The organism is Arenibacter algicola (assembly GCF_000733925.1).
GTDB classification, from domain to species: Bacteria; Bacteroidota; Bacteroidia; order Flavobacteriales; family Flavobacteriaceae; genus Arenibacter; species Arenibacter algicola.
Genome location: NZ_JPOO01000003.1, coordinates 1,211,099 through 1,268,769 on the forward strand (window position 1 = coordinate 1,211,099; position 57,671 = coordinate 1,268,769).

Sequence of the window (57,671 nt, forward strand, 5' to 3'; positions counted from 1 at the left end):
TTACCATAGCAATTTGCCAGGGCATCTTGCATTTTTGAGATCACTTCGGGTCTAACCTGCGTGGTTGCGGCACTATCCAAATAAACCTTTTTCATTAAAAAATAGTTCAAATTAAAAACTTTCCCAACTCCAGGAAAGTTCGCCAAAATTACTTGAAATAAAGTTAATTTCCTGTAAAATGCTCATAAACCTCTAGGATTATAACCTATATTTCGATTAAATTTGAGGCATGAAAAATCTCTTGACTTTCCTTTTGTGCTTATCCCTGTATTCATGCAATGATGGGGATTTAACCATAGAGACTATAGACTTTGACGATATTGATATAGATTACTGTGAGACTACGGTAACGACCAGCACCACTTTATTCTTTAAAATTAACGGCAACGAGGCCCTAATACTCACCATAGCGAGTGGAACCCTTAAGAATGAAGCATCGGACGGTGAGGTAGAATATCCTATCTCAACTAGCACAACCCTTACCTATCGTGATTTTTCCGATGATGTTTCCAGTGATTATTTTTGCGATCTGATCCCTGTTACGGAACCTACGGTAATGGAAGAAATTGAGGCAGAGAGTGGTTCTGTACTTATAACCACCACAGAAATAGTTGATGGCGAGAACACTTTATATGAACATACCATAAGGCTCAGCGAGATTACCTTTATAAACGAATCCAACAATCAGCGGATAACCGATTTAAGTATCAATGATTTTGGGACTGTGACCACCAATTAATTATGGGGTGTTCTGAAAAAAATATACTTCCGTAGCCCCCATTCCGTATTTTTGGTAGTCCGCGTCATAATACTTTGCGTTTTCGTACCGCTTAAAGAGATAATGTAGTTCTTCTTTTAAAATTCCTTCCCCTACTCCGTGAATAAATACAACCTTTTGTATCTTTTTACGAATAGCGAAATCCAGTTGACGTTTGGCCGTATCAAGTTGCAGGTTCAACATTTCAAAATTGGTCATTCCCTTTGTTGAGGGTGTTAACTTATCTATATGCAGATCAACTTCCATCTGTGGGGCGTACCGTTCCTTGGGCCTTATTTTCCTGCTGTGCCTATTCTTTGGCACTTCCTTCTCAGCCTTTATTTTGGCAACCTCAAAATTGGACACTTTAATAACATTGGAGCCGGAAACCTTCAATAATTCATCTGATGTATATTTCAATAAGAACCCGTCCTTGCTTTCAACTGTAATTTGCCCACCACTTATTTTTACAACAACACCCTGAACAATATCATCAATGGCTTCAACTTGATCTCCTACCTTAAAATCCATTAGTTCTTCTCTTTGTCTTTTTCCCCATCACCATTTTGATCTATACTCCACAACTGTGTGGTCTTGTACAGGCCAAACATTAACAGGACAATTCCAATGCTCAACGCATATTCCCTTTGCATTATATGGTCTCCCATCCCAGCAATTAGAGCTCCTGCCACAATCAGCACCAAATAAAAAGTCCGTTTTGTTTTCATTGCCCAAAAATAATAGTATTTTTCGGTAAAGAATTATATTAGTACTTTAAATAATCCTGATGGCAATTCTCTTGGAACTGGAAAATTACATGCTGCCTTGTATGAACAAGCAGATTTTCGGCATTGAGTGTCCAGGTTGCGGAATTCAACGGTCAATTTCTTATCTGTTGGATGGCAATTTTATAGAGGCCCTTAAGATATACCCGGCCATTTATACCATTATATTTCTAGTTGGTTTTATTGGCGCCTCACTAATATTCAATATTAGAAATTCCTTCAAGATCAAAATCTATCTTTTATACCTAAACGCGGGAATCATAATAGTAAGTTACATTTACAAAATGGTTCATCTAATACATTAAAAAAGAAATATGGAACAACAAAAATTACCCAACGCAACACTAATATTGGTTTTCGGAATTATTTCAATAGTTACCTGCTGCTGCTATGGAATTATTGGATTGATATTTGGGATAATAGGCCTTATTTTAGCAAAAAAAGCCACCATGCTCTACGCAGTAAATCCCAGTATGTATGAAGGGTACAACAATGTTAAATTAGGAAAAACCTTATCGATTATAGGTATTGTTTTGAATATTCTGGTAATCTTCTTCTTCATTTGGATCATCTCCATTATAGGTTGGGATGCATTACAGAACGAAGAACTTATGAGGGAGAGAATGGAAGATTATTTTGAAAACCTTCAATAGATTTTATTACAACCCATCAATTTAATTAAGCATTTTTATGGAAAATAACCAAACCCGTACCAAACCGAACAACTATTTGGTATTAGCTATTATAAGTACTGTATTCTGCTGCTTGATTCCCGGGATAGTGAGTATTGTGAATGCCGCTAAAGTAAATGAGGCCTATGCCCTTGGAAATTACGAACAGGCCGAAAGAGCCTCTAAAAATGCAAAAACATGGGCTATTGTTGGTATTGCCATAGCTGGCTTATTTTGGCTCATATATATCGCTTTTTTTGGCCTTGCCCTTTTTGGAGGATTAATGAGCGGAGGTGATTTCTAAGAATAGGAAAATATTTGGAGTGATAATTTTGGGAGTGGTATTCGTTGGAATACTGCTCCTTTATTTTTTCAACAACCCAAGTAATTCCAAGTACTTTCCCCAATGTCCATTTTTGACTGCCACCGGCTATTACTGTACGGGATGTGGAAGTCAGCGGGCACTGCACGATTTGCTCCACTTGGATATAATTGGCGTAGCCAAACACAACCTACTTTTTTTTCCTGCGTTTTTATTGATTGCCTACCATTGGGTTCGAAGTTGTGCACCAGCAAAAGGCAAAGAAAGCTTACCAGATTTAATATATCACCCCAAAACTCCCATGGTGTTATTTATAATAATTACCCTGTTCACTATTTTTAGGAATATAAACCTATATCCATTTACCCTTTTGGCTCCAGAATAAAAAAGCCCGCTATAAAATAAATAACGGGCAATCTCTTTTAAAGAGTGGAATATTATTTTTCGAATGTCTTTAGCGTCCGTACTATAATCCCAACACATTCCAAAAGTTGTTCTTTATTCATCACCAAAGGTGGAGCGAACCTGATAATATTTCCATGGGTTGGTTTTGCCAAAAGCCCATTATCCCGCAATGCCAAGCAAATATCCCAAGCGGTTGAGCTATCTTCAGTGTCATTTATCAAGATGGCATTTAACAAGCCCTTGCCCCTAACTGCATTAACAATATTACAAGTGGGTATAAACTTATTGAGTTCTTCCCTAAATAGCACTCCCAATTGATATGCATTTTCTGCAAGTCCTTCTTCTTTGACCACCTCAAGGGCAGCTATGCCCACCGCCGCTGCCACGGGGTTACCACCAAAAGTACTACCATGACTACCAGGTTTTATAACCTCCATGATTTCGTCATTGGCAAGAACTCCGGAGATAGGATAAGCCCCTCCTGAAAGTGCCTTTCCCAAAATTAGTATGTCCGGTTTCACCTCTGGAGTCCCACTGCAGTGCCTGTCAGGACAGCTACAATTGCCACAGGTAGCCAATAATTTACCTGTACGGGCTATTCCGGTCTGTACCTCATCTGCAATAAAAAGTACATTATGCTTTTTACACAGCTCTCGTGCCTTGACTAGATAGTCATCAGAGGGCACATACACTCCGGCCTCTCCTTGTATGGGTTCTACCAGGAATCCAGCAATATTCCTATCGTTCTCCAAAACCTCTTCCAAAGCGTTTAGATTATCGTACTCAATCTTAATAAAGCCTTCCGTATAGGGGCCATAGTTTTTACGCGCAATTGGGTCGTTGGAAAATGAGATGATGGTAGTTGTTCGTCCGTGAAAATTATTTTCACAAACAACAATCTGCGCTTGGTTTTCAGGAACTCCTTTTTTCTCGTAGGCCCATTTTCTACATATTTTAAGAGCAGTTTCCACCGCTTCGGCCCCTGTATTCATGGGCAATAATTTGTTGTAGCCAAATGTTTGCGCAGCCAACTTCTCAAATTTTCCAAGCATATCATTGTAAAACGCCCTAGAAGTCAAAGTCAACGTTTGTGCTTGTTGAATCATGGCTCCAACAATTTTAGGGTGACAATGCCCTTGGTTTACTGCGGAATAGGCAGACAAAAAGTCATAATATCTTTTTCCTTCAACATCCCAAACAAAAACTCCTTCCCCCCTACTTAGAACAACAGGTAGCGGATGATAGTTGTGCGCTCCGAATTTTTCCTCCAATGCAATTGCATCTTTAGAAGTTAATTTTTCCAAAACTGACATGATTAAATAACTTTTAAATAAAACTTTAGCAATTCCTTCTTGGGGAGAGAAATCATCCTTCTATTGTAGAGACCGCAAATTACGAATTGTAACTTGCATCCTAAAATTTTTGGACACCGATTTTCACTCAGAAAAACCTACCAATCAATCTTTTAGATCAAAGGTGGCACTAACAGGATAATGATCGGACAAAAACCAATTCTCTGGTCCGTTATGGACTTGGGCATCCTTACATTTTTCAGAAAGCCAAGGTGAAACCATAATATAATCTATGCGTTCCATACGTGAGAGAAGTTGATCGGTGGCTTCTTGATTGACCTCACCCAATACCCGCCCTGGAAAACTACCTCTTTCTGCTAATCCTGCAGTATATTTTTGAACTACATCAAATAAAGGCAATGAAAGAAATTTGGACATTACGGCATAATCCAAATCGCCATCTTCTAGATTACCGTTTAAACCCTTTCCCAAGTTGGATTCCCTTAATCTTGTTAACAAATAACCATTAGGATCATATAAATCAGCCTCAAAGGGCGAATGGGCATTAAAATCGCCCAATACCACGTATTTAGAAGTAGATTTGGTGATGGCATCCACTTTCGCAGATAGTATACCGGCCTCTTCCCGTCTTCTTGCAATACTTCCTGGGTGGAGATGAACTACCAAAAAATCAATTCCGTTAGTTTTACAGTGCAAAGCCCCGTGATGCATACCATCTACTATTTTCTCCTTGAGTTCAATAGGATACTTGGAGGTAAAACCAACTGAATAACCTGTTGTTTTCAACAAGACGGAATATCCATGGCCCCAAGCATTGGCATCTTCCTGCAACTTTTCCGGGTTATAGGCACACAATTCCTGAAGAGCCACCACATCTGGAGCCTGACTGCTTATCCAATTTTGAACTTTTCCCCTTCTTTCCTGATCCTTGCCCCAATCATATCCATTCCAAATGTTGTAGGTAATAATTTTGAATTCGCCCAGCTCACTTTGGGACATAAGTGAAAATGGGAGAATTGCAACTACGGTTAATAAAATATTTCGTAAAATCATTGATCTAATTTTATTTATATATTCATCTTATAGAATATGGCAGCCTTCATAAACACTTCAATTGGTAGCCCTACCTTTAAACCAGTTTATCGCGCTTATTTAGGACAAACACCTATCTAATTATTCATCCCGTATTCAATTCCTAAATCATTTTTCCTTATGGATTTCAGTTTTTCTGTTAACTTCAGCTGCATTTCCTGAACCACATCATCATAAGCTGGATTATGCGCCAAATTATTATATTGTTTGGCATCGTACTCCATGTCAAAAAGTTCCATTCCTGCTCCGGCATCTTCATCATACTGTATATAGGCCCATTTGTGGTTCCGTACTAAAAACGACTTACCTCCCTGGCTCACAGAAAAAGCAAAATCCCTTACTTCCACCTGGGGGTTGTTCAAAGTTTTTACAAGACTTTTCCCCTGTAATCCCTTGGAAGCCTCAATCCCCGCCAAATCGGCCAAGGTGGGATACAGGTCCAAAAGTTCTGAAAAGGAATTACAGACCGCCGGTGCTTTTCCAGGCACCTTGATAATCAAAGGAACCCTAACCGATTCCTCATGCAGGCTTACCTTCATCCAAAAACGGTGTTCCCCCAAATGAAAGCCGTGGTCCGAAGTAAAAACAACAATGGTATTGTCCTCCAAGCCTTCTTGCTCTAAAGCCTTTAATATTTTTCCCACCTGTGCATCCATATAGGCTACAGATGCATAATACCCAGCTACTGCCTTTTTTTCCTGTTCCTCCGACATTTCCCCATTTACACTGGTTACATAGTTAATTCCACGAGCAGGAATATCGTCCCAATCATTTTCAACTTTAGGCGGCAATACCATTTGCTCATGTGGATAAGGTTCAAAATACTTACTTGGAGCCACAAATGGCACATGGGGTCTTACCAGCCCAACCGCCAAAAAGAAAGGATTGTTTTTGTGCTGTTTAATAAGTTCAACAGCTTTTTCAGCAGTTTTCCCATCAGAATGTGCCAAATCATCCCCATCCGCTTTTACAATGGTCATAACATTTCCGCCTTTCCTTGGCTTAAGTCCGTATGGATTATTTTGCACCAATTCGGCCTCCCCTTCCGCTGTCCATTCTGGACCTTGACTATTAAAGCGTTCGGTCCATGAGGCCTCGTCGTCCTGCCCATTGGAACCCGTCTCAATATCTATAGGCACTCCCATATGGTATATCTTGCTTACCCTTGCCGTATAATATCCGTTATCCTTGAACAATTGTGTAAGTGATTTTCGTGAGGGTCCCACGTTTTCCCTGCCACTGACATAGCCATAAGTGGTAGTAGCGTTGGGATAATAGCCAAACATTAAAGAAGCTCTAGAAGGGCCACAGACGGGATATTGGGTATAGGCTCTGGTATATTTGGTGCCCTCAGCTGCCAAATTATCAATATTCGGGGTATGAGACATCTTATTTTCATAGGACGAGACTGCAGTAGCAGTTAAATCGTCCGCAATTATAAACAGTACATTGGGTTTATTGTTCTTGTTCTTTTTACTAGGTATGCCCTGTTGTGATTGTCCTATAAAGAAACACAACATAAAGAGACAAAAAAGCCATTTTCTCATTTTAAACATACTTTTAAGTTTGATCAATAGAAACATATTAAACACATTGGAATATTAATTAATGCCAATTTATTTTTCACAATACCGCCAATCTCAAAGAAGCTATGGTATTAAAGGGCCATTGCATGTTAGTTTTCAGCGTTGGAAAAACGAATCTAATAAATACAAATAAGACTCTGTTAAAAAGCTACATAAATCCTAAAAAATTCTCCTATTTTTGCGCCATGGGCAGAAAGAATACAAGACAAGTTTTTGAAAACGTAGAAGTAGTAGATGCAGGAGCCAAAGGCAAAACAATAGGAAAAGCTCCCGACGGACGGGTGATTTTCCTGACCAACACTGTCCCAGGGGATGTGGTGGACGTTATGACCACCAAAAAAAGAAAGGCCTATTTCGAAGGGGTTGCTACCAAATTCCATACTTTATCCAACAAAAGAACCACTCCAGTTTGTGAACATTTTGGGGTATGCGGCGGATGTAAATGGCAAGATATGGGCTATGAGCACCAGCTGTTTTATAAGCAAAAGGAGGTAGAGAACAACCTACGTAGAATTGGCCATTTGGAATTGCCAAAAACCAGTACCATCCTAGGCTCTAAAAATCAGTATTTCTATAGGAACAAAATGGAATTTTCTTTTTCGGATAGCCGATGGTTAACCTTGGAGGAAATAAACTCCGGTAAGGAAATAGACGATAAAAATGCCCTAGGATTTCACATCCCAGGTATGTGGGACAAAATATTGGATATTAAAAAATGTCATTTGCAGGAAGATCCTTCCAATGCGATCAGGTTGGAAATAAAGGATTTTGCCATTAAAAACAATCTATCTTTTTTCAACCCCAGGAATCAATGGGGTATGCTGCGCACGGTTATGATACGTACCTCCTCTACTGGTGAAATCATGGTCATGGTCCAGTTCTATGAGGACGATTTGAAAAAAAGGGAATTATTGATGAACCATTTGGCGGCAAGCTTTCCAGAAATAACTGCTTTGTTATATGTCATCAATCAAAAACAAAATGACACTATATATGACCAAGAAATAATATGTTATTCCGGACGGGATCATATTTTTGAAGAAATGGAGGGGCTACAGTTTAAAATAAATGCCAAATCCTTTTATCAAACAAACTCGGACCAAGCATATGAACTATATAAAGTAACCCGGGATTTCGCCGGACTTACCGGAAATGAATTGGTTTATGACCTTTACACCGGTACGGGGACCATTGCCCAATTCGTAGCCAAAAAAGCTAAAAAGGTAATAGGCATAGAAGCTGTTCCCGAGGCTATTGCCGATGCCAAGGCCAATGCAAAAAGAAACAAAATAGACAATGTAGATTTCTTTGTAGGGGATATGAAGAATGTCTTTAATCCAGCTTTCATTAAGGAACACGGAAGGCCAGATCTAATTATTACCGATCCTCCCAGAGATGGTATGCATGCGGCTGTTGTACAGCAAATTCTATCCATTGCTCCAGAAAAGGTCGTATATGTAAGCTGTAACAGCGCTACACAAGCCAGAGATTTGGAAATGATGAAGGAGGATTATGAAATATTGAAAGTGCAGCCCGTAGATATGTTTCCGCAAACCCATCATGTTGAAAATGTTGTACTTTTGAAAAAACGGACCAAATAGTCCACTCGAGCATGAAGAAATTCTATATTCCAATACTAGTTTTAATTACATTCATCAGCTTTGGAGCCTGCGAAAAAGATGATATCTGTATAGACGGGGACACCCCACTACTAGTGATAAGATTTTATGATGTGGACGATCCCACCGAATTAAAAAAGGTAACCAAATTTAGAATTGTGGGAGTCGGTCAGAATACTACAGTTACAACCGTATCCGACAGAACCGATTCTGATTCCATTGCCATTCCCTTAAAGGTTACAGAAAACACCACAGGTTTTTATTTTATTAGCAACTCTTCAGATGTTGAAACTACAGATTCTGGCGGCGAAACAGTTACCGTTGAAGGGGGGGATTTAGATACCTTGTACTTAAATTACAATAGAATAGATAAGTTTATTTCCAGGGCGTGTGGATATATTGCCAATTATGAAGATTTGAGCGGCGATCTAAAAACGGAAACCGATAACTGGATAAAGGATATAGAAATTGTAACCCCATTGGTAGAAAATTCAACAGCGGCCCATGTTAAGATATATCATTAGTAGTTTTTTATTTCTCACCTTTCTTTTGGGATATTCCCAAAGCAAGCCTATCGACTTGCAGCCAAAAGATACTGTGGCCCACACTGACCCCTATGGCATTAGGGTAGGAATAGATCTTAGCCGCCTATTGATTTCATTTTTAAATGATGACTACCAAGGACTTGAATTGGTTGGGGATTATAGGATAACGAACAAACTGTATGTGGCCGCAGAACTGGGTAATGAAAAAAATACCAAGCAAGAGGACCTATACAATTTTACCACTTCCGGAAGCTATATAAAACTTGGGGTGGATTATAATACCTATGGGAATTGGTATGGTATGAACAACTCAATACATGTAGGTGGGCGGTATGCCTATAGTACCTTTAGCCAAGCTTTGAATAATTATCAGATTTTTGACACCAACCGGTATTGGAACGATCCTGATTATCAAATTAATCCTGACCCGGACGCAGTTAATGATTTTCCGTGGGGATCAGATGTCGCCCAAGAATTTAGCGGATTAAATGCCAGTTGGCTGGAGGCCGTGTTAGGTATAAAAGCCGAACTCTTCGCCAACATTTATTTGGGAGCAAGTGTTCGTATTGGATTTTTGGTCAGCAACAAGGAACCGGATAGTTTTAGCAACCTATGGATACCTGGATTCAATAAAGTTACCGACGGGAGCAAATTTGGCGTTGGCTACAATTATTCCATCACCTATTTTTTACCGCTCTACAAAAAAGCTAAAAAAATTAAGGAAAAGGAAGAAAAGCAACCACCAATCCCAGAAAAACCTAGAGCTCCCGAAAACCCTTAATAAATATCCATTTCAACATCAGTTTCTCTCCTGATTTTGTTTTTACAGCACTAAATTTAGGCGCCAAAAAACTTGCTGCTACCGCAGCTATAAAGGCCAAGACCAGTGTGTTGAGTGATAAGAACATACCCAATAATAATCTGCCTGCCACAAATAAAATGGCGAAGCCCAGAAAATTAAAGATAAGGGCTTTATGTTTTGGTTTCAAGATTACGATACTTTTAAATTATTAAATACGGGCTATTCCGCTTTATTAAATTTGGCCTTCTTGCTCCCCTCGTACATTACGTATTTTACCAGGCGTGACTCCAAATGACTATTAAAGACCTTGATCTTCCTGGAAGGACGAAGCCCTACAAATTTTAAGGCCTCCAAGTTGGATGTAATGAACCAGGCATCGGTACCCGGATAATTACGTTTTAAAGTGTTTCCTATATCGGTATAAAAATCCTCCATTTCTATATCCAATCGCTCGCCATAAGGTGGATTGAACACCATATGCAAATGTTTATCCGTAAATTTTTCCGAATCAAAAAAGTTTTTCCTTTCCACGGTTATATAATCGGATAAATTAGCATTGAATATGTTATCCTGAGCCTTTCGCACCGCAGATGGCGCCTTGTCATAGCCAATAATCTTATGATTAAACTCTCTTGTCCTTTTTAGACTACTATCCACGATTTTTTCAAAAAGTTCGGCATCAAAATCGTGCCATTTCTCAAAGGCAAATTCCTTCCTATTAATATTGGCCGGAATATTACAGGCAATCATGGCTGCTTCTGTCAATAAAGTGCCACTACCACACATGGGATCCAAAAAGTCGCATTGGCCATCCCATCCACTTAACAACAATAGCCCCGCAGCCAAAACCTCATTTATCGGAGCAATATTCGTTGCTGTCCTGTACCCACGTTGATGTAACGACCTCCCTGATGAGTCCAGGGCCACATTGCACTGATCATTTTGAATATGGATATTGATCCTAACATCCGGGAATTTTATATCAACATCCGGCCTACTGCCATCAGTATCCCTAAACTTATCCACTATGGCATCTTTAGTTTTTTGGGATACATATAAGGAGTGGGTGAAGTTTTCACTATTTACTGTGGCGTCTATGGCAAAAGTTGTGGAGGTCGACAAATAATCGAACCAATCCATGGCATAGATTTTTTTATAAAGATCGTTCTCATCCCTAACGCGAAATGAATGGATGGGTTTCACGATTTTAATTGCAGTCCGCAAACAAAGGTTTGCCTTGTACATAAAACCCGTATCGCCTTCAAAAAAAACGCTCCTGACCCCTTCTTCCACATTTCCTGCACCAAGGTTGCGCAGTTCCTTTGCCAAAATTTCTTCAAAACCAAACATGGTCTTGGCCACCATTTTAAAATTATTGTTCATATCTACCTTTAAGATTAACGCAAAAATACGTTAATTTTAGCCCTTATTAGCCAATATGGTAATTTTGTAGAATACCAGAACCAATCCTAAATGAAATATTTATTACCCATTCTTGGCGTATTGCTGAGTTTTATCTTTGTATACTTCACAAAACCAAAAAACAAGGAAGTATTTAAACTACTCCTAGCTTTCAGTGGAGCGTTTTTACTGGCACTTACAGTATTTGAATTGTTCCCAGAAGTTTATGGTAGTGCGGAGCCAAAAACGGTCGGGGTTTTTATTATGCTGGGAATCCTACTCCAGATTTTTCTTGAATTCTTTTCCAAGGGTGCCGAACACGGACATGTTCATTTAGATCCCGAAAAATCGGATTTTCCGTGGATGCTTTTCATAAGCCTATGCATCCATTCCCTACTTGAAGGATTGCCTATAGAAAATCACGGTACTATTCTATACGGAATTTTAATACACAAAATTCCCATTGCCATCATCCTTAGCATATTTTTATTGAGCTCTAAGATTAAGTTGCAGTCCGCAATATTTTTTATAGTACTTTTTTCCTTGATGACTCCAATAGGCACCTACATAGCCGCCAATTATGAGTTTGTGCACACCTATGCAGTCTTACTTAATGCTCTGGTAATTGGAGTATTCCTTCATATATCAACAGTAATTTTGTTTGAAAGTTCGGAAGCGCACAAATTCAACCTGCGTAAATTGGTGGTCATTATACTGGGTATCATAATTGCTTATTCCCTCTAGATGTTCAGCAAAGAAGAATCAAAAAAGTTAAGGCAGGGTTTCTGGATTTCCTTTGGGAAGTCATTTCCAAGAAAATGGATTCTTTACAACACCGGAATAAAGGATTTCTCATTTAAATTCCACTTTGATTTGTCCACTGCCATGGTTTCTATGGATATTGAAAATCAAGATCTGGAGAAACGTCTGGAATTATGGGAAAAACTGATTTCACTCAAGTCGCTTTTTAATAAGGAATATCTACCTAATGCACTATTCGAGGATACGGTTTTACTTGATAACGGCAAGGAAATATCGAGAATCTCCGTCAGTTTAAGCAATGTTTCCATTCACAACAAAAACACTTGGCAGGAAACCATGGTTTTTTTGAAGGAAAACATGGCAAAATTCGAAGATTTCTTCCAAGAATACGAAGATATTATAAAGCCTTAAAGAACATCGATCAAAATAAAACACCAATGGCTGATGGCACCTCCCAAGACAAACAAATGCCAAATAAAATGATTATAAGGGATTCTCTCTATAGCGTAAAAAAGTATCCCGATAGTATAAAATGCTCCCCCTAGAAAAAGAGTTCCCAATCCAATAGTTGTTGTTTGACTAAGCAAATTATCCAAATCCAACAGGATCAACCAGCCCATTATCAAATATAGTAGAAGTGAAATAAACTCATATTTTCCTGTATAAAACAACTTCATTAGGGTACCAACTGCTGCTATACCCCAGACGGTATAGAATAGTAGCCACCCATTACCTTTTTCCAACATTATTAATGCTACCGGTGTATAGGTCCCGGCAATTAAAAAATATATGCTGATATGATCCAATATTCTTAATTTGTTTTTCAATTTGGGATCTCTAACGCGGTGGTATAATGTAGATGCGGTAAATAACAATACAAAAGTAAAGCTGTAAACACTAATGGAAAAAATTCCATAGGAATTGTGACCATCGTTAATAAGATAAAGGACAACAAAGCCTATCAACCCAAGAATGATACCTAGGGCATGTGAAAGGGTATTTAATTTTTCCTCTTTTTCCAGCATTTATAGGATGTTGATTATACAAAATTAACGAAAGTTAATTTTACAAAAATGCCTTAACCAAGGTAATTATGATATTGACCTTCTGCACAAATAACTGTTCCAACCAAGCAATTAGCCCCACCACACCAGTAGGCCTTACAGTTATAACTAAAACCACATTTGGCAACAATCAATCTACCTCAAAAACAATTTCGGAAGCCAGAGGTAAACCATCGTTGGTAATTCCTTGTATAACGACTTTGTAGACGGAGGATTTTGTTCCCGTAGGGAAAATTACTTTGGTCTTTCCACTAGTATCCATTTTAACTGTGGGCTCCCAATGTAGGGTTGTACTAAATTTTTTCCTATTTACCCCGAGGCCGTCATTTTTATAAGCCGGTTCGTAAAATTTTCTAGGCTGATAAAATCCCTGGTAATTCAACACATTGCCTACAACTCTATTTTTTTGATCCTTTAGCTCCTTCCCTGTTAAGGTGTATACCGCAATAACACCGTTACCTCCTTCAGAACCAAAAATGGATGCTCTAGTTCCCTTTAAAACATCTATAAAATCGACCTCCCAAACAGGAACGTTTTCAATTGCTTCTTGATTTACAGGAACACCATTTAAAAGGAAAAGAGGAGTGGTCCCTCTTTCCGAATTCATGGAATTAACACCTCTAATTGTCACAAATCCCCCATATACATCAACCCCTGGGACACGTGCTCGTAAAGCCGCCAAAATATTTGGATAGGGCTGATTTCTTATTTCGGAAAAATCCACTGTATTGGATACACTGCTGTAAATAGAATTTGTACTTCTTTTTGTATCCATCTCCTTCTTCTTGGACCTTCCTTCAGTTAAGATCAATACTTCATCCAATTGGATCAATTTCATCATTTCGTTTTCAAAATTCGTATCAAAGCCTTTTCTTGCATGAGGATTCTCCAAATATTGTTCAAAGCCGGTAGCTTCCCTTAGTCTGAACTCCCTCTTAAGGGAACTGACTGGTGCAGGTCTTATGGAATCCAAGTGAACAGCAAATTCCTTCATTGGACGCTCATAATCCACCATTTCAAAAGCCAATTTATTATCTTCCGTAATATCTAGCCCCAAAAACTTAAAACCTCCATCTTCGTCTGATTTTACGCTTAGGCGCCCCATCAAATTACTGTCTTGAAAAGTTAATTTCACAGTGGCCACATCCGGCCTATCCGGATTATGAAATTTACGCACCTCTCCTTCCACAGAAATCCCCATTTCCTTGACAAACTCAAAGGAATCTCCTTGGGTACGTGGCATATCATTTACAATAAATTGTCGCCACCCCTGGGTCATCATCAATAGGTCCAAAAACTGCCTTCTTTTAGGATCTTCCGAATAAAAGTAATAACCAGGATTTTCTATTTTCCCTTTTACTTCTGAATTTAACAACAAATACGTTCGTATGTCAGATTGATGTTCCCTAGGTGATGAAGCTGCTAAATCCGTAACAGAAATGGACATATTTGATCCGAAATTCGATATTTCCTTCCCTTGGGAATCCAGCTCTACACTTAGTTCCACCGTGCTGTTTTTGGTACTGGTTTGTGAAGTAGGAATAATTTTTATTTGGGGAGACGAACTGCCATCATCATAAAATACCAATCTTTCGGATATGGCTTTACTCTTTTCATCCACAAGTGTAAATTGGGCAATACCGGTCACAAGGAGCTTTTTATCGACCTTAAAAACAGCTACAGATTTATCCTGATTAATTTCTGCATTATATATTGTTCCCGTGCGCTGGCTACCCAGTAAAACATAGCCGTTTAGCCCCTTGACACTTGCTGTTTGAATATTTATTTGATAATAATCCCTTAATTCCTGGACCCGCATTACAATTCCATCATTAACTCCTTGTGGCAGATCATAGGAATATTTTTTGTTATTGTACAAAATATTGGCAGTGTATTTTCTTCCCGCTACGGGCTTAATATCAAAGAGTCCCATCCCTAAATGGGCAGAAGTAAATTCAGTGATTTGAACCCCGGTATCATCTAAAATTACACCTTCAATATCTATAGACCTGCCATCTGCCCCTATTATCTTGAAACCGACTCGATTAAAATAATCATTGACCAAGTGCCCACCCTCAGGAAAAAATTGCAAATCGGGCATTTGCCCTTCCAATAACACTTCCGATTCCACCTGATCATTCCGATCCAAAGCCGTCGCAGTGCTTTTCGTTATAAAGTTCAATGGACTAATATATATCTGCTGCCTAAAAAAATAGGCCTCGTCAAAATTTCGCATATAGTTTGTATAGGCCCTTAGCGTATACCCACCTCCATTTAAATCTGAAGGCAGGGCAAAGTCCCCATTGCCAATTCCATCTTCTATCCTAATTATTTTGAAGTCTATTATTTTGTTGTCCGGACCTACAATATCTACATATACTACATTCCTTATAGCATCCCATAGATGGGAAGCTGCGTTTAAAAGGTATACTTTGAACCAAATATCTTCCCCTGCATTGTAATATGACTTGTCCAAATGCAAGAATACCTTTTCCCTATAATTGATGGAATCATTAGCTATAGAATATTTTGATGTCTCCTGTCCTTGGAAATAAGTGAAATTAGTGAACACTATCCAAAGAAATAATACTAATGATGATCTTTTCAAAAGGCTCAATATTAAGTTAGACTGTACAATTAAATCTACAATTTTTTCTTTACAAAAAAATCACAATTTAACAGTGGCAAAGAGAAATATTCCCGAACCACTTGCACATTAAGATATAAGAGTGAGCAATTTCATCAAGAACCTACTAGTGTCTGTTTAATAACAACTAAGCCAACAAACTGCAGGTAATCTATTCAGTATTATTGGACAATAAGCTTGGCCCTCATCACCGATGAATGACCTGGAAAAGTACATACTATCCAATATTCGCCAGGTTCCTCTGGCATTTTAACATAAATTTTTTCCGCTGTTTCCGGTTGCATAATAGCGGTGTGATAAAGAACTAAATCGGTATCCGGAACATAGTTATAATCCGGTCCATCAAGGCCCAGCATCAAGGCCATTTGCCCTACCTTATCTACCGACTCCTTGCCCTTCTGGGTAATTACTAGGTTGTGCATCATATCGTCGTTATTGTTAAAAGTGAGCTCTACCTTAGCTCCCCTTTTAACCTGCACTTCCTCAACATCATACTTCAAACCCGGTTTGGTACCGATCATCAATTTTTGATCGGACTTATTGTTCCAATCACTGGGCATTTTGATAATTCTTTTGGGTTGTACGATAGTTTTACCCGATTTAACCATACCAGTCATCTGCGGAGACTTTAACACTCCACCTGGGACTTCGTTAAGTGTGTAATAACCCGTGTCATGCAGTAGTTTCTTTCCCGAATTAGAGGTAAGGTCTGGAATTTTTATCTCGTGGATAAAACCCAAACGCATGCCGTGCAATGTTAATTTTACTGACAATCCATCTGAAGACACCTCGGCTTTGTGTACCATAACCGGTTGTTCTTCCACTATGGGACTACCGTAGGTATTGTGATATTGGTAAGTAAAACTTTTCATTTCGTAATTAGTTACTTGACTGCCCAACTTTTTATTCACAGGTTGAGTGAATTCCAATTGAAATCCATCATCAAGCGCTTTCATAGTTTTTATTTCAAAGGGTACTTTCCCCGTCCACTCCAATCTTTGCAGGCCATATGGAGCTTTCCCTGTTGAGGCCCATCCCCTACTTGTCATCCCCACAAACATACTGGAATCACTGCCCCAGATCATGCGCAATATTCCTGATGAAAAACCTTCACGAAATAAGAAGGAAGCACCTTGGTACACCCCATTGACCTTCTCCATAAATACCCGCATAATCTTACTGTGGCCTTGGTCACCGATAAACATTTGGCCTTCAAAGGGCCCAAATTTTCCATTGGTAGTATCATAAAGAATATCTGAAGTAGAAATCCCTTGAATGGTATGCGGGAACCAGATAGCTGGAGCCTTAAGGGCCGGTACCTTTTTAGCGTATTCATAAAGACTTAGGCCCGATTGCTTTTCGATTTCTTCCTGTTTCAATTTTAATGGTGATTGCGGGTCATCTGTCCAACGTAATCCTTCCGGATTACCAGCAAAATCGCCCACTTCCAAATGGGTCATCCTTCCGGAACCTACCCAATCCCCTTGATTTTCGGTATAAAAATAGTCGCCTTCAGCATTCACATTAAAACCTGCAGGTGACCTTAAGCCGGTTGCAATAGGGGTCATTTCCCCTTCTGGTGTTATTTTCAACATCCATCCCCTCCATTTTACCAAACTAGCCCCGTGGCCTATCCAGGACAAATTTAAGGTGACCAACATATCCCCATTGGGCAAAATTAACGGTCCATAGGAATAATCGTGGTAATTACCGGACAAAGGCCATGTATAAATGGTCTTATAACTGTCGGCCTTGCCATCCCCATTCCTGTCATCCAATCTAGTAAGTTCACCTCGTTGGGAAAGATAGAAACCATTGTCCTTATAAGCCAAACCCAAGGTTTCGTGCATTCCGTGCGCAAATCTCTTATAAACCGGTTTTGGACTATACGGCTTTTCTATTAACCATACTTCACCCCTTCTGGTAGACACCCCCAACTTATCGTCATCTGTAAATGCCAATCCTCCTACTTCCAATACAACATCATTTGGAATGGGCACATCCACTATTTTATAATATTCCGCTTCCTTTTTGGCCATTTCCGAACTACTCTGTCCAAATGTACCTTGTACTGTCCCTAATAGGATTATAAAGAAAACTGCCTGTCTTAAAATCTGCATAATTGGTTGTTTTGGGTTACCAAATAATATTGTAAGTAATATTCCCACCACCTGCGGGTATTTTTAGAAGTAATTCATCCTTGCCATTGGATTGACGGATAATGGGATTTAAGTCGCTATTTCCGGAAAAATCGATAAAATAACTTTCATCGTTGACAATGAAGGTGCCATCTTCCAGCTTCTTAATGGATTCCCCTTCGGCAATTTTATGCCAAATGTCCTCATTGCCCGAAATGCCAATGCTGCGCTCAAGTCCACGTCCATTCTCAGAGATTTTAAACGAATTGCTAATAGACGTCCCTTCTTCCTGATGTAAAAAAACAGGTAGTCCATTGTCCCTCATTTCGTAACCCAATGGTTTAAACCTTATGTTGGACGGTATGCTATCTGGCCAAACCATGTCCTTATTCTCCAAAGTCATAAAATCTGGATCTCCATGAAAGGATACTGAAAATCCCTTTGGTTCCGCCAGCTGACTATTGCCACGGGAATGCCACATTTGGGTAACATCCAGAAAATCGCCTTGCCATACTTGTAGCAGGGCCCCTCTGCTTAAATCGTATGAATAATTTATACGTTCAGGACTCCCAACCGCAATACAGTGTGTCCTTTTTTCATCACCATGCATCATATATCCACGTTGGGTAATAGTCTCTTCTGCCACCGTAATAAGTACATCATTATCCGATCCCTTCTTAGCTGCACTTAAAGAGTTTTTTGCATGTAAGGGCATTTTTTGCATTTCAGGACCTTCTACATCTATTCTGAATCCAGTATTCCAAGGATTGTGTTTATTGTAAATAAACTTAAAAGGAAGAGTACCTTTATCCAACTCCACTACTCCTATTCCCGGTTCATCCAAACTAAAGTTGCCATTTAAATCAACAACGGTATCATTGCCAATCAATAAAAGGGCTCCGCCATGATTTAACCCAATATTAAAGAGATACTTGCCAGCGTTGGGAATAACCATTTGACCATTATACTTCAGTATTCTTTTCACCCTATCTCCTGTGACCATTTTGGCTGAAATACTGTCAGCCTTTATATCCCTAACCACATTAAGAGTGTCCAAACCGGCAATTGTATCAGAATTACTTTCAATTTCTATCATATACATGTCGGTCAAGGTCAGCTTTTTATCTACATACTTTTTATACATGATGTTCTTTAGCGCAACGGGACCGTGATCGCCTTGAATCATCAATGGGCCTGTTGCCTTTTCATCCTGAAAAGCAGAAGACCTTGTAGGGCCTGTAACTTCAACATTTTCTTGAATCAACACGCCATTTAACCATACCTCTTGGAAAACGGCATTCTTTGTCTTATGACCTGAATCATCAAATTTGGGAGCATGAAAAATAATTTTAAAATGCTGCCAAAGTCCAGGTGATTTTGATGCATTTAACTTTGGAGAATGTCCTTCGAAATTCTCATTTCCCTTACCGCGGGCATCATCCCATCTCTGATAAATTCCGCCCATATCACCGGATGTTGGTTCCTTTACTCCCCAACTATCCAATAATTGCACTTCATATCTGCCCTGAAAATAAATTCCGGAATTAGAATTGACCGGCATAATTACATCCACTTCAATTTCGATATCCCCATGGTCAAAATTTGTGAATATGTGCCCATTTTTTTTGGTCTCCTTCTCTGGAATATTGGCCAAAATTCCCTTTCCAGGGGAGAATGTCAACGTTTTATCCAATGATCTATCAGCATACACATCCCCTACAATTTTCCAATTGGGAGTCTCTACTTTAAACCCGGACAAATCATCCAGAGACAATTCAGAAAATGGTAAATAATCCTTGATTTTAGGGGATTCTTCGGTGGTAGTTGCAGTTTCTTTCGACGGACGATCACCGCATGAAATTATAATCAGCAATAATCCACTTAAAAACAATGGGATTTTCATAAAATTGAAGCTTAAGTTTGGTGGAACAGTAGTTACATACCTTAAATATATAACTATAAGTTATAAAACTCCAATTTCACTAACAATATGACACAGACCGCTTTTTTGCCAAGTCCCCGATCATAGGACATTTAATCTACGAAAAGGTTTTCGTAACATTATGAAGTCATTTATATAAGTTAGGTACAAGCAGAAGCCTCTAAAGGAAAATGATCATAATTGCGGGTGTTATAAAACACTGTTTGCCCATTGATTTAATGTACCAATTATTCAATGTAGCAATGTATCAATTGGATAATTTGAAGATGAGACAATTTGATGATTTGAAAATGTGGAAATTCCATTAATACGGAAATGTAGCAATTGTTCAATGTACCAATTGTTTAATTTGGAAATTTGACAATTGATTGATTTGAAGATGTGGAAATTCCATTAATACGGAAATGTAGCAATTGTTCAATGTACCAATATAACAATTGGCCTGTTGCGAAGGGCCTACTGCGCAAAGACTCGCGGTCTTGTAATTTCCGTCGCTTACTGGGCGTGCATCCAATGACCGTCCTAGAGTGCAAACGGAGTGCCGCACTAAGGGCTACGGGAACTGATCACACCATTCGGCGTACAATTATGAAAGTTTAGTGCAAAAAAAAGTCGCTGCTGCGCAAAGTCTCCCGACTTTGAGCTCTCTTCCCTTGCAGGGGCGTGCCCATGCTGGGTTTAGGGCAAAAAAAAGCACCTACCGTAAAACGGTAAGTGCTTTCAAAAAAAGGCGGCGGCCTACTCTCCCACTTGGTGTAGCAGTACCATCGGCGCAGACGGGCTTAACTTCCCTGTTCGGAATGGTAAGGGGTGGGCCCCGTCGCCATGGCCACCTAAAACTGTCAGTGTTTTTCCATAGCCCTTGGGCCATGGTCTGCCCGAACTGCATTGCAGGGCGGGCCACCTAAAAACTTCTATACTTTAATGTCCGGTACCCTACAGCGGGTGCTGAGCGTAGCCGAAGCATGACATAATAATGGGACAGGGCGGCCTTTTCGGTCGCACTTATGTAAGGTAATCTACAAGAGACGTGTTGTTAAAAAAAGGTTTGTTGCGCCCCGCGGTTTCCCGCGGGACGGCGTTTGCGCAAGCCAACGGGCAATTAGTACCACTCGGCTACGGACATTGCTGCCCTTCCACCTATGGCCTATCGACGTGGTCATCTCCCACGGCCCTTTAAAGAAATCTCATCTTGTGGCGGGTTTCGCGCTTATATGCTTTCAGCGCTTATCCCATCCCGACATAGCTACCCAGCAATGCCCCTGGCGGGACAACTGGTGCACCAGCGGTCGGTCCAACCCGGTCCTCTCGTACTAGGGTCAGGTCCACTCAAATTTCTAACGCCCGCAGTAGATAGAGACCGAACTGTCTCACGACGTTCTGAACCCAGCTCGCGTGCCACTTTAATGGGCGAACAGCCCAACCCTTGGGACCTTCTCCAGCCCCAGGATGTGACGAGCCGACATCGAGGTGCCAAACCCCCCCGTCGATATGAGCTCTTGGGGGAGATCAGCCTGTTATCCCCGGCGTACCTTTTATCCTTTGAGCGATGGCCCTTCCATGCGGAACCACCGGATCACTATGCTCTACTTTCGTACCTGGTCGACCTGTATGTCTCTCAGTCAAGCGCCCTTGTGCCATTGCACTCTGCACACGATTGCCAACCGTATTGAGGGCACCTTTAGAAGCCTCCGTTACTCTTTTGGAGGCGACCACCCCAGTCAAACTACCCACCACGCACTGTCCTCCCATTAGGGAGTTAGGCCCCGGACAAACAAAGGCTGGTATTTCAACAATGACTCCACCACACCTGGCGATGCAGCTTCAAAGTCTCCCAGCTATCCTACACATTGGTTGCCCAAGGTCAATACGAAGCTATAGTAAAGGTGCACGGGGTCTTTTCGTCCCACTGCGGGTAACCGGCATCTTCACCGATACTACAATTTCACCGAGCTCATGGCCGAGACAGTGTCCAGATCGTTGCACCATTCGTGCAGGTCGGAACTTACCCGACAAGGAATTTCGCTACCTTAGGACCGTTATAGTTACGGCCGCCGTTTACTGGGGCTTCAATTCAATGCTTCTCCTTGCGAATGACATCTCCTCTTAACCTTCCAGCACCGGGCAGGTGTCAGGCCCTATACTTCATCTCTCGATTTTGCAGAGCCCTGTGTTTTTGATAAACAGTCGCCTGGACCTCTTCACTGCGGCCACGCTAGAAGCGTGGCGACCCTTCTCCCGAAGTTACGGGTCTATTTTGCCTAGTTCCTTAGCCATGAATCTCTCGAGCGCCTTAGAATACTCATCCCAACCACCTGTGTCGGTTTGCGGTACGGGCTGCTTCACTTGGTTTTCTCGGAGGATGTTAAGCTGGATTATCACCTTGGCCGGAGCCTCAGTGTACTATCGGGGCGTCACCGCTCCCTTCAACGTACTATTCCGTCAGTACGCACCAACGCCACATCCCCGTCACTTTTAATGTGAGCAGGTACAGAAATATTAATCTGTTGTCCATCCACTGCCCCTTTCGGGTTCGTGTTAGGTCCCGACTGACCCCCAGCTGATTAGCATAGCTGGGGAAACCTTGGTCTTTCGGCGTGCGGGTTTCTCGCCCGCATTATCGTTACTTATGCCTACATTTTCGTTTGTAGCTCCTCCAGCAACCCTTACAGATCGCCTTCAGCGGCACTACAATGCTCCCCTACCCCTCTGTACCGAGTACAGAAGTCACAGCTTCGGTGATATGCTTATGCCCGATTATTATCCATGCGGAACCGCTCGACCAGTGAGCTGTTACGCACTCTTTAAATGAATGGCTGCTTCCAAGCCAACATCCTGGCTGTCAGTGCAGTTCCACCGCGTTATATCAACTTAGCATATACTTTGGGACCTTAGCTGGTGATCTGGGTTCTTTCCCTCTCGGACATGGACCTTAGCACCCATGCCCTCACTGCGCACAATCATTTCATAGCATTCGGAGTTTGTCAGGAATTGGTAGGCGGTGAAGCCCCCGCATCCAATCAGTAGCTCTACCTCTATAAAACTATGTACACGCTGCACCTAAATGCATTTCGGGGAGTACGAGCTATTTCCGAGTTTGATTGGCCTTTCACCCCTACCCACAGGTCATCCCAAGACTTTTCAACGTCAACGGGTTCGGTCCTCCACTGTGTGTTACCACAGCTTCAACCTGCCCATGGGTAGATCACACGGTTTCGCGTCTACTACTACTGACTATGGCGCCCTGTTCAGACTCGCTTTCGCTACGGATCCGCACCTGAAGTGCTTAACCTTGCCAGTAAAAGTAACTCGTAGGCTCATTATGCAAAAGGCACGCCGTCATCCCGCCGAGGCGGGACTCCGACCGCTTGTAGGCGTATGGTTTCAGGATCTTTTTCACTCCCTTGTTCAGGGTTCTTTTCACCTTTCCCTCACGGTACTGGTTCACTATCGGTCTCTCAGGAGTATTTAGTCTTGGCGGATGGTCCCGCCGGATTCACACAGGGTTTCACGTGCCCCGCGCTACTCAGGATACCACTATGGATAACGTCCTTTGCCTGTACCGGGCTATCACCGTCTACGGCCCCTCTTTCCAAAGGGTTCCAGTTCATCGCGCATCCAATATCGTGGTCCTACAACCCCACAAATGCCGAAACAGTTATGGTTTGGACTAATCCGCTTTCGCTCGCCACTACTCACGGAATCACTTTTGTTTTCTCCTCCTCCGGCTACTTAGATGTTTCAGTTCACCGGGTTTGCCTCCCTTACGGGATACCATACCTTCAATATGGTGGGTTGCCCCATTCGGATACCTGCGGATCATATCGTATGTGCCGATCCCCGCAGCTTTTCGCAGCTTATCGCGTCCTTCTTCGCCTCTGAGAGCCTAGGCATTCCCCATACGCCCTTATCCAGCTTGTCGCCAGACCTTTATGTTATTCGCGGGCCCAAATTCCGCGGCAGCGTCCTAAGGGCCCTCTCTCGTATTCTTGTACTTTACTTTACTTTTGTGTTTCTTTTTCAGCGTACGCAAAGACCTGAATCTTTTGCGCACCCTGTCCCAATATGTCAATGAACGTTTATCAGTCCGCAGTAACGGTATCCAGACAGCAGTACAAAACTGCTTACTGTAAACCGATTTCTGTTTACTGTTTTGTGGAGAATATCGGAGTCGAACCGATGACCTCCTGCGTGCAAGGCAGGCGCTCTAGCCAGCTGAGCTAATCCCCCGTTTTCCTATAAGTCGGCAGTTGCCAGTCAATAGTCGGCAGGTTTCCCAACTTCTAGAATTTCCAATACTTCAATCTTAATGAACGTTTCAAAACTTTAAACTTTTAAACTTAAAACCTTGAACTTGCAGCATCGCTGCATCGTAGTCTCAGGCAGACTCGAACTGCCGACCTCTACATTATCAGTGTAGCGCTCTAACCAGCTGAGCTATGAGACTCACTATAGTTTTTTATGTTGTAAAAACAGAAATCGAAAAAACGGGCCCTTGAAAAAGCCGACATGGGCAAATTCTCTAGAAAGGAGGTGTTCCAGCCGCACCTTCCGGTACGGCTACCTTGTTACGACTTAGCCCTAGTTACCGATCTTGCCCTAGGCCGCTCCTTGCGGTGACGGACTTCAGGCACTCCCGGCTTCCATGGCTTGACGGGCGGTGTGTACAAGGCCCGGGAACGTATTCACCGGATCATGGCTGATATCCGATTACTAGCGATTCCAGCTTCACGGGGTCGAGTTGCAGACCCCGATCCGAACTGTGACCGGTTTTATAGATTCGCTCCTGGTTGCCCAGTGGCTGCTCTCTGTACCGGCCATTGTAGCACGTGTGTGGCCCAGGACGTAAGGGCCGTGATGATTTGACGTCATCCCCACCTTCCTCGCGGTTTGCACCGGCAGTCCCGTTAGAGTCCCCATCTTTACATGCTGGCAACTAACGGCAGGGGTTGCGCTCGTTATAGGACTTAACCTGACACCTCACGGCACGAGCTGACGACAACCATGCAGCACCTTGTGATCTGCCCGAAGGAGGCTCTATCTCTAAAGCTGTCAGACCACATTTAAGCCCTGGTAAGGTTCCTCGCGTATCATCGAATTAAACCACATGCTCCACCGCTTGTGCGGGCCCCCGTCAATTCCTTTGAGTTTCATCCTTGCGGACGTACTCCCCAGGTGGGATACTTATCACTTTCGCTTGGCCGCCCAGATTTGCATCCGGACAGCTAGTATCCATCGTTTACGGCGTGGACTACCAGGGTATCTAATCCTGTTCGCTCCCCACGCTTTCGTCCATCAGCGTCAGTATATGGTTAGTAACCTGCCTTCGCAATCGGTATTCTATGTAATATCTATGCATTTCACCGCTACACTACATATTCTAGTTACTTCACCATAACTCAAGACCACCAGTATCAAGGGCAATTCTACGGTTGAGCCGCAGACTTTCACCCCTGACTTAATGGCCCGCCTACGGACCCTTTAAACCCAATGATTCCGGATAACGCTCGGATCCTCCGTATTACCGCGGCTGCTGGCACGGAGTTAGCCGATCCTTATTCTTACGGTACCGTCAGAGGGGCACACGTGCCCCTTGTTCTTCCCGTACAAAAGCAGTTTACAATCCATAGGACCGTCTTCCTGCACGCGGCATGGCTGGATCAGGCTCCCGCCCATTGTCCAATATTCCTCACTGCTGCCTCCCGTAGGAGTCTGGTCCGTGTCTCAGTACCAGTGTGGGGGATCCCCCTCTCAGGGCCCCTACCCATCGCTGCCTTGGTAAGCCGTTACCTTACCAACTAACTAATGGGACGCATAGTCATCCTGTACCGTAGCCTTTAATGTACAAGCGATGCCGCTAATACATACCATGGGGCATTAATCCAAATTTCTCTGGGCTATTCCCCAGTACAGGGCAGATTCTATACGCGTTGCGCACCCGTGCGCCGGTCGCCGGCGGATAAGCAAGCTTATCCCCGCTGCCCCTCGACTTGCATGTGTTAGGCCTGCCGCTAGCGTTCATCCTGAGCCAGGATCAAACTCTTCATCGTTGATTCTTATATAACTTCGATCAACCCATAAAGGCATTTTTCCCGGCCCGTTATTTCGATTTCTTTTTCTGTACCGCCTCCCCGTTTCCAAGAAGGCGGCACGCTGTCTTTACAATATATCAATGAACTTGTTTCTCTATTCTCGTTCGCCCTGTTTCCCAAAGCGGCTGCAAATGTACAGCCTTTTTTTTATCCGCCAAGCTTTTTTGAAAAAAAATTATTTTTTCCTTTTGCCGGACGATATCGGATACAGAACCTATATGAACGCAGTGCTCCGAACACCCTTTCCGCCAATTCCCGAATTGCTTCGTTAGCGGGGTGCAAATCTACCACCCTTTTTTAAATCCACAAGGATTTTTACAAACTTTTTTTGCCTTTTTTAAAGGCCCCCGCACAACACCCTGTCAACAAGCATCTTGCGCACGGAAATTTCCCCGAAAAAGGGAAATCAATTTAATACTTTTTCCCATAACGGCAAAATATCGGAACGTTAAATTTGCAGCCACCCCGCGTTAGGCCTGCCCGCAGGTAGGCAGGGGCGCAGCGGCATCCCCGAAGCAAAGCAAGGGATACAGCACAGCGCACGGCCCGACACAAGGAGGGAACGCCCAAACAACTACACTATATATGTATATAAATAAAATCGTACCTATATATATTGCCAACATAAATACTAGATGTTATCTTTGCAGACTTATTACGACAAAAAAAGCATGATCAAAATAACTTTACCAGACGGGAGCATTAGGGAATATGCCGAAGGAACAACCCCTTTAGACGTCGCCAAAAGCATAAGTGAAGGTTTGGCACGAAATATAATTTCAGCAAAATTTAATGGGGTCACCGTTGAAACCGTAACACCATTAAAGGAAGATGGATCCCTAATCCTTTACAGCTGGAACGACAAGGAAGGAAAAACTGCATTTTGGCATTCCACTTCCCACGTTGTGGCCCAAGCTCTGGAAGAATTATACCCAGGTGTAAAACTGACTATAGGACCTGCCATTGAAAACGGGTTTTATTATGATGTAGATTTACCCGACGGCACCATTTCCGAAAAGGACTTTCCCGAAATTGAAAAGAAAGCCTTGGAAATTGCCAGGGGAAAACATGATTTTAAGATGCGCTCCGCCACCAAAGCAGAAGCATTACAACTATACCAAACCCAAGGAAACCAATATAAGGTAGAACTTATAGAAAATCTGGAAGACGGTACCATCACCTTCTGCGACCATGACACCTTTACCGATCTATGTAGAGGAGGACACATACCCAATACGGGTATCATAAAAGCCATTAAAATACTGAGCGTAGCCGGTGCCTATTGGAGAGGAAACGAAAAAAACAATCAGTTGACTAGGGTCTATGGTATTTCCTTTCCAAAGCAGAAGGAACTTACCGAGTACCTAGAACTATTGGAAGAGGCCAAAAAAAGGGACCATAGAAAACTGGGCAAGGAATTGGAACTGTTCACTTTCTCCCAAAAAGTAGGACAAGGACTCCCCTTATGGCTTCCCAAGGGAGCTGCTTTACGGGAGCGCTTGGAGAATTTTTTAAAGAAGGCACAGAAGAAAGCCGGATACGAGATGGTGGTTACCCCACATATTGGACAAAAGGAACTTTATGTAACCTCTGGACATTATGCCAAATACGGGGAAGACAGCTTTCAACCTATAAAAACCCCAAAAGAAGATGAGGAGTTCTTGTTGAAGCCAATGAACTGTCCGCACCACTGTGAAATATACAACACCAAGCCATTTAGTTATAGGGAGCTTCCAAAAAGATATGCGGAATTCGGAACAGTTTACCGTTACGAGCAAAGTGGAGAACTACATGGTCTTACCAGAGTACGTGGTTTTACGCAGGATGATGCCCACATTTTCTGTACTCCAGATCAGTTGGCAGACGAGTTCAAGAATGTAATAGACCTTACCTTATATGTATTGGGTTCCTTGGGCTTTGGTAATTTTACGGCCCAAGTCTCCGTAAGGGATTTGGAAAAACCCGAGAAATATATCGGTTCTGTTGAAAACTGGGAAAAGGCTGAAAACGCCATAATAAATGCAGCCAAGGAAAAAGGTCTTGATTTTGTCATAGAAAGCGGTGAAGCGGCATTTTATGGCCCAAAGCTGGATTTCATGGTTAAAGACGCCCTTGGAAGAAACTGGCAGTTGGGAACCATCCAAGTGGATTACAATTTACCAGAGCGATTTGACCTTACCTATAAAGGTAGCGATAACGAATTGCACAGACCGGTTATGATCCACAGGGCTCCTTTTGGGAGTATGGAACGTTTTATAGCCTTATTATTGGAACATACAGGTGGGAATTTTCCACTTTGGCTCATGCCAGAGCAAGCTATTATCCTCCCTGTCAGCGAAAAACATGAAATATATGCCCAAAAAGTTTTAAATTCCTTGGAAAATAACGACATTCGCGCCCTCATTGACAACCGAAATGAAACGGTAGGCAAGAAAATACGTGAAGCAGAGATGAATAAAATCCCATTTATGCTGATTGTAGGGGAGAATGAAGAAAAAGAGGAAACCATTTCCATTAGGAGGCACGGTGGCGAAGATTTAGGTGCCATTTCCGTAAAAGCCTTTACCGACTTGGTAATAAATGAAATAAACAGTACCTTAAAGTCGTTTTAAAAAAAAAGTTTAACTAAAAAGATTACGTCATAGCAATTAGAAAAAGATTTAGACCCCAACCTAGGAGGGAAAACAAAAACCCTCACAACATTAATGAAAGTATTTCATCGCCAAAGGTTAGGTTGGTTGGCGACAATGTAGAAGTAGGTGTATACAGCACCCGTGAAGCCTTGGCCAAAGCGGAAGAACTGGAACTGGACTTAGTGGAGATTTCCCCTAAAGCCGATCCTCCAGTGTGTAAAATTATAGATTATAAAAAATTCCTTTACGAGCAAAAGAAAAGGGAAAAGGTCATGAAGGCCAAAGCCACCAAAGTAATCGTAAAAGAAATAAGGTTTGGTCCACAGACTGATGATCACGATTACGAGTTTAAGAAGAAACACGCGGAAAAATTCTTAAAAGATGGTGCCAAGTTAAAGGCTTATGTATTTTTCAAAGGTCGTTCCATTGTTTATAAAGACCAAGGAGAGATACTATTGCTAAAGTTGGCATCCGAATTGGAGGATTTGGGCAAAGTGGAACAAATGCCAAAACTTGAGGGCAAGCGAATGACAATGTTCATTGCCCCAAAAACTAAAAAATAGACCTAGGCCCTATGGCTTTGGTTACGAAAATAAAATGCTAAATATGTTTTAGCATTAAGATAGTAAGCGAGATAAATTAATAAATAGGAAGAAAATGCCTAAACAGAAAACAAAATCCAGTGCCAAAAAGCGATTTAAGCTTACCGGTAGTGGTAAAATTAAAAGAAAGCACGCCTTTAAGAGCCATATTCTAACGAAGAAGTCTAAAAAGCGTAAGCTAGCGTTAACCCACTCTGGATTAGTTCACGAGGCGGATGTTAACAGTATTAAGGAACAATTGCGTTTAAAGTAATCGTTCCCACGGTAATTATTAACCCTGGAGTTAGGCAATAAAAGTATTCTATATTAAAGGATCGCCTACTACAAAAAACAATTTAAATTATGCCAAGATCAGTAAATTCAGTTGCTTCCAGAGCCAGAAGAAAAAAGGTAATGAAGCAGGCCAAAGGATACTTTGGAAGACGTAAAAACGTTTGGACAGTAGCCAAAAATGCGGTTGAAAAAGCAATGTTATATGCTTACAGAGATCGTAGAAACAAGAAAAGAAATTTCCGTTCCCTATGGATTACCCGTATCAATGCTGGTGCCAGATTGCACGGAATGTCCTATTCCCAGTTTATGGGCAAGGTAAAAGCCAACAACATAGAGCTAAACCGTAAGGTATTGGCAGATTTGGCCATGAACCACCCAGAGGCTTTCAAAGCTATTGTGAACAAAGTAAAATAAATTAATAAACTTATCTCGCTTATAAGTAAAAAGCCTGCTCCATAGGGAACAGGCTTTTTTTTGTGGCCTATTTTCAAAATTACAGTTTATTAGGTCGTTTTTATTTTGCTGATAGCCTCCTTAAATTCTTCCCAGTCTATCAACTCATCGCCAGATTTGTCATAACCTTCAATTAGTTTGGAAGAAACAATTCCCCGTAAAAATCCACTAATTTCCGCCTTTTTCAACAATTCAACTATCTCACTTTTCTTGAGTTTCCCATCACCATCCCCATCAAAAAAATTATAGGCCTCCTCCGGCGTTTCAAATTTGTTGGTGATCAGGATCTGTATTTTATCTAAAATCATATCTTTTGTAGCCATATCCTATTCTTTAAAATGCATAATACACTAAATTACTAAATAAAACACAGTTGGCTAAACCCCAAAATAGCTTACCACCAAATTTCTGCCACTGGCATTATTCCTATGTTCGCACAAATAGATACCCTGCCATATTCCTAAATTCAATTTCCCATTGCTAATGGGTATCTGTACGGAAGCCCCCATCAAGGAGGATTTTATATGCGCGGGCATGTCGTCCGAACCTTCATAATCGTGAAGATAATAAGGGGCATTTTCCGGAACCATGATATTCATATGGCTTTCAAAATCTGACCTAACGGTGGAATCCGCATTTTCATTTATGGTCAAGCTTGCTGAAGTATGCTTTATGAACACTTGTAACATGCCCGTTTGAATCCTTTTTATATGTGGAAGGTGTTCCAGTATGGTGTCCGTAATTAAATGGAAGCCCCTGTTATAAGCCCTTAAACGTAATTCTTTCTGGTAAAACAGCATAACAATTGGTATTTGGAATTTATTCAAATTTCGATAAATATTAAGAAATGTGAAACTTTATGTAAGAAGGCCATTAATTAGGACAATATCAAATACCTTTGCAGCTTAATTTATTTGAATGGATTTATCAAAGGTAAAAATGGTAGTCACCGATATGGATGGCACCCTATTGAACTCCAAGCATGAGGTAAGTAGCAAATTCTTCCTATTATTTGAAGAATTAAAAAAAAGGGACATAAAGTTTGTGGCGGCCAGTGGGCGGCAATATAACAGTATTGTGGACAAATTGGATGCCATTAAAGATGATATCATAGTTGTGGCAGAAAATGGAGCTTTTGTAAAAAGGCAGGAGCAGGAATTGCTGGCTACCCCATTGAACTACACTACTATTAAGAATACCATAGAACTATTAAAGAATGTTGAGGGCATACATCCTGTCCTATGCGGAAAAAACAACGCCTATATCAATGGAAATTCCGATGATTTTGTAAACAAATTAAGGGAGTACTATTCCGAGTTTAGCATCTTAAATGACATTGCCTCTTATGATGGTGAAGTCTTAAAAATAGCCATTTACCATTTTGAAAGTTCGGAAAAGTATATTTATCCTTTGGTAAATCATTTGGAGTCCGAATTAAAAGTCAAAGTATCTGGAGAGAATTGGTTGGATATTTCCCATATGAATGCCAACAAAGGATATGCACTGCAACATATTCAAGAGAAATTCGGAATAAGTAGACAGGAGACCATGGTTTTCGGAGATTATAATAATGACCTGGAAATGTTGGCAATGGCCGATTTTAGTTTCGCAATGGCCAATGCACATCCCAATGTGTTTGAAGCCGCCAACTACCGAGCCGATAGTAATGATAATAATGGAGTGGAAAAGATTTTGGAATTAATGCTTTCGCAAACGTAATATTTACTACCAATTATTGATCCGTACCCAATAAGGAACTAGGTAGGTATCCCATGTTTTTTTTGAATGCCACGGTAAAATGTTGTGGGTTGGAATACCCTACTTCATAAGAAGCTTGGGCAATAGTATATTTATCCTCAAGAATCAGAGCTTTGGCCTTTTGCATTCGCAAACTGGTTATAAACTTAAAAATAGTAGTATTGTGGACCTTCTTAAAGTAGCTTTTTAATTTTGTAGTATTATATCCAGCTACAGCCGACAATTCCTTAATAGTCAATGGTTTCTTTAAATGGGTCTCTATATAGCTAACCAAATTTTCAATAGTTTCATAATCCGATGTTGATAAAGACACCTCCTTGTTCCTCACAATTTGTGTTTCTTGCCCCAAAAATAAATCAATAAGCAACAATCTAATTTTAGATTCCAGATAATTGACCTTGGCATTGCTATTTAAATTGCAATTTAATATCTCGCTAACCGCTATATGTAACGGCAAGGTTATCGGCTTCGCACTATTCCAAAAACCAAGAGTAGGACCTAAAACGAACATGTTGCTATCCACATTATACTCCTTCCCCAACAGTTCTTCAAGATACTCTCCCTTGAAAAATATTTCCAGGGCCACATAATTATGCCCACTAAGTTTCTGGTCAATAACATCCGGGGACCAGTGAACAATGTTATATGAACCTGAAGGAATAACCAAATTAAGAGAATCCTTACGGCGCGTGCACTCATAGGAGCCTTGCAATACAAAATGAATCCCGATATAGGAATCCTGACCTGTTACCTCTTCCACAAATTCATCAACCAAAGACAATTTACGTATTAGGATCATAGCCTTGTCCATTCTAATTTCTTCTTGCCACCCCCCTATCTTGCCCTGAAGTTGATCCGAGATGAAAGCACTAGCAGATTTTTCCAATACAATTTGATCTACGCCACTATTGGTGAGAGTACACCTTCTTAAATTCCAAAGTCCAGTACTCGGTACTTCTTTATTCGTTATTAATAATTCCTTTCTCGTTATTCCCAACTGAAAACATAATTTAGATTTGCAAAGTTATTTATTTAGACTAAATCTTAATAAAAATAACTAATTATTTAATGAAAAGATTACTACAATTTTTATTTATGGTCATAGCCTGGTCTACACAAGGCCAAAAAACGTCGGGTATAATTGCGGGTAAAGTAAGTGATGCCACCGGAAAGCCTCTAGCTTATGCCAGCATATTGTTGGAAGAATTAAAGCTTGGCGTTCTTACGGACGACAATGGGAAGTACTCCATCAGAAAGGTACCCCAAGGAAAGCACAAGGTTTTGGTTTCCTTTCTAGGTTACGGTACCCGCTCTATGAATATTGAGGTAAATAAAGACAGCCTTTACATTACCCTTGATTTTACATTAGAAGAGGCACAAGAAAACCTGGACGAAGTAACAGTTAACGGAAAAACCAAAGAGACTGAGTTGGAGACAGAAGGCTTTGCCGTAAACGCCGTTAAAACCAAAGAAGCCAGTTTAAGGAACATTCAAACAAACGAATTATTAAACACTACAGTTGGTGTAAAAATTCGCCAAAATGGAGGTTTAGGTTCTGATGTGAGCTATAGTTTAAATGGATTGTCAGGAAACTCGGTGCGAATTTTCATAGACGGAATTCCTATCTCTACCTATGGTAATTCATTTAATCTAAACAGTATACCCCCTTCCATGATCAAACAAATTGAAGTTTACAAAGGGGTGGTTCCGGGACATTTAGCAGACGATGCCTTGGGAGGAGCTATAAATATAATGCTTCATAATGATGCCAAAACTAATTTCAATGCCTCCATTTCCTACGGATCGTTCAACACCTTACAAGCCAGTGTTAACGGATTGTATCGCTTGGAAAAATCAGGATTTACGGTTAAAGCCTCCCTTTTTCACAACTATTCTGACAATGATTATAACGTTTCGGGCAGAAGTGTTGTAGTTACAGGTTTAGGAGGAGTACAAACCCCAATTACAGCCAAAAGGTTTAACGATGCCTATAGATCTACTGGTGGTATGGCACAAATAGGCTATACTGATGTAAAATGGGCCGACCAATTTTTTATTGGCATTACGGGTTCAGATGACTACAAAGAAGTACAGCACGGAGCCTTTATGACTATTACCCCATATAAAGATAGATTCTTGGAATCTGATGCCATATTAGGAAGTATAAATTATCAAAAGAAAAATCTTTTTACAAAAGGACTCGATGTAAATATAAACGGGCAGATTGGCAAAAGAAATCGGGCTGTTAATGATACGGTTGCCTGGGCCTATAGTTGGAACGGAGAAAGGGCCATTGATTTTAGAGGTGATGAATACCAATACACTTGGGGTTCCCAACAAGAAGGAGGCCCCACCCTGGCTAAGATCAAAAGAAACGTAGCATCAATCAGAACAGGAATGTCCTTTGCCGTTAATGACCATCATAAAATGTTATTGAACCATGTTTACAGCGGAATTGACAGGGAAGACAGTGATGCTTTAAGGTCTGTCTTGGAAAACACATTTCAAGGAACCAGGGACTTGCACAAAAACATTTATTCCTTAACCTATGAGCTAACTGCCTTTGACGAAAAATTAAAAGCCAGTTTATTTGGAAAACATTATCAGCAAAAAACAACTAGTGTTGACCCGGCCATAGAACAGGATGCCAACGGGAACGATGTGGTAGTAAATGAAGTTGTTTCCAGTAATAAAAATTATGACGGATATGGCTTTGCAACTTCTTATGCCTTTATTCCCAATATTACCCTTTTAGCATCCGCAGAAAAAGCTATCCGACTACCAAACGAAACTGAGATATTTGGAAATGACGGAGATAACGTAGTAGCCAATTCAAGCATTGATCCTGAAAGCAGCAACAACTACAACTTAGGATTCAGATTGGGGTCTTTTAACATCAAAAGGCATGATTTTACCATTTCAACCAATGTTTTTACACGAAACATTAAAGATAGGATTGGATTACCAATTGAAACATCCTTGAATGTTGATGATGAATTAATTGTGTATGTAAATCAAGGTAGCGGTACGTCCAAAGGAATAGATGCCCAACTAAATTACACCTACAACAGCAATTTCGGACTTAATTTTAATATATCCCGATTCGATTTAAAAATTGTAAATCAAGGCATAGAAATAGACGTTCCCAACACACCATTTTTTACCATGAATGGGAGTTTGCGCTATTCATTAAAAGACTTAATTCAGAAAAAATCGCGCTTAAACCTATTCTACACCATGTACTTTACGGGAGAGTTTTCATTCTTAACCTCTCAAGGGTCTAACACTGTAGGGGATGAATTTTTTAAAGTCCCACAGCAATTGGCACAGGATTTCGGGCTCAGTTACGTCTTCCCAAACAATAGGTTGGTGATGAGTTTTGACATCAAAAATATATTCGACAAACCTGTATATGATAATTTATCAGTTCAAAAACCAGGAAGATCTTTTTACCTGAAATTAAATTACACAATCAATAAATTTTAACCATTTAAATATAATCGAAAATGACACGTACTTTTTTAAATTTTAAAACCTTGACCATCACTATACTAACTATAGGTTTAATGGTCGCATGCAGTAGCGATGAGATCAGTGAAAATCCAGACCCAACAGATCCAGATCCAAGTGAAGACTCCAGATGGATTACTATTGCCGCAGCCAAAATGGGAGATGCCCCGGGAGACGGAAACGGGGGAACTCTAATATATTCTGTAAGTAGTGAAGATGCCAAAGATCCTACCAATTCTATTGAACCTTTTGAAAATGGATTTATAGCTCCTTCCAACAGGACTGCCAGATTGCAATCTTCTGAAGATGGCAACACTATATTTAATATTAGCTACGCAGGGGATACAGGTGGAAACTATACCAAATATTCTGTGGAAGGTGGTCAAACCTTCACACAATCAGGTTCATCGGTAAGTATTGCTCCGTACGTTGGAACTGCTCCAAGATGGATAAAATTGTTTGATGGTGATAAAACGGGAGCTGCTGTATATGTATCAACAGAACATCAATTTGATGAAAGTGATATTTATACCCGAACCGAAGCCACTATTGGTGTTGTGACTTTGGATTTGGTAAATTCTGCGATAAAAGAATTCCAGGAACACAGTGTAGCTTTGAGCGCAGAAGAAGAAGCAAACGGTTATTATATCTCTAGAATAGATATGCCCGTTCTAAATGCAACCGGAGATAAATTATATATTGGCGCACGTTTAAGCAAGGTTGACCCCGCCACTGCAGAAAGTGACAGTGATTATGAAATTTTGGGTTCTAAAACCATTGTATTGGATTACCCTTCTTTATTAAACCCAACCGTTATTACATCTACCGTAGGCCATGGAAACACCAATGGTTACCGCAGCATCAATGCTTTCCTTTATAACGGAAGTGTTTATCAGGCTAACCAAAGTGACCCAGAAGGGTCTCACATCTTAAAAATTGATGCCAACAACGAATATGACAATTCTTATGAATTCAATTTAGACGCTGCCTTAGGTGTAGAAGATGCATACATTCTTGCATGGAGACCTGCTGGAAACGGAAAAGCCGTTATAGCATACAGACATGCAGGATCTGCAGAAGGTTTAGCTGGTGCCCAAGGATTTTTTGCACTTGCGGATTTAAACGCAAAAACAGCTCAAAAAATTGATGCCATTCCCTATGATCCTGACTTTTACTTATTTCAATACCAAGGTTTTGTTGTTGATGGAACAGAAATATACCTAACTCAAGGAGCTGTAGGGCAAAACGGTAATATTTACATTATCGATACAGAAACAGGTAATGTAACCAAAGGCGCCGAGTTGGTGAACGTAACCGGAAGTCACTTTATAGGTGTGTTTTAAAATCAAAGGAGTGTTATCAGATAAATAAAAGTCATCAAAACATACCTCCTGCAATAAGTGATGTTTACCTATCTCTTTTTTTTAAAATTCCAATTTACCTCAAGATTTGAAATAAGGAAATTTTAAAAAATTAGAGGTGGATACCACCTATATCACCATTAAATAACAAATGGTAAAAACAAAAAAAACTGTTGTACAAGCTATAAACTTTTACAACAGTTTTTTTGTTCATAGTTCATACCAAACCTACTGCAATAAAGATCATCACTAGGTTTTTTGTTTCTTTTTCTGGGCAGCCGGAAACAATACATTGTTTAGAATAAGTCGGTAACCGGGAGAGGTAGGATGCAGTTCCAATTCTGTCTTGGGATCCCCTACCCTGTGCTGATAGTCCTCCGGATCGTGCCCCCCGTAAAAAGTAAAGAATCCCTTTCCTTTAATTCCGTGAATATATCTGGCCTCCCCATTAATTTTATTTTCCCCCAATACCAGGACGGTAGGCTTAATCTCTTCCCTGGCAAAAGCGGTAGTCTGCCCCATAAACCCCTTGACCAGGGCCGTATGGTTCTGACATAACATTGTAGGAACAGGGTCCCATTTCGCCGAGAAATCCATTAAAGAAAAATAATCCGATTCCTTGGGCACATTACCCCTTCTCATCGTCATATCTATGGAAGAAAATTCATATTGAAGCGGATTGCGCTCCAAAATAAAATTGGTAAAGGCAAAAGTTTTCCCATAGTCCAGCTTAGCTTGATAATTTGCGTCAGATGGATCACCATCGAACATGGGCTCGCATATATCCACCTCGTCCGCAGCCAAGGCTATATCAAAACTATCGGTGGCAGAGCACATAGCAAACATAAACCCTCCCCCTATAACGTAATTTCTTATTTTCAGTGCTACAGCCCGCTTTTCCTCTGAAACTTTATTGAACCCTAATTTTATTGCCAATGCTTCCGCCTGCTGCTTACCTTCTATATACCAAGGAGCCGCCCTATAGGCCCCATAAAATTTCCCGTATTGCCCTGTAAAGTCTTCATGGTGCAAGTGCAGCCAATCATAGAGCACCAATTTATCGTCCAAAACTTCCTCATCATAAATTTGATCATAAGGAATTTCGGCGTACGTAAGTACCATGGTAACAGCATCGTCCCAAGGTGAATTATCCTTTGGGGAATAAACTGCAATTTTGGGGGCCTTCTCCAAAATTACCGCTTCTTGGTTCTGCGAAGGACTTGCAATTTCTTCCAAAATAATTTGGGTCTGGGAATCCGATACAATCTCAAAAGACACTCCCCTTATCTGACATTCCCTACGAACATTCTCGCCATCGGGCAACAAAAAAGACCCGCCCCTATAGTTTAGCAGCCATTGCACCTTTTGTTGTTTGGTCAATACCCAATAGGTAATACCGTAAGCCTTTAGATGGTTTTTCTGACTTTCAGCGTCCATAGGAATAAGAATGGATGTGGCTGAAATTTCCATTATAGAAAATAGAATAAATAAAAGGGAGAAAAAACTCTTTTGCATGTACCAATATCTAATGTGCATCTTACCAAAGATACTGGAAAATTGAGGTATCAGTTTTGAAATAGGGTTAAAATTTTCAAAATAGCCTATTGCTTAGAGAAAAGTATAAGCAACTTTTTGCAAACTAATTGCCAAATAGTCAAAAGAATAGGTTTTAAGAAGAACTAATTTACCCCCTTTAAAAAGGTACATCATTATCATCCTGCATGGAATCATCGTTCATGGAACTGCCAAAGGCTTCGTTGGCATTGGGAAGGTTTTTTGTGATGAAGGGGTTATCATCATCCGCATTCATTTTCGATTGAAATTCAAAGGGAGAATCAAAATCATCCAAGTTGTCAAATTTACCTAGATGCCCAAGGAACTTAAGACGGATATTTTCCAAACCACCATTTCTGTGCTTTGCCACAATAAATTCGGCTTGTCCTGCAGTTGGCGAGCGTTCTTCATCATCCCATTCATCAATCTTATAATATTCAGGTCTATAGATAAAGGAAACAATATCCGCATCCTGCTCTATTGCCCCGGACTCCCTCAAATCCGATAAAATTGGTCTTTTACTACCGCCCCTGGTCTCAACGGCACGTGATAACTGGGAAAGTGCTATTACAGGAACGTTCAATTCCTTGGCCAAGGCCTTTAAGTTTCTGGATATGGTTGATATCTCCTGTTCACGGTTTCCACCTTTTTGACTTCCTCCCGCGGTCATCAACTGCAAATAATCAATAATGATCATCTTAATATCGTGCTGTGAAGCCAAACGCCTGGCCTTTGCTCTAAGGTCGAAAATAGAAAGCGAAGGGGTATCATCAATAAATAAGGGTGCAGTCTCCAAGGCCTTTACCTTTACGTTCAACTGTTCCCATTCATGCTTCTCCAATCTTCCTGTTCTCAATTTCTCTGAAGACAGGCCCGTCTCCGAGGATATCAATCTGGTAATCAATTGAACTGAAGACATTTCAAGTGAAAAGAAGGCCACTCCAATATTGGAGTTTACCGCAATATTTCTGGCCATGGACAGGGTAAGGGCTGTTTTACCCATACCTGGACGGGCTGCCACGATAACCAAGTCACTCGGTTGCCATCCCGAAGTTAGCTTGTCCAATTTGTCGAAACCAGATGGAATACCGCTAAGCCCTTCCTTACCTGCAATTTCCTCAATTCTCTTCTTAGCCTGTATCACCAAATTCTGGGCGGTTTCGGCAGAACGCTTTAAGTTCCCCTGAGTAACGTCGTACAATTTGGATTCAGCAGTGTCCAATAAGTCGAACACATCGGTAGAATCCTCATAGGCTTCTTCGATTATTTCATTTGAAATCTTGATAAGACTACGCTGGATAAATTTCTGAAGGATAATACGCGCATGAAACTCAATATGTGCGGAAGAAGCTACTTTTTGGGTTAATTTTATAAGATAAAAATCGCCTCCGGCACTCTCCAACCTACCATCCTTCTTCAATTGGGACGAAACGGTTAATAAATCTACCGGTTCAGAATTTTCAAACAACTTAAAAATAGCTTCATAGATATATCTATGGGCATCCCTGTAAAAGACTTCAGGATGCAGTATATCTATAACTTCATCGACCCCCTTCTTATCAATCATCATTGCTCCGAGCACAACTTCCTCTAAATCAATAGCTTGAGGAGGTATTTTACCCTTCTCAAGGCTAATGATGGTCGACTTGTCTATTCGATGACCAATAATGGGGTTCGTTTTTTCCATGAGTGCTAAATTATATAAATAAGAATTAAAAAGAGATTTGGGATATTAACAGTTGTTCAACAATGTACCTGTTGATAAGTTACAAAATTTGTTCATAAGCAAAAAAAAACCGGAGAATTTCCGCTCCAGTTTTTTCTACCTTGACAAAAAGGGTTATTATCCATTAAATACACCCATATTGGCATATTTATCCATTCGGTTTTTTACCAATTCTTTTGGTGATAACTTTTTTAATTCCTCATAATGCGAAGAAATTTTATTTTTTACGATCTCAAAAGTCTTATCCCTATTGGCATGGGCACCACCTACCGGTTCACGAACAATCTCGTCTATCAACTTCATTTTCTTCATGTCCGTTGCTGTAAGCTTTAAGGCCTCTGCCGCAATTTCCTTGTACTCCCAACTTCTCCAAAGAATAGAAGAGCAGGATTCTGGCGAAATAACGGAGTACCAGGTATTTTCCAACATCAATACCTTATCCCCTACACCAATTCCCAATGCCCCTCCAGAAGCGCCTTCGCCAATAATTACCACGATAATGGGAACTTTCAATCGGGTCATTTCCAAAATATTCCTTGCAATTGCCTCTCCTTGGCCTCTTTCTTCTGCCTCAATCCCAGGATATGCTCCTGGAGTATCTATTAAGCAAACTACCGGAATACCAAATTTTTCGGCAGACTTCATTAAGCGCAATGCTTTTCTGTACCCTTCTGGGTTGGCCATCCCGAAATTTCTTAATTGCCTTGTTTTGGTATTATAACCTTTCTGTTGACCAACAAACATATAACTCTGATCTCCTATTTTACCAAGACCGCCGATCATTGCTTTGTCATCCTTGACATTGCGATCTCCATGCAATTCCAAAAAGGTTTCCCCACAAATGGCCCTTATATAATCTAAGGTATAGGGTCTATTAGGATGCCTGGACAATTGCACCCTTTGCCAGGCGGTAAGATTCTTATATATTTCCTTACGGGTCTCAACGAGTTTTTTCTCTATTTGTTTACAAGTTTCAGAAACATCAACTTCACTCTCTTCTCCGATTATCATGCACTTATCCAATTGCTCTTCCAGCTCTTTAATTGGCAGTTCAAAATCTAAATACTCCATAGGTTTATAGGTTTAGCTCTTTACAACTAGCAAATATAAAACTTTAATGGGAAGGTAACCCATTAGTAGTTTTTTTTAATTTTTTTCTATTTTTCAAAATCCCGTTGGCGACCACGGTAGTCAAGATCAAAAGTGCTCCCACATAAAAAAGCGGATTCAATTTTTCGCTTTCCCCAAGAAGAAGAAAGGCCAATATTATCCCATATACGGGTTCCAAGTTAATTGTCAACATTACGGTATAGGGAGAAATATATTTCAAAATCTTTACGGAAGCAATGAATGCATAAGCCGTACAGACTGAAGCAAGTATAAATATATACATCCAATCATTAACGGACAACTGAAAAAACTTTTGGTCGAAACTACCGGAGAATACCAGATATATGGACAAAAACAGGACACCGCTTCCCACTTCATAAAACGAAATAACAGACGGTCTTTGCTCTTGCGTTAATTTACCATTGATCAAGGAAAAAGTGGCAGATAAAAAGGAGGACACCAATGCCAATAGTATTCCATTTAAAAAACCCTTCTCCACCCTAAACATTATATATAGGCCTAGCATAACGATCAGCCCAAAAACCAATTCATAACCTACCATTTTCCGGCCATACCAAAAAGGTTCCAACAGGGCCGTAAAAAATGCGCCCGTAGACATTGTTGCCAGGGCAATGGACACATTGGATACTTTGATGGCCATAAAAAAGGTGACCCAATGCAAGGATACCACAATTCCACCCAAAATAAGCATCAGCAGGGTTTTTGGAGGTACCTTCAACTGAAATTTCCTTATAAGGATATAGGCTAAAATGATCAAGGAAGCCATCAACATACGATACCATACCAAAGGAAGGGCGTCAATAGTTATGAGCTTGCCAATGACCGCCGTAAAGCCCCAGACAAAAACTATAAAATGTAGGTGAAGATAATTATTGAGCTTAACGTTTGGCATTCTGCAACAAATAAAAAGCTATGGCCCCGAACATAACATTGGGAATGATCACTGCCCATAGGGGCGAAAATCCAGATTGTTCAGCGAGAGTCCCGAAAACCTTATCAAAAAAGATGTATATAAATGCCACCCCAATACCGAAGGCCAGATTAACCCCCATACCGCCACGTCTCTTTACGGAGGAGACAGCCACAGCTATAATGGTAAGGATAAAGGCGGCTATGGGCAGGGCCCAACGCTTATACTTTACCAACACATAACTATTTATATTGGACGCGCCCTTTTTTCTTTGCACTTCTATAAACTTTTCCAGTTCAAACATATTCTTGGTTTCGGCTATATAGGAAACCGGAGTGAGGTCATCTATCTTAAAGTCGAAAATAGTATCCAATCTGCGTTTTGTCTCTACAATCTCCTTACCGTTTCCCAATTTTCTCTTTTCATAGGAAGTAAGTCGATAGACCGTATCTTTTTCTATCCAACGGATGTTGGCAGCAGATATCTTAAAATCCAAGGTGTTCTGTTCGTTGAAACGCTCCATGGTGAAGTTATACCCTATCTGTCTGGCAGGATCAAAACTGCTGACATAGATATAATCACTTTCGTTCAACTGGTTAAAAATATTGGTAGTTACCCTATCCTGTTTACCTTTCTTTAAATATTTAAACTTAAATTCGTTGTACCCCACACTTGCCGGAGGCACAATAAACATGTTCATAAAGAACATGATTATGGCTATAATAGATGCACCAATAAGATATGGCCGTAAAAATCGCCCATAAGAAACCCCCGAACTTAATATCGCTACAATTTCAGTATTGTTCGCCAATTTGGAGGTAAAGAAGATTACGGACAGGAAAAGGAAAATTGGGAACAAGAGGTTTCCGATGACCAATGTAAAATTCCAGTAATACATTACAATTTCCGCCAGTGGAACCTCATTATCGATCATTTTTCCGATCTGCTCTGCCAAGTTTGCCATTATCCCAATAGGGATAAATAGCAACAACATCACAAAGAAGGTTGCCAGATATCTCTTTAGAATATATTTATCAATTATGCTCAGCACCTAGAGTCTTTTATCCATTTGTTTTACCATTACAGATTTCCATTCATAGAAATCCCCTGCTAAAATATGTCTTCTTGCCTGACGAACCAACCACAAATAAAATCCCAAATTGTGAATGGTAGCGATTTGTTTTCCCAAATACTCGTTCGCAGCGAACAAGTGCCTTAGATAGGCCTTGGAATATTCATGGTCTACAAAGGTAGTTCCCATCTCGTCCAAAGGGGAAAAATCGTCTTCCCACTTCTTATTTTTTATATTGATAGTGCCATGTGCCGTAAACAGCATTCCATTTCTAGCATTTCTGGTAGGCATCACACAATCGAACATATCTATCCCCAAGGCAATGTTCTCTAAAATATTGATGGGGGTACCCACTCCCATTAAATATCTGGGCTTATCTTCTGGCAGTATTTCGCAGACCACCTCTGTCATTGCATACATTTCCTCCGCAGGTTCACCTACGGAAAGTCCGCCAATGGCATTACCTTCGGCCCCTACTCCCGCAATATATTCGGCCGATTGCCTCCTAAGGTCCTTATAGGTAGACCCTTGGACAATTGGAAAAAAGGTTTGTTCATAATTGTATGCAAAAGGAGTTTTTTCCAAATGCTTTATACAGCGCTCCAACCACCTATGGGTCATGTGCATGGATCTTTTCGCGTAATTATAATCGCATGGATATGGAGTACATTCATCAAATGCCATAATAATATCTGCACCTATGACACGTTGAATCTCCATAACATTCTCTGGGGTAAACACATGGTAGGAACCATCAATATGGGATTTAAACTTAACCCCTTCTTCCTTTATCTTTCTGTTGTCCGACAAGGAGTAGACCTGATAACCACCGCTATCCGTTAAGATATTTCGGTCCCAATTCATAAACTTATGAAGGCCGCCAGCTTGTTTCAGTATTTCGGTTTTAGGCCTTAAATACAAATGGTATGTATTACCCAAAATAATGTCCGGATTTATCTCCTCCCTCAATTCCTTTTGGTGTACCCCTTTTACTGAAGCTACTGTACCAACAGGCATAAAAATGGGAGTTTCTATCTTGCCGTGGTCCGTAATAATCTCTGCCGCCCTGGCTTTAGTCCTTGAGTCTGAATGTTGTAAGGTAAATTTCAAAAAAATCTATTTAAAGCCGCAAATATAGTCAACTCAAAGCCATTAAATCCTTAACAAAAAAATAAAGTTCTGTTATTGGCCATGATAGTTGATAAAATATTATAATTCCTGCTTGTGTACCCAAAAGATTGCCATTACTTTTGAAAAGTTTAAAAAATATAGATAAAATGCCAAAACTTCAAGAATTACAAGATTTGACCGTTCAGGTTCGCAGGGACATTCTAAGAATGGTTCATAAGGTAAACTCAGGGCATCCAGGAGGTTCCTTGGGCTGTACTGAATTTATTGTTTCCCTTTACAATGAAATCATGGAGCTTAAGGGCGGATTTGATATGGACGGAAAAGGAGAGGATCTTTTCTTTTTATCCAATGGTCACATATCCCCTGTTTTCTACAGTGTTCTGGCAAGAAAAGGATACTTTCCAGTTGATGAATTAAATACCTTTAGATTAATAGATTCGCGTTTACAAGGCCATCCTACTACTCACGAAGGTTTGCCTGGTGTACGAATCGCGTCAGGTTCATTGGGACAGGGCATGTCAGTGGCCTTAGGTGCTGCACAGGCCAAAAAGCTCAACAAAGATTCCAAACTGGTCTATACCCTTCACGGTGATGGCGAGTTACAGGAAGGCCAAAATTGGGAAGCCATTATGTATGCCGCTGGTAAGAAAGTGGACAACATTATTGCCACCATAGATTATAACGGCCAACAGATAGACGGGGCTACGGAGGATGTACTTCCTATGGGAGACCTAAAGAAAAAATTTGAAGCTTTTGGATGGGATGTCTTGGACATAAAGGAAGGAAATGATCTGGAAGCCGTTATAAAAGGGATGAAAGAAGCCAAAAGTAGGACCGGAAAAGGAAAACCGGTATGTGTACTATTGCACACCATAATGGGACACGGAGTAGATTTTATGATGTACACCCACGCATGGCACGGTAAGGCTCCCAACGACGAGCAATTGGCGACCGCTTTGGCGCAGAACCCAGAAACCTTAGGGGATTACTAATCCACAACCTTTTCCAAAAAAATTAAAGAAAATACAGATGAAAAAATATATAGATCAAGGTAAGAATGACACAAGAAGTGGTTTTGGTGCGGGACTGGCCGAATTGGGCAGGACCAACCCCAATGTAGTTGCTTTGTGCGCTGATTTGGTAGGATCCCTTAAGATGGAGAAATTTATAGAGGAAAATCCCGAGCGTTTCTTCCAAATAGGTATTGCCGAAGCCAATATGATGGGTATTGCCGCAGGACTTACCATAGGTGGAAAAATTCCCTTTACCGGAACTTTTGCCAACTTTTCAACTGGAAGGGTCTATGATCAAATAAGACAATCTATCGCTTATTCCGATAAGAACGTAAAAATCTGTGCTTCCCATGCGGGGGTTACCCTAGGTGAAGACGGTGCTACACACCAAATATTGGAAGATTTGGGATTGATGAAGATGTTGCCCGGAATGACCGTCATCAACACTTGCGACTACAATCAGACAAAGGCCGCCACCATTGCAATAGCAGAACATCACGGTCCTGTTTATCTAAGGTTTGGGCGACCAAAAGTGGCCAACTTTACCCCTGTTGACCAAAAATTTGAAATAGGTAAAGCCGTTATGCTGAATGAGGGAACCGATGTTACCATAGTTGCCACTGGTCACTTGGTATGGGAAGCCTTGATAGCAGCCGAAAATTTAGAAAAACAAGGCATATCCGCCGAAGTAATAAACATACATACCATTAAGCCTCTTGACGGGGAAGCAGTGTTAAAATCTGTTAAAAAAACAGGTTGCATAGTTACTGCGGAAGAACATAATTATTTAGGTGGACTTGGTGAAAGTATCTCCGGATTCCTAGCTACCACGCACCCCACACCCCAAGAATTTGTTGCTACCAAAGATACTTTTGGGGAAAGTGGCACACCTGAACAATTAATGGATAAATACGGATTAAACAATAAAGCTATAGAGAACGCCGTTGTGAGTGTGTTAAAAAGAAAATAATCAAATCCCTTTTAGGGAGATGAGGATTCTTAACATGACAAATGGCGAAAACTATGGAACAGAACTCAACTAAACTGCTAAAAACCTACCAGCAATAAAGGTAGAATTTAGCGGTTTTTTTGTGCCACTAACTTAGCCTTTTCGTGTCAAGATAATTTCTTTTTAGGTTAAACAATTAAAAAAGTTGTGCCTAAAATTGCACAATGTATTCTAATTTTAAAAGAACACAGTATGATGAAGAAAACAGTTTTATTAGCAGCTATTGCTTTAATGGGCATAACTGCACACGCGCAAAAAGGTTCAGGGTTCGGCATCAAAGGCGGACTTAACTATGGCGCTAATGGTGATTATTTTGAATCTACCGAACAAGCCTACAAAGACCCTAAAAGCAACGTGGGGTATCACCTAGGAATTTTCGGGCAGGTTGGGGATAAAATTTACCTGAGACCTGAATTGGTTTACACCAAAACAAAATCGGACTATGAAAATAATAGTTTGAACATGAGCAAACTAGATCTTCCTGTTCTATTGGGTATCAATATCATAGGCCCACTTAACGTTTTTGCCGGACCAGCGTTTCAATATATTTTGGATACGGATTATGACGGGATCACCATCGGCGATGTTGAAAATGATTTTACGGTTGGTCTAAATATTGGTGCCGGACTGTCTTTTGGAAGGTTTGGAATAGACCTGAGATACGAAAGGGGTTTTAGTGAGAATGAAGTGACTGTTGTTGACGGTGCTTTTTCCAATGACCGAATTGACACAAGACCAGATCAATTGGTTTTAAGTGTTGCCTTAAAACTTTAAAAAAAACATTTTTACAGAAACTAAAAGAAGCTGTCTCGTTTGCTAAAATGAGGCGGTTTTTGTTTTTTTATAGATTTTCATCTGAATTTTTTCATGAAGTAGGCCATTTTAATTTTTTGGAAGGAGATTTTAAGTGCTTTAGGCACTTTTCTTTCTCATATTATGCGCCAGGGCATGTAATCCGAACTCTAATTCCACTTTATCCAACCCGCGATGGGTAAATCGTTTAAAATTTCGGTTAGATTTGATATGGGCAAAGACCGGCTCCACATCAGCCGTTCTTTTTCTACGCTTTATTTCTCCTAGTTCAGATAAAAGATGCTCTCTAGCCTTCTGTTTGTAATGCTCCAGGGCATGGTTACGTTCTATTACCCGATTGTATTTTCCTTTAAAACAAACATTCCTTATTGGACACCCATTGCAATTTTTTGCGCTATACTTACTTACTGTTTGCCTGTAGCCTGATTTGGTGGTCTTTGTTGCTTGGGCTATTTTCTCCATCCGCTGTCCCATCGGACATACATAATGATCTTCCTTTTCATTGTAATAAAGTTGGTCCCGGTGGAAGGGAGCCTTTTCCTTACGCTTTTTTCCTGCCTTATTTTGTTCTTTATCAAAAGTGTTGAATTTTACATAGCCTTTGATTCCTTTTTCAGAGAGTAGTTCATAGTTTTCCTGGCTTCCGTAACCAGCATCAGCAGTAAGAGTTTCTGGAAGATTTTGATAGAGGTATTCATAATTCTCAAGATGAGGCCGTAGGGTATGAATATCATTGGTGTCCTGGTGTAGGGTATAATTTAGGATGAACTGATCTTCGGAACTGATCTGTACATTGTAGCTTGGCTTAAGCTGCCCGTTTTTCATATGGTCTTCTTTCATTCGCATGAAAGTAGCATCGGGATCTGTTTTGCTATAACTGCTTCGGTTGCCAAGGAGTTGCTCCTGTTGCTCATATTTTTCCAGGTTGGCAGGAAAATTTTTCGCAATATAGCGGGCTTTTGCTTTTGCTTTAGAGCTGGCTTTAGGATTCCCTTTGAGGATCTTGTCAATCTTTTGAGCTGTTTTTTCTACCTTCTCCTTATCGACTTTTTTAAAATCTGGAGGAGTAGGATCGGTATCCTCTTCATCAGCAATGCTTTGAGCATACTCCCACATCTCTTCGAGCTGCCGGGCCATCTTTTCTTTTTGGGTTTTAAGGGCATTGCCCCAAACAAAGGTGTAACGGCCGGCTACGGATTCTATTTTGGTGCCATCGGTATAAACTTCTTTTAACTTCACAAGGCCTTCCTGGGCCAGCAATAATACCACTTGCTTAAAAATATCTTTGAAAACATCCTTTAGCTTTTGGCTTCTAAACCTGGCTATGGTATTATGGTCAGCCACCTGCTTATTGGAGAGCCACATGAAGTTAATGTTCTCCCGCATGGCCTTTTCTATCTTACGGGTAGAATAGGTATTGTCCATATACGCATAGACCATTACCTTCAACATCATCTTTGGATGATAACTTGGCTGACCGTCTTTACTATAGGCTTTAATTAGTGGCTTTAGATCCAGATGTTCGATAACTCCATTGACAATCCGAACCGGATGGTCTTCTGGAATCAATTCTTCAATAGAGGGAGGAAAAAGCCAATTTTGTTGTTGATTGTACTCCTTGAAATTGCGCTTCATTTGGTAGTAATATTGCAACAGTAATGTAGCAAAAACCTAGCATTTATACAAGATAATCAAGCTATTTCAAAGAATGATCCAAAAAAAAAAGCTGCCTCTATTAATGAGACAGCTTCTTTTTATTTGGTAACCTATTAGATCAACCTCAAATATTTTTGTCCAAATAATCGGGAATACCATCATCATTAGCGTCACCCAATTCATCTTTGGTAAGGATACCATCCCCGTCGTCATCCGTGTCCAAATAATTTGGAAGTCCATCCTCATCGGTATCATCATTAAAAAGATTACCGTCCCCATCCAAATCTTCAAGAATAGTACTTACTCCGTCCCGATCATGATCCGCTGTATTGGTAGCCAATAGGTTTACTTCAAACATTAAAGGTGCATAGGTTGCTCCCGGTGCACTTCCGCTGAAATAAGCAATACCTGAGGGCATAAAAATTAAACCTACCCCACTTCCGGTCACGGTAAAGGTACCATCGCCATTTTCAATTATATCGCCCCCCGACTTAAATTTGGGCATTCCCTCCTTAAATCCTTTTATTACCCCAGAATTACCAGAAATTCCGGAACCCTGCATATCGAACCAGACAGGGGATCCCAGTCTGCTATCAAAAATTGTCCCATCCAGGCGCATACCCTGGTACTTTAAATATACAGAATCTACAGGGGTAGGATTTTCACCTGTTCCTTCCCTGGCCACTATATAATACAAGGTATGTGGAATATCAACTTCTTCAGCATCCAATCCCAAATCACTGGAAGATATGTTTATCACTTGGGTTAAGGCATCTTCGAAAAGGGATTTCTTGTCCGCATTCGCTCCAGCTATGGTATCGATCCTAATTCTTAGGTCAAAACCTTCATCAATTGGTTCCTCAAAATCTTCATAGTTATAAAAATGAGTTTTTAAATATGCTTGGATTTCAGCATCATTTTCCACTATAACCTCACTTAGCAGTCTGGGAGGAATCACTTCAAAATCATCCCCATCGTCCTTTTTACAGGACCAGATAGTCAAAAAAATTACAGCAACTACCAGAAATCTCTTTATATTCATCAGTTTATTTTTATTGTCTTTTAATTACAGGATGCAGCCTCAGGATTATGATCTTAACCATATCGGCTTCATTGATTTCTTAATTAAAGGCCGCAAGATACAATTTTCAACTATTTTTGTAGAGGACGTTAACAAAGATTTTCAATAGTTTATGCGAATTGATAAATACCTATGGAGTACCCGCTATTTTAAAACGCGAAACATAGCTACAGAGGCTTGTAAAAAGGGTCATATAAGAATCAATGATCAAGTGGTAAAACCATCTAGGGAAGTATACCCCTTGGATAAAGTTGTTGTAAGGAAAAACCAGATCAACTATGAGTTTACCGTACTGGATGTTCCCGCGAGCAGAGTGGGTGCCAAATTAGTGGACATCTACCGAAAGGATACCACTCCCAAGGAAGCCTTTGAACACAATGAGCTGTTAAAATTTTCCAAGGATTATTATCGGAAAAAGGGTACTGGAAGACCTACAAAAAAAGACAGAAGGGATATAGATGGATACTTGGATGAAGAAGCTGAATAAAGATTATTGGGAACAAAAGTATGAGAATGGAGATATGGGATGGGACATAGGTTACATTTCCACCCCTCTAAAGGAATATATTGACCAGCTTACAGATAAAGACTTAAAAATACTAATTCCAGGTGCAGGCAATGCTCACGAGCTCCTTTATCTAGTGGAGAAAGGCTTTTCCAATGTTTTTGTTATAGATATTGCCAGACAGCCATTGGAGAATATAAAAAAAAACATTCCCAATTTTCCGGAGCATCAACTACTGGAAGGCAATTTTTTTGATTTGGCTTCAAATAATTTTGATTTGATCCTGGAACAAACTTTTTTTTGTGCCTTGGATCCATGTTTAAGGTTAGATTATGCAAAGAAAATGAAGCAACTGCTAAAACCAAACGGCAAACTGGCCGGGCTACTGTTTAATTTCCCCTTAACGGAATCCGGACCGCCTTTTGGAGGTAGCCTTACCGAATATAAGTCCCTTTTTCAAGAGCATTTTAAAATCAAGACTCTGGAAACCGCTCACAATTCTATAAAACCGAGAGCGGATAAGGAACTCTTTTTTATATTTGAATCTAAATAAAAACGACTATGTCCAATAGAATTTTATCCCATGAGCAAATACAGCATAAAATAAAGCGCATTGCTTACCAGATTTATGAGACCAACGTTGATGAACCCGAAATTATCATTGCCGGGATTGAAGGAGGGGGATTAAACTTTGCCAAAAAGATACAGGCCGTACTTCAGAAGATCACCGAGGCCAACATTGTTTTGTGCAAAGTAATCATGGACAAGTCCAACCCTTTGGCCAGTGGTGTAAAGACTTCCCTTCCCGAATCGGAATACACCAATAAATCCGTAGTCTTGGTAGACGATGTACTCAATTCCGGGACAACTCTGATTTACGGAGTTCATCATTTTCTACGCGTGCCTTTAAAACAACTTAAAACTGCTGTATTGGTAAACCGGAATCATAAGAAATACCCTGTGAAGGCAGATTATAAAGGTATATCGCTTTCCACATCACTTCAAGAACACATCAATGTTGAATTTAAAGCCAAAAACGATTCGGTGTATCTAAGTGAGTAACTCCTGTATTTCTGCAACTAAGGTTTCGGGATCCTTGTCATCGCAATCGATAATATGATTCGCCTTAAGGTAGAAGTTATTCCGCTCAAACAAATGCTTTCCGATAAACTCGGGCAGTTCACCATTGTCAATATTTTTGATCAAAGGTCTATGTTCTTTTTCCAATAATAACCTTTTTACGAGTCCGGGAATGGAAACTTTTAAATAGAAAACATGATCAGCCAGGTTCAACATAGTCTCCATATTTCCAGAATAACAAGGTGTACCCCCACCGGTAGACAGTATTAATTTCTCTTTTTTGGACAAAACATCAATAAGATATTCATGTTCTTTTTTCCTAAAAAAAATTTCTCCCTTCCCATTAAAAATGTTGGAAATGGAATCTTCCAGTCCTTGCTCAATGACTTCATCCAAGTCTAAAAAACTAACTTTCAATTTATTAGCCAACAATTTACCAATGGTAGTCTTACCACTTCCCATATACCCAACCAATACTATTTTCACGCTGTAATTTTTTGTAAAATTGGTCTAATTTAGTGGTAATTCAAAAAAAAATAAAAAATTCTCAAAAAGGCCTTGCAAAACAAACAAATGATATTATATTTGCACCCGCAAACAGCAATAGTTTGCAACTCATTTTGACCTGGTAGCTCAGTTGGTAGAGCATCTCCCTTTTAAGGAGAGGGTCCTGGGTTCGAGCCCCAGCCCGGTCACAAAAAAGTTAAGTCTCGTACTTAACTTTTTTTGTTTAAAATAGTTTCCAATTCCTTAAATTTAGAGACTATTTATACAGACCTAAAAGTCCTTTAACAAGACTTTTTAAGCCCACGTGGTGAAATTGGTAGACACGCCACCTTGAGGGGGTGGTGTTCGCAAGGACGTGCTAGTTCGAATCTAGTCGTGGGCACCAAAAACCGCTGACTTCTTAAATGAGGTTGGCGGTTTTTTTATTCCTTTATCTTATCTCCAACTTAGTCAATACATAACATACGACAAAGAAATTGAATAAGTGATCAATTTGAAAAATTGACTTACATATCTAGAAAATAAGCCTTATTTTCATAAACGGGCATTTAGTAAAATTGACGTGCCATAAATTATATATAAATACCTATGGGCAAAAGAGTTATTATCATCGGATCTGGGTTTGCATCCCTTTCTGCTTCCTGCTATTTGGCAAAACAGGGATACGATGTGTCTATTTACGAGAAAAACAAGACCGTTGGGGGCCGAGCAAGGCAATTTGTACGGGATGGTTTTACTTTTGATATGGGGCCAAGTTGGTATTGGATGCCAGATATATTTCAAAGTTTTTTCAATGATTTTGGAAAAAAAACATCAGACTATTATCAATTGGACAAGTTGGATCCTGCCTATAACATTTTCTTTTCGGACGATGTTATTACCATAGGGGATAGTATGGACAAAATTTGCGAAGAATTTGAACGAATTGAAAAGGGCAGTGCAGAACCTTTGCGCAAATTCATTAAAAAAGCACAGGACAATTATGAAATCGCCATTCACAAGATAGTACTTCGCCCGGGCCTTTCCCCTTTGGAATTGGTAAGCAAAGATACCATAGTGCGTCTGGACCAATTCTTTAAATCTATAAGTGACGAGGTCCGCAAACGTTTTAAAAACCCAAAACTAATTTCTACCCTAGAATTTCCTGTACTTTTCTTAGGGGCCAAACCCAACAAAACTCCCTCCTTTTACAGCTTTATGAATTTTGCCGATTTCGGACTGGGCACTTGGCACCCCAAAGGCGGTATGTACCAAGTGATTAGGGCCATGGAGCTTTTGGCCTTGGAATTGGGAGTCAAAATTTACACCGATCAGGCGGTAACAAAGATTGAAGTAGCCCAGGGCAAGGCCACGGGCGTAAAAGTTAATGGAAATACCATTAAAGCAGATGTTATCCTAAGTGGCGCCGATTATCACCATTCAGAAACATTGTTGGATCCAAAATTTCGCCAATATTCTGAGGAATATTGGGACAAAAAGACCTTTGCCCCCTCTTCATTATTATTTTATGTGGGGTTTGATAAAAAAGTAAAGAACGTATCCCACCATAACTTATTTTTCGATACCAGCTTTGAGCAACACGCCAAAGAGATATATGACGACCCCAAATGGCCCGAAGCACCGCTCTTCTATGCCAACTTTCCGTCTCTTACAGATTCCAGTATGGCCCCCGAAGGTTGTGAAACGGGATTTTTCTTAATTCCCATTGCCCCAGATTTAGAAGACACCCAACAACTGCGAAATAAATATTTTGATATTATTTTAGACAGGTTTCAAAAACTAACTGATCAAAAAGTAGAAAAAAGTATACTTTTTAAGGAGGACTTCTGTGTAAATGACTTTATTGACCAATACAATTCCTATAAGGGAAATGCCTATGGCATGGCCAACACCCTATTGCAAACAGCCTTTCTTAGACCCAAATTGCACAGTAAAAAAGTAGGTAATCTATTTTTTACCGGGCAGCTTACCGTTCCTGGTCCCGGGGTACCACCGGCCCTAATTTCCGGAAAATTGGTTTCAGAACTTATTGTAAAACATCAAAAAACCTAATCATGAAGTCAATTTTTGATGCTGTATCACAAGCTTGCAGTAAGCTGGTTACACAACATTACAGCACCTCCTTTTCCTTGGCTACCAAAATGTTGGCTCCTTCCATAAGAGGGGATATATATAATATTTATGGCTTTGTTAGGTTTGCCGATGAAATTGTGGACAGTTTTCACGATTATGATAAGTTGTTTTTATTGAATAAATTTGAGGAGGATTTGCAGGACGCCCTTGAACAGAAAATAAGTCTTAACCCCATTCTGAATTCTTTTCAACATACCTTCCACAAATATGGTGTTCCACTGCATTTGGTAACCTCATTCATGAAGAGTATGCGGATGGACTTGGAGAAAAGGATCCGTCTTACGGAGAGCCAGTATCAGGAGTATATTTATGGCTCCGCCGATGTAGTTGGTTTAATGTGCCTAATGGTATTTGTAAAGGGAGACGAAATAGCGTACGAAAAACTTAAAACCTCCGCTATGGCCTTGGGATCTGCTTTTCAAAAAGTGAATTTTTTAAGGGACTTAAAAAACGATTTTGAAAATTTAAACAGAACTTATTTCCCGAACACCAATCTCCAGAATCTGACTGAGGAAGCCAAAAACAAAATTGTTGATGAAATAAAGGCCGATTTTAAATTGGGATATTCCGGAATAATCCAATTACCGCGTGAAGCTAAATTTGGGGTTTATACGGCATATAGATATTATTTTAAGTTGCTTAAAAAATTGCAGGACACTCCTTCATCGAAGATCATGTGTAGTAGAATACGGGTTTCCAATCCACAAAAATTTAGATTGTTGGTTAAGTCGTATATTAATTATAAATTAAAACTGGTTTAGAATGAAAATGTTGATTTGGATTTTAATTTTCTTGGCCACTTTTTCCTTTATGGAGTTTATGGCCTGGTTTACCCATAAATATATTATGCATGGTTTCTTGTGGTCACTGCACAAGGATCACCATAAAAAGGACCACGATTCATGGTTTGAAAGAAACGATGCATTTTTTTTGTTCTACGCTGCCGTAAGCATGACTTTCTTTTGGCTCGGTTCCCAAACCGACTTTTGGTACGGGTGGCCCTTAGGGTTTGGCATATTGGCTTATGGAGCCGCTTACTTTCTTGTTCATGATATTTTTATACACCAAAGGTTTAAATTGTTCAGAAATGCAAATAATTGGTATGCCAAAGGAGTAAGGAGAGCGCACAAAATGCATCATAAACATTTGGGAAAAGAAGACGGAGAATGCTTTGGCATGTTAATGGTCCCCTTTAAGTATTTTCAAAAAAAGGAAAAATAGAATTAGGGCTTTCTTATACTACTGACTCAACAGGCCATCTATGAGTGCCCTTGTTTCATTACTGTTCCAATCTGCAGCACCGGTCTCCGCCACAACAATTTTACCTTCTCTGTTAATAATATATGTAGTTGGAAGGAGTTTGGACTTAAGGGTTTTAGGTGTTTCGGAAGCAGGATAGTAAACGGGGAGATCCAAATTCTTTCTTTTCAAAAAGTTCAACACTTTTTGACGGTCGTCGGAGGTAACGAACATAAACGTAACCTTATCGCCATAATCATTATACAGATCCTGCATACTTGGCATTTCAGCTACACAGGGAGGACACCAAGTAGCCCAAAAATTCACAAGGACTATCCTTCCTCTTTGATCTTCAAAATCGAAGGATCTATTTTCCAAATCGGTCAATTTCCATTGATAAGAATCCAAGGGAACCTTCATCCCCTCCTTTACCATAGCTGCGCTACTGGATAACAATTTACTGGCAAAAACCTTTACTTTAAATCCTACAGGAGTAAATACCAATACCAGGGCAGCCAGAATAAAAACACCGTTAAGAATCCACTTCTTGTTAGGTACCATCATTTTGTATCTATTTAGCAATAAGATCGTCCAAAATGGCCTTTACCTTGTCATTGTCCCAATCGGCAACCCCTTCCTTACTAATCACTATCCTTCCCTCCTTATCCAACAAATAGGATCTGGGTGGTTTAGACCCGTCTACAGGCATGGGATCACCTACTATGGAATAAGTTACCGGAAAGGTAAAACCATGATCCGCCATAAATTTCTCTACAGGTTCCCTTTCCTCATTGGTTATGATATAAAAATCTATCTTATCCTTATAATCGTCATATAATTTTTGGATACTTTCAACTTCAGCCTCACTTGGAATATTCCAAGACCTCCAAAAATTAATAAAGACAACACGACCTTTGGATTTCTCAAAATTGAAAAAATTCCAATTGGCATCTTTTAGCTTCCAATCGTAGTCCTTAATCTGTCCCCTGTTGATTTCTTTGGTAACTTCTGGAGAAAAGGAGAACCATTTATTTAACAACACCTTACTATAATCGCCCAAAGGCGTCACAAAAAAAGATAAAATTAAAGCCATTAAGGCGATGTTCAAAACAGTTTTTCTACGAATTTTCATTTAATTTATCCTTTTGTCAAAACTAAAAAACTCCTGATGAATATCAGGAGTTTTTGCAAAGTATTTACAGCACAAAATTAAGCCGCGTTCTCCCTTTTTATAACGTTAAGGGCAGAGCCTTCATTAAACCATTCAATCTGCGATTGGTTATACGTATGGTTCAATTTAATAGTGTCCTTAGTACCATCTTTATGTACCAATTCCAAGGTAATTTGTTTATCTGGTGCAAAATCCTTTATATCAATAAAGTTGAAGGTATCATCCTCTTGAATCAAGTCATAATCACTTTCATTGGCGAAGGTTAGCCCCAACATACCTTGTTTTTTAAGGTTGGTTTCATGGATACGCGCAAAAGACTTAACGATTACCACTGCAACACCCAAATGTCTTGGCTGCATAGCCGCGTGTTCACGAGACGATCCTTCCCCGTAGTTATGATCTCCCACAACTACTGTTTTAATTCCTGCAGCCTTGTAAGCTCTTTGTGCATCAGGAACACCACCATACTCTCCTGTAAGCTGATTCTTTACAAAATTTGTCTTTTTATTGAAGGCATTTACCGCTCCGATCAAGGTGTTATTGGCAATATTATCCAAATGCCCCCTAAAACGCAACCAAGGACCAGCCATTGAAATGTGGTCTGTAGTACATTTTCCAAAGGCTTTAATCAATAATTTAGCTCCTTGAAGACTATCCGCTTTTATTGGAGTAAAAGGTTCCAACAATTGCAAACGCTCGGATTTGGGGTCTACCTTCACCTGAACACCCGAACCATCTTCCATTGGCGCCAAATAACCTGCATCTTCCACTTCAAATCCCTTTGGTGGCAATTCAATTCCCAACGGCTCATCCAATTTAACTTCCTGTCCGTCCTCATTGATCAAGGTATCGTTCATTGGATCAAAATCCAATTTACCAGAAATTGCTATGGCTGCCACCATTTCTGGGGAACCTACGAACGCATGGGTATTTGGATTTCCATCCGCCCTTTTGGAAAAGTTACGGTTAAAGGAATGCACTATTGTATTTTTCTCATCGCCTTTTAGATCACTACGATCCCATTGCCCTATACAAGGACCACAGGCATTGGTAAATATTGTTGCCCCCAAATTTTCGAATATCTGCAACAAACCATCACGTTCCGCAGTAAATCTGATCTGTTCAGACCCAGGGTTGATACCAAAATCTGATTTTGGTTTGATCTTTTTATCAACGGCCTGTTGAGCAATAGAGGCTGCCCTGGTCAAATCCTCATAAGAAGAATTGGTACAGGATCCTATTAGACCCCAATCTACTTTTAAAGGCCATCCATTAGCTCTCGCCTTTTCTCCCAACTGTCCTACCGGAGTAGCTAAATCAGGGGTAAACGGACCATTAAGGTGTGGCCTAAGTGTATCCAAATCGATTTCTATCAATTCATCAAAATATTTCTCAGGATTGGCATAT

At 40.4% G+C, this 57,671-nt stretch carries 53 protein-coding genes, 4 tRNA genes and 3 rRNA genes (2 of these 60 running past the window's edge); 28 read left to right on the top strand and 32 right to left on the bottom strand.

The window, feature by feature from the left end; all coding sequences use genetic code 11:
• Positions 1-95, bottom strand: partial view of a cysteine desulfurase family protein gene (locus U735_RS0115610; protein WP_031444727.1) — the 5' portion only. Its footprint begins 1,054 nt before the window's first position; only the first 95 of its 1,149 coding nucleotides appear in the window; the start codon lies at positions 93-95; its stop codon lies beyond the left edge, outside the window.
• 134 nt (positions 96-229) lie between these two features.
• On the opposite strand from U735_RS0115610, the gene U735_RS0115615 reads away from it, so the two are divergent.
• Positions 230-739 (top strand): hypothetical protein, encoded by a 510-nt coding sequence (locus U735_RS0115615; RefSeq protein ID WP_031444728.1) that lies wholly within the window; start codon positions 230-232, stop codon positions 737-739.
• On the opposite strand, the gene U735_RS0115620 is transcribed toward U735_RS0115615, so the two are convergent.
• Together U735_RS0115620 and U735_RS0115625 are read right to left on the bottom strand one after the other, a co-directional pair.
• Positions 740-1,288, bottom strand: coding sequence for a Smr/MutS family protein (locus tag U735_RS0115620; protein WP_031444729.1), 549 nt, complete (start codon positions 1,286-1,288; stop codon positions 740-742). It lies immediately after the preceding gene.
• Positions 1,288-1,485 (bottom strand): hypothetical protein, encoded by a 198-nt coding sequence (locus tag U735_RS0115625; protein ID WP_051892172.1) that lies wholly within the window; start codon positions 1,483-1,485, stop codon positions 1,288-1,290. The genes U735_RS0115620 and U735_RS0115625 overlap by 1 nt, the downstream gene beginning before the upstream one ends.
• Before the next feature lie 101 nt (positions 1,486-1,586).
• On the opposite strand from U735_RS0115625, the gene U735_RS0115630 reads away from it, so the two are divergent.
• The 4 genes from U735_RS0115630 to U735_RS26195 are packed head-to-tail and all read left to right on the top strand — an operon-like array spanning position 1,587 to position 2,920.
• On the top strand, positions 1,587-1,847 hold the full coding sequence (locus tag U735_RS0115630; protein ID WP_232233330.1) for a DUF2752 domain-containing protein: 261 nt from the start codon (positions 1,587-1,589) through the stop codon (positions 1,845-1,847).
• Positions 1,848-1,856: 9 nt separating this feature from the next.
• The gene (locus U735_RS0115635) at positions 1,857-2,195 is read left to right on the top strand and encodes a CCC motif membrane protein (RefSeq protein WP_031444732.1); all 339 of its coding nucleotides are present in this window, start codon (positions 1,857-1,859) and stop codon (positions 2,193-2,195) included.
• Between the two features lie 37 nt (positions 2,196-2,232).
• Positions 2,233-2,517: a CD225/dispanin family protein gene (locus U735_RS0115640; protein ID WP_031444733.1), complete on the top strand. Its 285-nt coding sequence runs from the start codon at positions 2,233-2,235 to the stop codon at positions 2,515-2,517.
• Positions 2,518-2,551: 34 nt separating this feature from the next.
• Positions 2,552-2,920 (top strand): DUF2752 domain-containing protein, encoded by a 369-nt coding sequence (locus tag U735_RS26195; RefSeq protein WP_394357440.1) that lies wholly within the window; start codon positions 2,552-2,554, stop codon positions 2,918-2,920.
• Between the two features lie 52 nt (positions 2,921-2,972).
• On the opposite strand, the gene rocD is transcribed toward U735_RS26195, so the two are convergent.
• The 3 genes from rocD to U735_RS0115660 form a co-directional block, all read right to left on the bottom strand.
• The gene (gene rocD, locus U735_RS0115650) at positions 2,973-4,253 is read right to left on the bottom strand and encodes an ornithine--oxo-acid transaminase (protein ID WP_031444735.1); all 1,281 of its coding nucleotides are present in this window, start codon (positions 4,251-4,253) and stop codon (positions 2,973-2,975) included.
• A 144-nt stretch (positions 4,254-4,397) separates the two neighbouring features.
• Positions 4,398-5,306: an endonuclease/exonuclease/phosphatase family protein gene (locus tag U735_RS0115655; protein ID WP_083260712.1), complete on the bottom strand. Its 909-nt coding sequence runs from the start codon at positions 5,304-5,306 to the stop codon at positions 4,398-4,400.
• 116 nt (positions 5,307-5,422) lie between these two features.
• Positions 5,423-6,901, bottom strand: a complete 1,479-nt coding sequence (locus tag U735_RS0115660) for a sulfatase (RefSeq protein ID WP_232233272.1) — start codon at positions 6,899-6,901, stop codon at positions 5,423-5,425.
• A gap of 215 nt (positions 6,902-7,116) precedes the next feature.
• Here U735_RS0115660 and rlmD point away from each other — a divergent pair, with 215 nt between their 5' ends.
• From rlmD to U735_RS0115675, 3 genes are read left to right on the top strand one after another with little or no spacing between them, the layout of a single operon-like run.
• Complete coding sequence (gene rlmD, locus U735_RS0115665) at positions 7,117-8,532, top strand: 23S rRNA (uracil(1939)-C(5))-methyltransferase RlmD (RefSeq protein ID WP_031444738.1); 1,416 nt, start codon at positions 7,117-7,119, stop codon at positions 8,530-8,532.
• Positions 8,533-8,543: 11 nt separating this feature from the next.
• Complete coding sequence (locus tag U735_RS0115670) at positions 8,544-9,074, top strand: DUF6452 family protein (protein WP_031444739.1); 531 nt, start codon at positions 8,544-8,546, stop codon at positions 9,072-9,074.
• Positions 9,055-9,876, top strand: coding sequence for a DUF6048 family protein (locus U735_RS0115675; protein WP_031444740.1), 822 nt, complete (start codon positions 9,055-9,057; stop codon positions 9,874-9,876). The genes U735_RS0115670 and U735_RS0115675 overlap by 20 nt, the downstream gene beginning before the upstream one ends.
• Here the strand turns inward: U735_RS0115675 and U735_RS0115680 are convergent.
• A complete protein-coding gene (locus tag U735_RS0115680) occupies positions 9,854-10,084 on the bottom strand; it encodes a hypothetical protein (protein ID WP_031444741.1) in 231 nt (76 codons plus the stop codon). The two genes, U735_RS0115675 and U735_RS0115680, sit on opposite strands and share 23 nt — an antisense overlap.
• 32 nt (positions 10,085-10,116) lie before the next feature.
• Positions 10,117-11,280 carry a THUMP domain-containing class I SAM-dependent RNA methyltransferase gene (locus U735_RS0115685; protein ID WP_031444742.1) on the bottom strand — a complete coding sequence of 388 codons (1,164 nt, stop codon included), beginning with the start codon at positions 11,278-11,280 and terminating at the stop codon, positions 10,117-10,119.
• Between the two features lie 90 nt (positions 11,281-11,370).
• Here U735_RS0115685 and U735_RS0115690 point away from each other — a divergent pair, with 90 nt between their 5' ends.
• Positions 11,371-12,042 (top strand): ZIP family metal transporter, encoded by a 672-nt coding sequence (locus tag U735_RS0115690; RefSeq protein ID WP_031444743.1) that lies wholly within the window; start codon positions 11,371-11,373, stop codon positions 12,040-12,042.
• On the top strand, positions 12,043-12,471 hold the full coding sequence (locus U735_RS0115695) for a DUF4268 domain-containing protein (protein ID WP_031444744.1): 429 nt from the start codon (positions 12,043-12,045) through the stop codon (positions 12,469-12,471).
• Here the strand turns inward: U735_RS0115695 and trhA are convergent.
• From trhA to U735_RS0115745, 9 genes are all read right to left on the bottom strand, one after another.
• Positions 12,468-13,085: a PAQR family membrane homeostasis protein TrhA gene (trhA, locus tag U735_RS0115700; RefSeq protein ID WP_031444745.1), complete on the bottom strand. Its 618-nt coding sequence runs from the start codon at positions 13,083-13,085 to the stop codon at positions 12,468-12,470. The genes U735_RS0115695 and trhA overlap by 4 nt on opposite strands.
• 169 nt (positions 13,086-13,254) lie before the next feature.
• A complete protein-coding gene (locus U735_RS0115710) occupies positions 13,255-15,732 on the bottom strand; it encodes a TonB-dependent receptor plug domain-containing protein (RefSeq protein WP_146032796.1) in 2,478 nt (825 codons plus the stop codon).
• A 200-nt stretch (positions 15,733-15,932) separates the two neighbouring features.
• A complete protein-coding gene (locus tag U735_RS0115715) occupies positions 15,933-17,891 on the bottom strand; it encodes an auracyanin family protein (RefSeq protein WP_034248519.1) in 1,959 nt (652 codons plus the stop codon).
• A gap of 16 nt (positions 17,892-17,907) precedes the next feature.
• A complete protein-coding gene (locus tag U735_RS0115720; protein ID WP_051892177.1) occupies positions 17,908-19,812 on the bottom strand; it encodes a 3-keto-disaccharide hydrolase in 1,905 nt (634 codons plus the stop codon).
• Between the two features lie 764 nt (positions 19,813-20,576).
• Positions 20,577-20,688: ribosomal RNA gene (gene rrf / locus U735_RS0115725) — 5S ribosomal RNA — on the bottom strand.
• Positions 20,689-20,933: 245 nt separating this feature from the next.
• Positions 20,934-23,774: ribosomal RNA gene (locus tag U735_RS0115730) — 23S ribosomal RNA — on the bottom strand.
• Positions 23,775-24,007: 233 nt separating this feature from the next.
• Positions 24,008-24,081 (bottom strand) — tRNA-Ala (locus U735_RS0115735).
• 143 nt (positions 24,082-24,224) lie between these two features.
• Positions 24,225-24,298, bottom strand: a tRNA-Ile gene (locus U735_RS0115740).
• Positions 24,299-24,377: 79 nt separating this feature from the next.
• Positions 24,378-25,901: ribosomal RNA gene (locus tag U735_RS0115745) — 16S ribosomal RNA — on the bottom strand.
• Together the 16S, 23S and 5S rRNA genes with 2 tRNA genes alongside form the textbook arrangement of a ribosomal RNA operon.
• Positions 25,902-26,614: 713 nt before the next feature.
• Here U735_RS0115745 and thrS point away from each other — a divergent pair.
• The 4 genes from thrS to rplT all read left to right on the top strand — a co-directional run bounded on the left by thrS (position 26,615) and on the right by rplT (position 29,865).
• On the top strand, positions 26,615-28,555 hold the full coding sequence (gene thrS, locus U735_RS0115750; protein WP_031444749.1) for a threonine--tRNA ligase: 1,941 nt from the start codon (positions 26,615-26,617) through the stop codon (positions 28,553-28,555).
• 29 nt (positions 28,556-28,584) lie between these two features.
• On the top strand, positions 28,585-29,139 hold the full coding sequence (infC, locus tag U735_RS0115755; RefSeq protein WP_083260705.1) for a translation initiation factor IF-3: 555 nt from the start codon (positions 28,585-28,587) through the stop codon (positions 29,137-29,139).
• Between the two features lie 94 nt (positions 29,140-29,233).
• Positions 29,234-29,431: a 50S ribosomal protein L35 gene (rpmI, locus tag U735_RS0115760; RefSeq protein WP_031444751.1), complete on the top strand. Its 198-nt coding sequence runs from the start codon at positions 29,234-29,236 to the stop codon at positions 29,429-29,431.
• 89 nt (positions 29,432-29,520) lie between these two features.
• Positions 29,521-29,865 (top strand): 50S ribosomal protein L20, encoded by a 345-nt coding sequence (rplT, locus tag U735_RS0115765; protein ID WP_031444752.1) that lies wholly within the window; start codon positions 29,521-29,523, stop codon positions 29,863-29,865.
• Between the two features lie 89 nt (positions 29,866-29,954).
• On the opposite strand, the gene U735_RS0115770 is transcribed toward rplT, so the two are convergent.
• Together U735_RS0115770 and U735_RS0115775 are read right to left on the bottom strand one after the other, a co-directional pair.
• Positions 29,955-30,227, bottom strand: a complete 273-nt coding sequence (locus tag U735_RS0115770; protein WP_031444753.1) for an EF-hand domain-containing protein — start codon at positions 30,225-30,227, stop codon at positions 29,955-29,957.
• Between the two features lie 54 nt (positions 30,228-30,281).
• Complete coding sequence (locus U735_RS0115775) at positions 30,282-30,704, bottom strand: secondary thiamine-phosphate synthase enzyme YjbQ (RefSeq protein WP_031444754.1); 423 nt, start codon at positions 30,702-30,704, stop codon at positions 30,282-30,284.
• A 118-nt stretch (positions 30,705-30,822) separates the two neighbouring features.
• Here U735_RS0115775 and U735_RS0115780 point away from each other — a divergent pair, with 118 nt between their 5' ends.
• Positions 30,823-31,623 (top strand): HAD family hydrolase, encoded by an 801-nt coding sequence (locus U735_RS0115780; protein ID WP_031444755.1) that lies wholly within the window; start codon positions 30,823-30,825, stop codon positions 31,621-31,623.
• Between the two features lie 13 nt (positions 31,624-31,636).
• Here U735_RS0115780 and U735_RS25055 read toward each other — a convergent pair whose 3' ends face one another.
• Positions 31,637-32,659, bottom strand: coding sequence for a helix-turn-helix domain-containing protein (locus tag U735_RS25055; RefSeq protein ID WP_051892178.1), 1,023 nt, complete (start codon positions 32,657-32,659; stop codon positions 31,637-31,639).
• A gap of 71 nt (positions 32,660-32,730) precedes the next feature.
• On the opposite strand from U735_RS25055, the gene U735_RS0115790 reads away from it, so the two are divergent.
• Together U735_RS0115790 and U735_RS0115795 are read left to right on the top strand one after the other, a co-directional pair.
• Complete coding sequence (locus U735_RS0115790) at positions 32,731-35,148, top strand: TonB-dependent receptor (protein ID WP_031444757.1); 2,418 nt, start codon at positions 32,731-32,733, stop codon at positions 35,146-35,148.
• A 20-nt stretch (positions 35,149-35,168) separates the two neighbouring features.
• Positions 35,169-36,515, top strand: a complete 1,347-nt coding sequence (locus tag U735_RS0115795) for a hypothetical protein (protein WP_031444758.1) — start codon at positions 35,169-35,171, stop codon at positions 36,513-36,515.
• A gap of 267 nt (positions 36,516-36,782) precedes the next feature.
• On the opposite strand, the gene U735_RS0115800 is transcribed toward U735_RS0115795, so the two are convergent.
• The 6 genes from U735_RS0115800 to tgt form a co-directional block, all read right to left on the bottom strand.
• Positions 36,783-38,048, bottom strand: coding sequence for a hypothetical protein (locus U735_RS0115800; protein ID WP_031444759.1), 1,266 nt, complete (start codon positions 38,046-38,048; stop codon positions 36,783-36,785).
• A 178-nt stretch (positions 38,049-38,226) separates the two neighbouring features.
• The gene (gene dnaB, locus U735_RS0115810; RefSeq protein ID WP_031444760.1) at positions 38,227-39,774 is read right to left on the bottom strand and encodes a replicative DNA helicase; all 1,548 of its coding nucleotides are present in this window, start codon (positions 39,772-39,774) and stop codon (positions 38,227-38,229) included.
• A 156-nt stretch (positions 39,775-39,930) separates the two neighbouring features.
• Positions 39,931-40,884: an acetyl-CoA carboxylase carboxyltransferase subunit alpha gene (locus tag U735_RS0115815; RefSeq protein WP_031444761.1), complete on the bottom strand. Its 954-nt coding sequence runs from the start codon at positions 40,882-40,884 to the stop codon at positions 39,931-39,933.
• A 43-nt stretch (positions 40,885-40,927) separates the two neighbouring features.
• Complete coding sequence (locus U735_RS0115820; RefSeq protein ID WP_031444762.1) at positions 40,928-41,836, bottom strand: DMT family transporter; 909 nt, start codon at positions 41,834-41,836, stop codon at positions 40,928-40,930.
• Positions 41,823-42,902, bottom strand: coding sequence for an LptF/LptG family permease (locus U735_RS0115825; RefSeq protein WP_031444763.1), 1,080 nt, complete (start codon positions 42,900-42,902; stop codon positions 41,823-41,825). Before U735_RS0115825 ends, U735_RS0115820 begins: the two co-directional genes overlap by 14 nt.
• 3 nt (positions 42,903-42,905) lie before the next feature.
• Entirely contained in the window at positions 42,906-44,036 is a 1,131-nt protein-coding gene (tgt, locus tag U735_RS0115830) for a tRNA guanosine(34) transglycosylase Tgt (protein ID WP_031444764.1), read from the bottom strand.
• Positions 44,037-44,194: 158 nt separating this feature from the next.
• On the opposite strand from tgt, the gene U735_RS0115835 reads away from it, so the two are divergent.
• From U735_RS0115835 to U735_RS0115845, 3 genes are all read left to right on the top strand, one after another.
• Positions 44,195-45,049, top strand: coding sequence for a transketolase (locus U735_RS0115835; protein ID WP_262482712.1), 855 nt, complete (start codon positions 44,195-44,197; stop codon positions 45,047-45,049).
• 37 nt (positions 45,050-45,086) lie between these two features.
• Complete coding sequence (locus U735_RS0115840) at positions 45,087-46,040, top strand: transketolase family protein (protein WP_031444766.1); 954 nt, start codon at positions 45,087-45,089, stop codon at positions 46,038-46,040.
• Between the two features lie 234 nt (positions 46,041-46,274).
• Positions 46,275-46,853 (top strand): outer membrane beta-barrel protein, encoded by a 579-nt coding sequence (locus U735_RS0115845; protein WP_031444767.1) that lies wholly within the window; start codon positions 46,275-46,277, stop codon positions 46,851-46,853.
• Between the two features lie 138 nt (positions 46,854-46,991).
• Here the strand turns inward: U735_RS0115845 and U735_RS0115850 are convergent, their stop codons facing one another.
• A complete protein-coding gene (locus U735_RS0115850; protein WP_031444768.1) occupies positions 46,992-48,527 on the bottom strand; it encodes an IS1182 family transposase in 1,536 nt (511 codons plus the stop codon).
• A 145-nt stretch (positions 48,528-48,672) separates the two neighbouring features.
• Positions 48,673-49,590 carry an FKBP-type peptidyl-prolyl cis-trans isomerase gene (locus U735_RS0115855; protein ID WP_031444769.1) on the bottom strand — a complete coding sequence of 306 codons (918 nt, stop codon included), beginning with the start codon at positions 49,588-49,590 and terminating at the stop codon, positions 48,673-48,675.
• Between the two features lie 151 nt (positions 49,591-49,741).
• On the opposite strand from U735_RS0115855, the gene U735_RS0115865 reads away from it, so the two are divergent.
• Genes U735_RS0115865 through U735_RS0115875 form a run of 3 tightly spaced genes read left to right on the top strand, consistent with a single transcriptional unit; the run spans position 49,742 to position 51,196 of the window.
• Complete coding sequence (locus U735_RS0115865; RefSeq protein ID WP_031444770.1) at positions 49,742-50,116, top strand: RNA-binding S4 domain-containing protein; 375 nt, start codon at positions 49,742-49,744, stop codon at positions 50,114-50,116.
• A complete protein-coding gene (locus tag U735_RS0115870; protein ID WP_031444771.1) occupies positions 50,100-50,687 on the top strand; it encodes a methyltransferase domain-containing protein in 588 nt (195 codons plus the stop codon). Before U735_RS0115865 ends, U735_RS0115870 begins: the two co-directional genes overlap by 17 nt.
• 8 nt (positions 50,688-50,695) lie before the next feature.
• A complete protein-coding gene (locus tag U735_RS0115875; protein WP_031444772.1) occupies positions 50,696-51,196 on the top strand; it encodes a phosphoribosyltransferase family protein in 501 nt (166 codons plus the stop codon).
• On the opposite strand, the gene U735_RS0115880 is transcribed toward U735_RS0115875, so the two are convergent.
• Positions 51,185-51,700, bottom strand: coding sequence for a shikimate kinase (locus U735_RS0115880; RefSeq protein ID WP_031444773.1), 516 nt, complete (start codon positions 51,698-51,700; stop codon positions 51,185-51,187). The two genes, U735_RS0115875 and U735_RS0115880, sit on opposite strands and share 12 nt — an antisense overlap.
• A 136-nt stretch (positions 51,701-51,836) precedes the next feature.
• Here U735_RS0115880 and U735_RS0115885 point away from each other — a divergent pair.
• The 5 genes from U735_RS0115885 to U735_RS0115905 all read left to right on the top strand — a co-directional run bounded on the left by U735_RS0115885 (position 51,837) and on the right by U735_RS0115905 (position 55,075).
• Positions 51,837-51,909, top strand: a tRNA-Lys gene (locus tag U735_RS0115885).
• A gap of 110 nt (positions 51,910-52,019) precedes the next feature.
• Positions 52,020-52,106: transfer RNA gene (locus U735_RS0115890), tRNA-Leu, on the top strand.
• 203 nt (positions 52,107-52,309) lie between these two features.
• Entirely contained in the window at positions 52,310-53,773 is a 1,464-nt protein-coding gene (locus U735_RS0115895; RefSeq protein WP_031444774.1) for a phytoene desaturase family protein, read from the top strand.
• A 2-nt stretch (positions 53,774-53,775) separates the two neighbouring features.
• The gene (locus U735_RS0115900; RefSeq protein ID WP_031444775.1) at positions 53,776-54,615 is read left to right on the top strand and encodes a phytoene/squalene synthase family protein; all 840 of its coding nucleotides are present in this window, start codon (positions 53,776-53,778) and stop codon (positions 54,613-54,615) included.
• 1 nt (position 54,616) lies between these two features.
• On the top strand, positions 54,617-55,075 hold the full coding sequence (locus U735_RS0115905) for a sterol desaturase family protein (RefSeq protein WP_031444776.1): 459 nt from the start codon (positions 54,617-54,619) through the stop codon (positions 55,073-55,075).
• Between the two features lie 18 nt (positions 55,076-55,093).
• Here the strand turns inward: U735_RS0115905 and U735_RS0115910 are convergent, their stop codons facing one another.
• The 3 genes from U735_RS0115910 to U735_RS0115920 form a co-directional block, all read right to left on the bottom strand.
• A complete protein-coding gene (locus U735_RS0115910) occupies positions 55,094-55,657 on the bottom strand; it encodes a TlpA family protein disulfide reductase (RefSeq protein WP_034248534.1) in 564 nt (187 codons plus the stop codon).
• Between the two features lie 7 nt (positions 55,658-55,664).
• Entirely contained in the window at positions 55,665-56,225 is a 561-nt protein-coding gene (locus U735_RS0115915; protein ID WP_031444778.1) for a TlpA family protein disulfide reductase, read from the bottom strand.
• Between the two features lie 77 nt (positions 56,226-56,302).
• Positions 56,303-57,671: the 3' portion of an aconitate hydratase gene (locus U735_RS0115920; RefSeq protein WP_031444779.1), read on the bottom strand. Its footprint extends 899 nt past the window's final position; 1,369 of the gene's 2,268 nt are visible here — the last part of the coding sequence; its start codon lies off the right edge, out of view — the gene reads right to left on this strand; its stop codon occupies positions 56,303-56,305.

Excerpts from the sequence above, each read along its gene's own strand:
- U735_RS0115620 (WP_031444729.1), bottom strand. The coding sequence starts at position 1,288 with ATGGATTTTAAGGTAGGAGATCAAGTTGAAGCCATTGATGATATTGTT.
- U735_RS0115660 (WP_232233272.1), bottom strand. The coding sequence starts at position 6,901 with ATGTTTAAAATGAGAAAATGGCTTTTTTGTCTCTTTATGTTGTGTTTC.
- trhA (WP_031444745.1), bottom strand. The coding sequence starts at position 13,085 with ATGCTGGAAAAAGAGGAAAAATTAAATACCCTTTCACATGCCCTAGGT.
- U735_RS0115695 (WP_031444744.1), top strand. The coding sequence starts at position 12,043 with ATGTTCAGCAAAGAAGAATCAAAAAAGTTAAGGCAGGGTTTCTGGATT.
- U735_RS0115625 (WP_051892172.1), bottom strand. The coding sequence starts at position 1,485 with ATGAAAACAAAACGGACTTTTTATTTGGTGCTGATTGTGGCAGGAGCT.
- U735_RS0115905 (WP_031444776.1), top strand. The coding sequence starts at position 54,617 with ATGAAAATGTTGATTTGGATTTTAATTTTCTTGGCCACTTTTTCCTTT.
- U735_RS0115845 (WP_031444767.1), top strand. The coding sequence starts at position 46,275 with ATGAAGAAAACAGTTTTATTAGCAGCTATTGCTTTAATGGGCATAACT.
- rocD (WP_031444735.1), bottom strand. The coding sequence starts at position 4,253 with ATGTCAGTTTTGGAAAAATTAACTTCTAAAGATGCAATTGCATTGGAG.
- U735_RS0115865 (WP_031444770.1), top strand. The coding sequence starts at position 49,742 with ATGCGAATTGATAAATACCTATGGAGTACCCGCTATTTTAAAACGCGA.
- U735_RS0115855 (WP_031444769.1), bottom strand. The coding sequence starts at position 49,590 with ATGAATATAAAGAGATTTCTGGTAGTTGCTGTAATTTTTTTGACTATC.
- U735_RS0115690 (WP_031444743.1), top strand. The coding sequence starts at position 11,371 with ATGAAATATTTATTACCCATTCTTGGCGTATTGCTGAGTTTTATCTTT.
- U735_RS0115635 (WP_031444732.1), top strand. The coding sequence starts at position 1,857 with ATGGAACAACAAAAATTACCCAACGCAACACTAATATTGGTTTTCGGA.
- U735_RS0115795 (WP_031444758.1), top strand. The coding sequence starts at position 35,169 with ATGACACGTACTTTTTTAAATTTTAAAACCTTGACCATCACTATACTA.
- thrS (WP_031444749.1), top strand. The coding sequence starts at position 26,615 with ATGATCAAAATAACTTTACCAGACGGGAGCATTAGGGAATATGCCGAA.
- U735_RS0115715 (WP_034248519.1), bottom strand. The coding sequence starts at position 17,891 with ATGCAGATTTTAAGACAGGCAGTTTTCTTTATAATCCTATTAGGGACA.
- U735_RS0115640 (WP_031444733.1), top strand. The coding sequence starts at position 2,233 with ATGGAAAATAACCAAACCCGTACCAAACCGAACAACTATTTGGTATTA.
- U735_RS0115915 (WP_031444778.1), bottom strand. The coding sequence starts at position 56,225 with ATGAAAATTCGTAGAAAAACTGTTTTGAACATCGCCTTAATGGCTTTA.
- rlmD (WP_031444738.1), top strand. The coding sequence starts at position 7,117 with ATGGGCAGAAAGAATACAAGACAAGTTTTTGAAAACGTAGAAGTAGTA.
- U735_RS0115655 (WP_083260712.1), bottom strand. The coding sequence starts at position 5,306 with ATGATTTTACGAAATATTTTATTAACCGTAGTTGCAATTCTCCCATTT.
- U735_RS0115910 (WP_034248534.1), bottom strand. The coding sequence starts at position 55,657 with ATGATGGTACCTAACAAGAAGTGGATTCTTAACGGTGTTTTTATTCTG.
- U735_RS0115820 (WP_031444762.1), bottom strand. The coding sequence starts at position 41,836 with ATGCCAAACGTTAAGCTCAATAATTATCTTCACCTACATTTTATAGTT.
- U735_RS0115815 (WP_031444761.1), bottom strand. The coding sequence starts at position 40,884 with ATGGAGTATTTAGATTTTGAACTGCCAATTAAAGAGCTGGAAGAGCAA.
- U735_RS0115775 (WP_031444754.1), bottom strand. The coding sequence starts at position 30,704 with ATGCTGTTTTACCAGAAAGAATTACGTTTAAGGGCTTATAACAGGGGC.
- rplT (WP_031444752.1), top strand. The coding sequence starts at position 29,521 with ATGCCAAGATCAGTAAATTCAGTTGCTTCCAGAGCCAGAAGAAAAAAG.
- U735_RS0115670 (WP_031444739.1), top strand. The coding sequence starts at position 8,544 with ATGAAGAAATTCTATATTCCAATACTAGTTTTAATTACATTCATCAGC.
- U735_RS0115900 (WP_031444775.1), top strand. The coding sequence starts at position 53,776 with ATGAAGTCAATTTTTGATGCTGTATCACAAGCTTGCAGTAAGCTGGTT.
- U735_RS0115685 (WP_031444742.1), bottom strand. The coding sequence starts at position 11,280 with ATGAACAATAATTTTAAAATGGTGGCCAAGACCATGTTTGGTTTTGAA.
- U735_RS0115630 (WP_232233330.1), top strand. The coding sequence starts at position 1,587 with ATGAACAAGCAGATTTTCGGCATTGAGTGTCCAGGTTGCGGAATTCAA.
- U735_RS0115840 (WP_031444766.1), top strand. The coding sequence starts at position 45,087 with ATGAAAAAATATATAGATCAAGGTAAGAATGACACAAGAAGTGGTTTT.
- U735_RS0115875 (WP_031444772.1), top strand. The coding sequence starts at position 50,696 with ATGTCCAATAGAATTTTATCCCATGAGCAAATACAGCATAAAATAAAG.
- U735_RS0115800 (WP_031444759.1), bottom strand. The coding sequence starts at position 38,048 with ATGCAAAAGAGTTTTTTCTCCCTTTTATTTATTCTATTTTCTATAATG.
- U735_RS0115870 (WP_031444771.1), top strand. The coding sequence starts at position 50,100 with ATGAAGAAGCTGAATAAAGATTATTGGGAACAAAAGTATGAGAATGGA.
- U735_RS0115790 (WP_031444757.1), top strand. The coding sequence starts at position 32,731 with ATGAAAAGATTACTACAATTTTTATTTATGGTCATAGCCTGGTCTACA.
- U735_RS0115770 (WP_031444753.1), bottom strand. The coding sequence starts at position 30,227 with ATGGCTACAAAAGATATGATTTTAGATAAAATACAGATCCTGATCACC.
- U735_RS0115675 (WP_031444740.1), top strand. The coding sequence starts at position 9,055 with ATGTTAAGATATATCATTAGTAGTTTTTTATTTCTCACCTTTCTTTTG.
- U735_RS0115780 (WP_031444755.1), top strand. The coding sequence starts at position 30,823 with ATGGATTTATCAAAGGTAAAAATGGTAGTCACCGATATGGATGGCACC.
- U735_RS0115850 (WP_031444768.1), bottom strand. The coding sequence starts at position 48,527 with ATGAAGCGCAATTTCAAGGAGTACAATCAACAACAAAATTGGCTTTTT.
- U735_RS0115615 (WP_031444728.1), top strand. The coding sequence starts at position 230 with ATGAAAAATCTCTTGACTTTCCTTTTGTGCTTATCCCTGTATTCATGC.
- U735_RS0115895 (WP_031444774.1), top strand. The coding sequence starts at position 52,310 with ATGGGCAAAAGAGTTATTATCATCGGATCTGGGTTTGCATCCCTTTCT.
- dnaB (WP_031444760.1), bottom strand. The coding sequence starts at position 39,774 with ATGGAAAAAACGAACCCCATTATTGGTCATCGAATAGACAAGTCGACC.
- rpmI (WP_031444751.1), top strand. The coding sequence starts at position 29,234 with ATGCCTAAACAGAAAACAAAATCCAGTGCCAAAAAGCGATTTAAGCTT.
- U735_RS0115720 (WP_051892177.1), bottom strand. The coding sequence starts at position 19,812 with ATGAAAATCCCATTGTTTTTAAGTGGATTATTGCTGATTATAATTTCA.